This is a genomic window from Nostoc sp. FACHB-110 (assembly GCF_014697425.1).
Taxonomy (GTDB): Bacteria; Cyanobacteriota; Cyanobacteriia; order Cyanobacteriales; family Nostocaceae; genus Nostoc_B.
The window spans coordinates 1-57,671 of the sequence record NZ_JACJRU010000046.1; the positions used below are offsets into that span (position 1 = coordinate 1).

Genomic DNA, 57,671 nt, shown 5'->3' on the forward strand with positions numbered 1-57,671 from the left:
TTAACGCCTGTGGACAAGCAGTAGCCGACTACCTTGATTGAAGCAGGAAGAAAACACTAAACTAATCAACTTTCTTTGAGTAAGTTTAGGTAAGTTTTTCGGAGCAGCCTTGTTCATCTCGTTCACAAACTAATATTGATTCAGGATATTCGCTTAAAGCAGAAACTAAAGCATCCATGTACTTTTAATATTTCACTACTTATTTAGGCATTGCTGATTAGTGGGATGTTTTTTGTTTCGCGCAAAGGCGCGAAGAATCAATATTTTATTTTTGTTAAACATCTCAATTCATCCCGCATTTATGCAACGCCCTTATTTAAAGCTTACTGCGGTCTACCCTATGTCTGTATGAGGTGTAGGGTGATGATAGATTCTTTTAGTAGATAGTGAGAGTTAGAACCAGTCATAGATAGATGCCAGAATTCATGCACGCAAAAGCCACGATACTCGATAATAGCGTGATGTTAGATGGATTTGCGATCGCTCAAGATTTTTTAAGTAGGTCTTCGTGAACTCTGCGTCTCTGTAGTTCGATTTAAATTTTTCGTAATGTGGCAATCGTATTGATAATGTTGCTAATTGTTAACTAATTTCTGTTAAGATACTTATTTCTTAACTGTCTTAACTGTCCTTGACCACATATTTGATTGCTGATATATATTTAATTGCCCAATAAATTTACCTAACAAAAAACATATCTGCAAACACAGTCAAAACTGTAGATGTGGGAATGGTAAAGTTTTTTGCGCGTTTTTTGAAAGAACAAACCACCGAAGGAATAGAAACTCCTTTTTGGCTTTGGACTTTCGAGTTTAAGATAGATGCGAAAGACAAGTAACTCTCGTCTTTTTCATCGCCAATTAAGGCAGTAGTAGTTATTGAATAACTTCTACTCTTGGTTAACAACCAATATTAAGGAATGGCACTATGTCTACAAACACAACAAAAGTTGCAAACGTTGAAGCAGTACCTTTCTTTGCTCGCTTCTTAGAAGAGCAAGTGGCTGAAGTGTCTGATACTGCTCCTTACGACACTAAAAAGTATCCTTCTGATTGGGAAGAATACTAAATCTCGTTAGATTCATTGGCAATTAAGGGAGTAAGAGTTATCAAATAACTCCTACTCCTGGTTAACAACGAATATAAAGGAATCATACCATGTCTACAAACACTGTAAAACCAGCAAACGTTGAAGCAGTACCTTTCTTTGCGCGTTTCTTAGAAGAGCAAGTGGCTGAAGTGTCTGACACTGCTCCTTACAATAGTACTAAAAAGTACCCTTCCGATTGGGAAGAATACTAAATCTCGTTAGCTCCATCGGCAATTTAAGGGAGTAGCAGTTATTTAAAACCTAAAGGCTACTCTTGAAAACGCGATCGCTTTCATCTTACCTAATCCATAATATGCAGGCGATTGCCTATAGATCCCCGAATTCTTTAAGAATTCAGGGATCTATAAAGATGTTGACATACTTTAATATTTATATATTTTATGCACCTGTCTCGTGATGTTGTTTTATTAATCAGCCACAGTGGCGATTTTTTTACAATAGATAGAGTTGCTGAAGCCTTGTCAAAAAAAGGGGCGCAACCATTTCGTCTAGATACTGACAAGTTTCCTCTAGAAGTACAATTAACAGCACATTTTGACAAGAATAAAAGCTACCACACTATAGAATATAACAACCAATCTATCAGCACCCAGCAGGTGCAAGCTGTGTGGACGCGTCGTATTTGGGAACCAAACCTGGGTGAAGAGTTAGCGCCAAAATTCCGAGAAGCTTGCATTAAAGAATCAAAAGCAACTTTAAATGGTTTTTGGGACAGCCTCAAAGAAGCTACTTGGGTAGATAATTTAGAACGAATAGATTATGCAGGTAACAAACTGCGTCAACTGCGGGTTGCATCTGAAGTAGGTTTTACTATTCCCCAAACTCTGGTTACGAATAAAGCCGAAGCAGCAAGAGAGTTTTTCAAGCAAGTCAACGGCAAAATGGTGAGCAAGCTTTTAACGACTCTTTCCTACAGTATGGAAGCTAACTCGTCGTTCTTCCTTTACACCAGCACTGTTAAAGAAGAAGACTTGCAAGATGCCGAATCACTACGCTATTGCCCAATGGTTTTTCAAGAGCAAATCCCCAAGCAGCAGGAACTACGTGTAGCGTATGTAAATGGCAATGTATTTGTAGGCGCGCTGAATGCAGATGTGTATGCAGCAGCTAAAGCTGATTGGCGTAAACCTGGTGTAGAAGTTGGTGCATGGCAACACCACCAGGTTCCGGATGAATTTGTGTGTCGTTTGCAAGCTTTTATGGGTAAATTTGGGCTGTTGTTTGGCTCGTTAGATTTTATCCTCACACCATCGGGCGAATACGTTTTTTTGGAAAACAACCCCGTAGGAGAATGGGGAATGTTGGAGAAAGATTTAGACTTGCCAATTTCCGATGCGATCGCCGATGCTCTTCTTTCCCAAAATAAATAGTGCCTTATAATGCTTCTGTGTTCGCTGTAGTAACTTCAGACTGAACGTTTTTGTGTTTTGTCTGAGTGTGGGTTGTAGGGGAAATACAGTTCCCAGCGTGACTAACAAAATCATCCCGCTTTCTCTGCAACGCTAAGAATTAAATATTTCATACTTCACACTTCACACTTCATACTTCATACTTTCTATGACCGTTTTAATAGTCACATTTAGCAAAGATAACGAAAGCATTCCCCTAGTCATCAAAGCAATTGAGGCCTTAGGCGAAAAAGCATTTCGGTTTGACACAGATAGATACCCTACCGAAGTCAAGCTAGATATTTACTCTGGTGATACTGAACGAATAATTATTACGGATGGCGAACAAAAGCTTGATTTGAGTGAGGTATCCTCAGTTTGGTATCGGCGGATGCGCTACGGGCATCTACTCCCCGACTCAATGGACAAGCAATACAGAGATGCGTCAATTCAGGAATGTCGCGCCACTGTCAGGGGTATGATTGCCAGCCTCCAGGGGTTTCACTTCGACAAAATGGCAAATGTTGATCGAGCTAATAATAAACAACTACAGTTAAAAGTTGCCCAAGAAGTTGGACTTTTAACTCCACGTACCCTAACTTCCAACAACCCCGAAGCAGTTAAGCAATTTGCTCAAGAGTGTGAGCAAGGGATCATCACCAAGATGCTTTCCTCCTTTGCTATCTATGATGAACAGGGGCGAGAAAACGTTGTGTTTACCACTCCAGTTACAGATGATGATCTGGAGAATATGGAAGGACTGCGTTTTTGTCCAATGACATTTCAAGAAAACTTGCCGAAAGCATTGGAATTGCGGACAACTATTGTGGGACACCGCGTATTTACAGCCGCAGTAGATTCGCAAAGCTTGGAAGGATCAACTTACGACTGGCGCAAAGAAGGGAAAGCTTTAGTTAAGAATTGGCAGCCTTACGAATTGCCAGCAGATATTGAGAAAAAGCTGCTCAAGCTAATAGCTGAGTTTGGCTTAAACTACGGAGCAATTGATATTATTGTCACTCCTGATGGTCGCCACGTATTCCTGGAAGTGAACCCAGTCGGGGAGTTTTTCTGGATGGAGATATATTCACCACATTATCCTATCTCGCAGGCGATCGCGGAAATTTTACTTACTCAAAAATAGGGCATCAGGTAAACAATTTTGGCTGGGCGATTGAGAATGCAAATTTAAGCTCAAATTCTCAACCACTGTCTAAAGTTTAATATTTGTTTATATATTTTATAATATGCAAACTCCATCTGTACGTGAGCAAACTACAACAAATCCTTTTTCAGCTATTACCCAATTTTGGCAGGATGTAAAAGTAGTCGCTCAACCTTATTGGTATCCAACAAAAGCAGAAGGAAGAGCATTTTCCTCGGTGATTCGCTCATGGGGAGCGCTGATTCTCTTAGTATTATTGATAGTGGGATTTGTCGGTATAGATGCTGCAAATAGCTACTGGAATCGCTATGTCACTGACATTATTATTGAAGAGAGGAACCTTGATAAATATTATAGTACTTTATGGCTATCTAATATCATTCTTGTACTGAGCGTCATCACAGTAACTTTTTTAAGATATGTTAAGAAAAAAATTATTCTTGATTGGTACAAATGGCTAAATAATCATATTTTAAAAATATATTTGAGTCATCAAGCTTATTATAAAATTAATTTTAAATCTGATATAGATAATCCAGACCAACGTTTGTCACAAGAAATAGAACCTATTATCAGCAATGCGTTAAATTTTTCCACTACCTTCCTAGAAAAAGTTCTAGTAATGGGAAGTTCTATAATAATTCTCTCGACAATTTCTGTAGAAATAGCTGTCTATTTAGTTATTTATACAATTATAGGTAATTTTATAGCTGTTTACTTAAATCAATACTTAAATAAAATTAATCAAGAAGAAATTGCGTTTAAAGCAGACTTTGCTTATTGCTTGACTCATGTCCGTAATCATGCTGAATCAATTGCGTTTTTTCAGGGAGAACAGGAAGAATTAAACATAATTGAACGCCGATTTAATAATGTAATAAAAACTGCTGAACACAGGCTGAATTGGGAGAGAGGGCAAGATGCTTTTGGTAGAGCATATCAGTCAGCAATTGGTGTATTTTCGGCTTATATTCTTACGCCTTTATTTATTCAGGATCAAATTGATTATGGAGAAATTAACCAAATTAGTATAACTTGCTTCATGTTTTCTACGGCTCTGGGAGAACTATTAGCTCAATTTGGTGTTTCAGGTCGTTTTTCTAGTTATGTACAACGGTTAGCTCAGTTTTTGGATGCTTTACAAGCTGTTAGTAAACAACCGGAAAATGTCAGTACTATTAAAGTCTTAGAAGAAAAACGATTGGCGTTTGAAAATGTTACTTTACAAACGCCAAATTATGAACAGACAATTGTTGAAGATTTGTCAGTTTCTGTTGGGCCAGGCGAAGGGTTATTGATTGTTGGCCCTAGTGGTAGGGGGAAAAGTTCTTTATTAAGAGCGCTCGCTGGTTTATGGAATGCAGGAACTGGTCGTTTAGTGCGTCCTGCCCTCAAAGAAGTCTTATTTTTACCCCAAAGACCTTACATCATTTTGGGAACTTTGCGCGAACAGTTGCTTTATCCCCATACAGATCGGAAAATGAGTGACAAAGAACTGAAAGAAATTTTGCAACAAGTTAACCTACACCATTTGTTAACCCGCGTAAATGGTTTTGATACGGAAGTTCCTTGGGAAAATATACTGTCGTTAGGAGAACAACAACGCCTCGCTTTTGCACGGCTGTTAATTACACATCCTAGTTTCACAATCTTAGATGAAGCTACCAGTGCATTAGATTTAAATAACGAAAGTAATTTATATAAACAATTACAAGCAACGAAAACAACTTTTATTAGTGTTGGGCATAGAGAAAGCTTATTTAATTATCATCAATGGGTATTAGAGCTTTCACAAGAATCTAGTTGGCAGCTTGTTTCTATAGAAGATTATCAATTGCAAAAAGGAATTGCTATTAAACCAGTTAAACAGGAGGAAAGTACAATAAATATTTCCTCTGAAAAAGAACTTTCTTTAGCAACAGAAAACTCGGCATTAACAGCCACAATTGTCGGACTTTCTCATAAAGAAATCCAAAATCTAACAGACTATTCTCTTAGCACTATTAGAAGCAAAGCAAATCAAGGAAAACCGATTACTACAAAAGATAATGTTACATATCGCTACAATAAAGATCCGCAGGTATTGAAATGGATAAGAAATTAAATCCACTCACTTAATATCTGTTAGAAGTTATTGAAAAAATTAAAAAAATTGCAGTAACAATCTAATTTCATAGTATGGAAAAACTTGTGACAACAAGGCTCAATTTAGTACCTTTTACGCTAGAGGTAGTCAAAGCAGCAATCATAGGAAATGCTGAATTAGCATCATTTCTAGGTGTAAAAGTTTTACCAGACTGGCAGAGTGAAGAATTTAGAGAAATTTTGCCAGACATTGCAGATATTCTGTGTAAATATCAGTTTCAACGTGAATGGGGATGGGGAAGTTTAATCATTCATAAAGCAGAAAATATGCTTATCGGTTATGTTATGGTTAAAGTTATTCCAGATAGCACATTTTCACCTACTGGTTCCTTAGAAATTGGCTATTACGTAGCTCCTTCATATCGACGACAGGGGTACGCGTCTGAAGCTACCAAAGCCGTGATAGATTGGGCATTGTCTCAACCTGGTGTGCAGAGCGTTACTGCTGGATGCGCTCCCGAGAATCTAGCTTCAAAACGGGTGCTAGAAAAAATAGGAATGCAACTTATAGAATCACGCGAAAAAGTCCTGGTATGGAAATTATGCAAAACAGCGACAGTTTGAAGTAGAGAAGAACTAGATCCGTCAGCACTGTTTTGATGATATGAATATGGAGTTTCTCGATGTGATTGTGAATCAAGATGAGATTGAGTTAATTACGACTTGCAACGAACTCAACGCCTCTTATTACTCTTTACGGCTCATAATTCCAGGCTTTACCTTGACAAAATTCGTCAACCCAAGAAGCTAAACTCCGGGCATTCGTTTGCGGAATTGATTTAAGTGCTGAGTAATTAGGAATTTCATACTTGATATATGCCTCACTACTCATAGCAGGCTTGATACCGGAAAATTCATCTCCAGTCTTGGTTTTAACTTGTGAGTGTTCTTTCAACTCAACACTGTTGACTTGATTGGGTCTTTCCGGTGCGGTTGTGTTTGAGATTGGCATAGCCGCTAGTGATGTCTGAGAATTAGCTACTATGCGTCTACTCCATGATTTGCCTTGGCTAGGAACTTCTATGGCTAAGGCGATGGTTTTTCCGTTACTGGGAACTGTAGTTGTTAAAGCGAGCGCTCGTACTGGTTTACTGGTAGATACTCCATTTGGCGATAGCTGCACAGCTTGTAAAGCCTTTGCTGAAGATTGGAGAGTAACTCTAGGCGCAACAGCAAATGCTGATAAAGGTTTATTGACTTGTGGCACATCCGTAGGTATTTTTTCGGTCATAGGCAACTTGACTAGAGGTTGAGCAATCATTTCGCCTCCAGGTGCAAGTCGCAATGGTTTTTCTTCCAGACGCATTACTTCTGGAGATTTTTTGTAACTTTGATTTTGAGCTAAAGTGTCTAAATTTGTTAAACGCAACTCCTCCTCGGGGTTGAAGTTCAGACCCAAAGCAGTGACGATTGCATCGGGGTTATTATTTAAATCCATCATAAAAGCCAACATCTGCTCAAACTCTGGCTCTAAAACGGACAAAGTAGCCAAAATATAACCCGATGAGGGGCGGCGCAAACCATTATAAGTTCCCCAGACTCGCATTTTTACCAGCCAGGAACGATTTTGGTGATAGTAATTCAGCCACTTCATTTTTAAGGATTGACGTAGCTGCTGAATATTCATCGGATGCCTCGCTTGAGTCAAAGATAGTGCAGACCTGTATGTTAAAAACAGGGTGTAGGGTGTAGGGTGTGGGGAAGACGGCGTTTAAGAAAGCAGGAAATTCCGACCAAGGCCATCGTCTTGAAAAGACTGGGCTTTGATTGAGTGCGTTTGTTGTGGCTATCTCTTGTCCTACACCCCACACTCACTAAGCCCCGTTGAGGGGCTGAGTGAAAAATTAGGTTTATCCCTGGGGATGAAACCGATAATAAAGCATCTGCTTGACCCTTTCACCACCTAATAAATGCTGTTCTACTAATAGAGGTATTTCCTTGGCTCTCACGCCGCTATACCAAACCATATCTGGTAAAACTAACACCATCGGCCCGTTGCCACATTGTCCCAAACAGCTGCTAGCTGTAAGGGTGACATCTGGGACTGGCAACTTTGCCAAAGCCTCTAAAACTTGTGCTGCACCTTGCTTTTTGCAAGTGCGATGGAGACAAACCCGCACGCACCTGTTGGTAGATACTTTGTGATTGGGTGCTGAGTTTGATGGTTGAGTGATGTTTGACATTTTTGTGCTTTGTCCTCTCGTACAAAGTTCTGAACGGAGGCAGCCTCAATTCAGAACTTTGTGCTTTGTCAATTAACTCTTAACTACTAATTTATCGATAGCCCTTTAGAAGCTAACCAGTCGCGGTTGAATATCCGTGATTGATAGCGAGAACCACTATCACAGAGAATAGTAACTATGGTATGACCAGGGCCTAATTGTTTAGCTAAGGTAACTGCTGCTGCGACATTGATACCTGTCGAGCCACCCATAAATAAACCATCTTTTTGTAGTAGTTGGTAAACGACTCGCAACGCTTCTGTGTCATCTATTTGAATGGCATCATCGGCAGGTGCGCCTTCCATATTTGCTGTAATGCGACTGTTACCAATGCCTTCGGTGATGGAGTTTCCTTCTAGTTTGATTTCGCCTGTTTTGATATAGCTATAAAGTCCACTACCTAGAGGATCGGCAACAACACATTTAATCGCCGGATTTTTTTCTTTGAGGTACAACGCTACGCCAGCAAAGGTTCCGCCTGTGCCAGTGGCCGCGACCCATCCGTCTATTTTACCATCTGTCTGTGTCCAAATTTCGGGGCCTGTGGTTTTATAATGGGCAAGGCGGTTGGCTAAATTATCAAATTGATTGGCCCAGACGGCATTTTCTAATTCCGCAGCAATTCTCCCTGATAGCTTGACGTAGTTATTCGGGTCTTTGTAGGGTACTGCGGGGACAGGACGTACTTCGGCTCCCAGTGCGGTGAGTGCATCAATTTTTTCTTGGGATTGGGTATTGGGAATGATAATCAGGCATTTATAGCCTTTGGCGTTGCAAATATGCGCCAGTCCAATACCAGTGTTACCTGCGGTTCCTTCAACTACAGTACCACCTGGTTGAAGTAAACCTTTTGCTTCGGCATCTTCAATAATATACAGTGCGGCTCGGTCTTTCACAGAACCGCCTGGGTTGAGAAACTCGGCTTTGGCTAAAATTTCGCAGCCTGTTTCTTCGCTGAAGCTGTTTAAGCGAATTAAGGGTGTATTTCCGACAGTACCGATGAAGCCGTTTTTAATATCCATTTTCAATCTGCTCGAATTCTTACCTATAAAAATTTTGGCTTATTGAGGCGGTTGGATATACGGCTTATACATAGATTTTCTGTGTATGAGGCGAAATTATTTAAAATTCGCGCTTGGAGAAAATAAAACTAGCGATCGCCAGCAGCATAATACTGTAAATTACCCCATAGGCAGCATTGGAGATTAAGACCGTGACACTGGGTAATGCTTGCAAGCCATAAACTGCGTCGTTTTTTAAATCTAAGCGTGATAAATCTGGCACAACCAGATATAGTCCTTGAATTACGTGTTCTACTGCGTAATTTTGGCTTAAACGTCCCAGTTTGACTAAATCTTGCGTAATATTACCCATTAAGTAAACAGCAAATGTTAAGGTGATTGCTAGTAGTGAATTAGTAAATACACCCAAAGTAATTGCTACAGCAGTCATTAAAGCTAACTCAATAAATAGAAAAACTGCTGCAATTAAAATACTCAATGTGGGATGGGGAATATTTTCTAGTTGGAGAAATACTAGATAAATCACCGTCATTGCACTAATTAAAACAGCGATGACAGCCGTCAAACCCAAAAACTTCCCAGAGATAATTTCGCTGCGGCTGACTGGTTTAGCAATTAATACTAAAATAGTCCGCTTATCAATTTCTTTTTTAACTAGTCCAGTCCCAATAAACACGGCGACAATTAAGGTAATGGCACTCATCGCCACTATCCCAAAGTCTAAAAACATTTTGTTTTCTGTACTAGCTGCAAATTCTGGGAGTATTCGCCAAGTAATCGCTAGCAGCAGCGTATAAAAACCAATTACATACAAAATGCGATCGCGGACTACTTCCTGAAATACATTTTTGGCAATTACAAAGGTTCTCATTGCTTAATTAAGAGTCATTTATCAATATTCATTTGTCATTTTTCTTGGTGATTTGTCATTAGTAATTTCCTCAATTTTGGCTACTATTTTGCTAATTGCTGCTAACGCGGAGGTGGTGGTGCTGCCACAAATTTAGTAACGCGATCGCATTGAATTTCGCCGACGGCAATTTTATCTTCAGGATTAGTACTGGTAATGACTTTTTTATTAGAAATTGCTACCGGGTCAACCCTACAAGATTTTGCCAGATAATACCCTTGTCTTCTAGAAGTGGGGCCGCGCCAAATACTTAATAAATTTAATCTGTAGCCACTAGCTTTGAGATTATCTACTCTTGATTCTACTCGCCAGACTTGACTTTCTTCATATTGACCGATATTTTTTTGGATGACTGTTTTACCTAAATTGTTGACATTAACTTGGGCATTTTCTAGCCATCTTTCGACTTGTGACCAAGGCTTCCCATCTATTTGCTGTTCTACTAATGGTTGCAGTTTATCTAAAATTAATACTCCATTTCGCGGCACTTTTTCGACAATCAAATCTGTTCTTCTGACAAAGGTACTACGCTGAAAATTATCACTTAACACACTGGGATATTCTTTTAACCAGTTATCCATAACATAATAAAATTGCAGCCAGCAGCTAAGAATCATACAACTGGCGACCAAAATGATAATTTTCTGCCTGGCTTCTGGTTTTGGAATTTGCGCTTTTGAGCTTGTATCTGTACCTTCAATAAATTCAGGAATTGCGGTGATTAAAGCCGAAATTGTCGGCCAAAGTACGATAGTTCTGGGTGTAATGACATCTTGTTGATTACCAAAGGCAAAAACACTCACCAAAAATCCGGTAATGACTGCACCCACTGGCATGAAAGTTCCAGGAACTCGCAGTGGATCATCTGTTGTATACCAAGCAGTCCCAGCAATTAAAAACAACCAACCGCAAACGGCAATCACATCTCTAATGATACCTACGGCAAAGTATGACAAAGCCCAAGAAAATACACTTAAATAAATCAGTGTTTGCCAAGCATATGCTTGTTTAGGTACTAAGATTTTTCTAATTCTGTCATAAATATCTTCAACAAATTTAAATACCCCAAATAAATCTTTGAATAAAAAGTTCATTGTGCCTCCTCAGAATAAATCATGACTAATTGCTCAGATAATTGTCTCAAGATTAACTAACGATTCCGAATTAATAAAATAATCGTAATGGCAGTGTAACTTAGAGAATTGGCTATTAAGGTTGTAATCACTAAATTGGTTGATTGTAGTCTAATGCCACTGCCACCACGCCGCCATAGCCGCCGTTGTGAAGTATCTTTGATTTCTGGTTTTTTCCAACCTTCTTCACTTAAGGTAAATACAAATAATTGCAAGAGTAAGAATTTCATTAAAAAAGTAATGAAAAATATAATGAAAGTAGTTAAAACAATGGTTGCTTGGGTAGTGGGAGAATTAAAGTTATTAAAAAATACATAATTAATTAATTCTGATTTGATATCAACTGGCAAATGTGGCTCTAAGAAAAAAAAGATAATCCAGCCAAGAGTACCAGAAAAAAGATTAGTGGCTATGGCATAAAAAATACTAGTTTTTTTATCAAACTTTAGCCTGAGATTAAAAATGTAACTTTCTAGGGGAATCGCCACCAGGAAAAACAGCAGGTTAAATAAGATTACGCCAAGGGGTAAAAGTCTAGGTAGAGTCCAATCTTCAAACATAGAGGGTCAATGGTAAGGTGTCACTAAAAAGGGTAAGTGGGCATAATCAGGCTCATAACGGCAATTACAGCAAGGAACACAAAACAGGTAACTCTGGTGATAGAGCTTAGTTATGCAAATTTGTCCTTGATTAACCTGTAATCGGCTATGTTAACTGCGATCGCAATTTGCCATCTTGGTGTGCCAGTATACCCCTATTTACCCTGTTAATATATCCTGCTAATTCTGCTATGGAAGCACTGAACGAAGATTTTTTCTGATTGTCTTTGTATCAGTTATTAAGTATTCAAATTTTGTTACCTGTTCCCTGTTCCCGCTTCCCTGCTATAAGATGAGAGACTGCCAAGTTACAGGGTTTTGTGAGATGACAAGGAACGGCATTGGTATTCGCACGGCACAAGCGCGTTCTGAACGGCTGACAGGACAAATTCATGTCTATGACGGCGTGGGTAAAGGTAAATCTCAAGCGGCTTTGGGGGTGGTTTTGCGCTCAATTGGCTTGGGGATAAATACATCAAGCCACTATAATCGCGTTTTACTGCTGCGGTTTTTAAAAGGGCCAGAACGGGATTATGATGAAGATGGCGCGATCGCCGCTTTACAGCGAGGATTTCCGCATTTAATCGATCAAGTGCGGACAGGGAGAGCCGAATTTTTTGGCCCAGAAGAAATTACACCTTATGACCGACAAGAAGCAGCACGGGGTTGGGATGTAGCCAAAGGTGCGATCGCTTCTGGTTTATATTCAGTAGTAGTATTAGATGAACTTAACCCAGTGCTGGATTTGGGTTTGCTACCAGTAGATGAGGTGGTACGGACATTAAAAGCCAAACCCCAGGAATTAGAAATTATCGCCACCGGACGCGGCGCACCCGAAAAGTTATTAGATATTGCTGATTTGCACTCAGAAATGAAACCCCAACACCACCCTACAGCCAAACAGCTACTACTGGAGGGAATTGAAATTTATACTGGTGCGGGTAAAGGTAAATCTACAAGTGCTTTGGGTAAAGCTTTACAGGCAATTGGCAGAGGAATTAACCATCCCGGTTCTACCCGTGTGTTAATTATGCAATGGCTCAAAGGTGGGAGCGGTTATACAGAAGATGCTGCGATCGCTGCTTTACAACAATCATACCCAGAAGTGGTAGATCATCAACGTTGTGGCAGAGATGCGATCGTCTGGCGGAATTCTCGGCAAGAATTAGATTATGTGGAAGCCGAACGCGGTTGGGAAATTGCCAAAACTGCGATCGCATCTGGTTTGTATAAGACTATCATTTTAGATGAACTTAACCCGACTGTTGATTTAGAACTTCTCCCCGTTGAACCCATCGTTCAAGCCTTACTCCGCAAACCCCGCGACACAGAAATTATTATCACTGGCCGTTGCCAACAACAACCAGCTTACTTTGATTTAGCCAGTATCCACTCTGAGGTTTATTGTCACAAACACTATGCTAATCAGGGCGTAGAACTCAAACGCGGAGTTGATTTTTAAATGGATAAGACTAATGTCTGGGATTTGGGAATAGGTGGGTTAGCGATCGCTGTTTTGCTTGGTAGTATTTTGATGATAGTTAAAGGTGAACAAGCGATCGCTTTTTCAGCAATCGAGATCATTTTCATGGTAATAATTAGGCACAGTCATACTTTGACGAGCCTATTCGTCGCAACTTCCTGGTGTGGTCGTGGCTAATTTTTGAAATACAGTATTTTTTATACTGAAATTTATAAATAAATACGCGGGTGTTGACACCTTGTAGATTAATGTGTATCTTCAAAGTATATACATTAAACATGTAATATAGGACTCATATTTGATTTCTGAAAAACCAAATTGGCTAGAAGCTTGCCATACAAAGGTTCGTTTCTCAGTATACTTAGCAATATTCAAGTACGATTCCTATAGCATTTTGCTTTGACTAAGAAAGCTAAAGCCTAAACGTATAGGTTTTCACGAAATTATTTTGGAGCTAACTATGACATCTGTTGTTGCTAAATGGGGAAATAGTTTAGCTATCAGGATTCCAAAATCGGTAGCTGAAAAAGCACAAGTAACTGAGGGCATCGCTATAGATTTTTCCGTAGAAGGCAACAGCATTATTATCACGCCACAAAAAAGAAGAAAATATACTCTTGATGAGTTATTGGAAGGGATGACTCCTGAGAATTTTCATTCTGAATTTGAAACTGGCAATGCTGTGGGGAATGAAGATTGGTAGTTAAACCATATTTTCCTGAAAGAGGAGATATTATCAAGTTAGAATTTGGAGCCGAGAAACAGTTTACTGTTGATTCAATTCAGCGTGCATTTGCCCTTCACCAAGCTGGAATGTCATTTGAAGAAATTGCTGTAACGCTGAATAATGAGCTTCAACAACAAGGACGCGAACAACAGGGCTATCGCCCTGTTCTCGTTATATCTCCAATTAAATACAATCAAATGTCTTCTCTAGTTTTGGCGTGTCCCATAACTAGTAAATCAAAAGGACTTAAATTTGAAGTTCCGCTTACTGAAGACATGAAAACAGCAGGAGTTGTATTAGCTGATCAAATTAAAACACTTGACTGGAAAGCTAGAAAAGTAAAATTTGTTGAAACTGTTTCAACAGATTTAATAGAAGAAGTGCAAGCAAAGTTAGAAACGTTAATTTTCTAAATTAGCTTTTGTATAGTATTTTAATAGCAAACTAATAAATATTGTTCATTATCTCATTTCTCCCACAGCCAATACCGCGAAATAGAGATATGCAACAATGGCTCTCAAGGGTTGAATTTGCTTACTTTGAGGGCACTGTAATTATCGCTTGACTTGAGGCGATCGCTATCAATAATTCTTCTTGCTGGGAATCTCGAGAAATCTGTATATCTTGGTAGCATTGAGTCAAGTACCCGTCAGCAATAGAGCAAGAACGATGTACATTGCCATCACACAACCACTGACTTTTACAGAGTTTCTTGCCTGGGATGATGGTTCAGGCAGAGAATTTGAGCTAGGGGATGGAATTCCTGTGCCATTATCCGAACCAAATGCTAATCATGAAGATTTAATTGAGCGACTGTGTGCTTACTTGGAAAATTACTGCCAAGAAAATGACCTACCCTATGTATCTCGACAGTCCAAGCAAGTGCGGTTGAAGACAGCATTAGGAGAAAAAGAAAAAAGCCGCAAAGCTGATATTGTCATCTTTGCGAAGGAAGAATGGCAAAGGATGAAAACTAGTTCTAGTTCTGCTGCTGCATATATTCCACCACCAGGAATCATTGAAGTTGTAAGTCACAATTGGAAGGATGACTATTTAACAAAACTGGCTGAATATGAAGACTTGGGTGTTTTGGAGTACATAATTGTAGACTATGCTGCTTTTGGTGGAATTCGGTTTATTGGTTCACCGAAACAGCCAACTATCACAATATATCAACTGGAAGATGGAGAGTATTTACCCCCCAAGATATTTCGAGGACAGGAACAAATTGATTCGCAACTATTTCCACACATTCCGCTAACGGCTGAACAGATTTTTGCCATGAGTCGCTAATCAAAATCAGCAGCATCCACAACAGCAATAGCAAAAAGTTTCAGCCTAAGTGTCCCAACTTTTTTTTCGCAAACTCCCGTACTTGTTCATCTGGGTCATTTGCGGCTCTGTCGTGCAACAGTGGTAAAGTTTGGGGATGATTAAGATACTGTTCAGTAATCGTTTCTAATGCAACTTGACGTGGGTTGTCTTGAAAACTATATTCCCGCTCAAAGGGGTCATTCACAGCACAAGTGTAGAAGATTTCAAAGATATCTGGGTTGTCTCGAAAACCTCTGGCTAATTCTTGCAGTGCTAGTTGTCGCACGTTTGCAGATTTATCCGCAGTGGCGCGTTTTTTGAGAATAGCGAAAATATCAGGGTCATCTTTAAATCTTCTGGCTAATTCTTGCACGGCAGCTTGACGCACATCTGCATATTTATCAGATGTAGCGTGTTTTTTGAGGATGGGGAGAATTTCGGGATCGTTTGTAAACCCTCTGGCTAGTTCTTGCAAGGCGGTGCGTCGTACATATTCATTATCATCTGTAGTGGCGCGTTGTTTGAGAATTGTGAGCGTCTGTGGATGGTTGTAAAATCCCCTGGCTAATTCTTGCACGGCGGCGCGGCGCACATCAGAATATTGATCGGCGATCGCCCGTTGTTGCAAGATAGTGATAGTTTCAGGGTCATTTGGGAAATTTCTGGCTAATTCTTGCACCGCCGCACGGCGCACATAGCGATCGTTATCCGCCGTGGTACGCTGTTTTAGCCAGGTTAAAATTTCCGGTTCCTCTTTAAACCCTCTGGCTAATTCCTCAACGGCGGTTTGGCGCACACCGGAATATTGATCTGTTGTGGCACATTGTTTAAGGATAGAAAGTGTTTCTGAGTCATCTTTAAAAGTTCTGGCTAATTCTTGCACCGCCGCTTGACGCACATATTCATTATCATCGGTAGTGGCGCGTTGTTGCACAATTGCGAGAGTTTCCGAGTCGTCTTGAAAATTCCTCACCAATTCTTGCACGGCCGCTTGGCGCACAGTCCAGTCATCATCTGTAATGCGTTGTTTTAGCCAAGTCAAAATATCAAAATTATCTTTAAAGGCTCTGACTAATTCTTGCACAGCTACTTGCCGCACAGTACCTGAACTATCTGCAGTGACGCGCTGTTTGAGCCAAGGTAAAATATCTGGTTTTTCTTTAAAGCCGCGCGCTAATTCTTGCACAGCCGCTTGGCGGACATACTCGTTTTCGTCAGTTGTGGCGTGTTGTTGCAACATGGGCAGAATTTCGGGGTCATCTTTAAAATTTCTGGCCAATTCTTGCAAAGCTACTTGTCGTACTGTCCAATCATTATCAGCGATCGCTCTTTGTTTTAACCACACCAAAGTATCAGGATGATCTTTAAAACTTCTAGCTAATTCCTGTACCGCCGCACGGCGAACATCTTCATGTTCATCAGCATTAGCCAATTGTTTTAACCACAACAAAGTGTCAGGGTCATCCTTCCAAGTAGTCGCTACTGATGCAACTGCTTGAGTCCGAATTTCTTGAACTAATTTGGTTTCTTCTTCATCTCGATATGGTTGATAATAATAACTTAAGTCATATTTAGTTAATTCTTTTAACCTATTGAGTAACTGAGTAGCTGTTGTCGCCACTAAAGCTCGGTTTCGTACTTCTGCCAGACACTTCGCTGCTAAAAACAAATTGATAAACTTATCTTGTTCACCATTTTGGGCCATTAAATAATTGAGAGTTTCGCAAACAAATCTTGGTTCAATCATCCCAGTAATCAGGCGCAAAACTTCATGCCAAGTTTCATAACGCCAATGTTTACCAAAAACTTCATTATTTAATTTTGTAATAGATAAAGTTTGAGTTTCCTTAAACTGCCAGACAAATTCCCAAGCACAAAAATATTCTAAAAAAGTGCGGTGGACAAACGCATAATAATCTGCACCCAAAAAACATAACATAAAATTGCGAACCCGCAATTGATTAATCATCACCCTAGCAACTTTTGTTGGCTGATCAAATTCAATATTTTTGAGATATTTAATTAAAATCTTTTCTAAATCGCCAACACTAATTAAATTGCCAGTCAAACCTTTAGGACTAGTTTGCATATGATAAGCAACCTGACGTAACATTGCTTGCTTATCTTTATAATCAATAGTTTTGGGATCAAGGCGTGAATCTTCCACTAAGGCACGTTCTACATCCCATTGATGCAGCAGCACCCGTGAAGATTGTTCGTAAAGTGTGGCTCTATCTCTCGGCAATTCTTGGTTACGGTTGAGAATTGCCATCATTGTTAATAATAGTGGATTTCCTGCTAATTCGGCAATAGATTTTGAAGCATCAATCGCTCTTTGCAACCGCTCCCTTTTGCGTAACTTATCTTCTTGATCATTAAATGTTAATTCATGCCAACGATTGATAAAATCATGAATTTGCTCCGTATCTAAATCTTGCAGCATAAAGTGACGAAATTCGGCATCGCGTAATTTTTGTGGTTTATAACCAATGACGCGCGAAGTCACAATTACCCGCACATAAGGATATACATTAGTAAACCGATGAATATCTGTAATTACATCTTCCCGCTTACCTATTTCAAATACTTCATCTAAACCATCAAACATCACTAAAGCATTACCAGCTTTTAAATGTTCGTGTAATTGATTTTGATTGAGATGGTGAACAATACCACTGCATTTATGAAAAAAATCTAAAAAATTATTGCATTCATTATTTTCTCGCCGACGAATATAAGTACGTAACTCAATTAATAAAGGAATAGGGAGAGAAATTACATTATTTAGCGGTGATTCTGCCCAAGTTAAAGCTAAATATTGCAATAGAGTAGATTTGCCTGAACCAGGATCACCTAAAATAACTATATATTTATAAGCCGGATTATTAATAATATCTAGTACAGAAACTATCGGCTGCCCAAAATAAATTCGGCGATAGCCTTCTAACTCTTCTAGAGAAATTTCTGCTTCTATTTGGTGACTGTTGCGGAGTTCTCTTAAATGTTCTTTCGGTAGTTCATGTACTTGAGGTAAAACTTGGTGAACTTCCCGGACATTCTGGGCGATAAACATTCGCCATAATTTCAACTCATTATAAGCATAGCCTGTTGTATCTAAACTATCTAATTTCAAGTTTCCATAGCGTTCTCTTAGCCCTTCTTGATAGCCGCGTAAATCAAAATCTGTAATAATTCCTGACATTTCTTGCAGATTATTATTGACTGATTCTAAATGTTTACTATCTAGAATAATGCGTAATTTATCTGACTCTCGAATAATTGCTTTGACTTTTTTGAGATATCTTTTCGTTAACCTTTCCCAATCAAATTCTTGAGGTAAATTTGGCAAATTTAGTTGATACCAAATAGGAGATAACACTTGGGTGTCTAATGATTGACAATCTGGCTGAAACGTATTGCTTAAAATTTCAACCAAGGATTTATCATGAATAAATTTATTTAAGGGTTGAGTATATTGCTCTAGTAAAGATTCTTCTATATTTGCATCTTCTAATTCCTGCTGCATTAACTGTAAAAATTCTTTTAAGGCTTTGCCAGCAGCAACTTCAATATCTTCTTTTGTGAGTTGCTGCAAAATGTTCTTGGGAATACTTTTTAATAAATCCTTCGCCCAGTCTTTAGCTACGTCTTTTGCTAAATCCTCAAAAATAGGTTTAAAAGCAAACCCGACAGCCTGAGTTATACCCCAAACAGCTAACCAATCTACTACCATATTCGTGTTTGCCCAGCTTTCAAACCGAGTATATCTAACTGGTTGAATAATTTTGGGATATTTCAGAATAATTGAATAAATTTCACAATCACATGGGGATTAGGGGAAAATATTTAGTATTAATTTATTAGTCCTTGCAGGCGAACTTTGTTTGTGTCGTAGCAAATTATATTCGCCCAAAACTTTTAAAACATCCTCTAAGTTTGAGGAAACTTTCTGACTTGATATTCTGTAACTTCTACTAACTGATAAATGTCTCCTACAGCTTGGGCAAATTGCTGTTCGATTTGCTCTAAATCAGCTTGAGGAACAGCTTGCCATTGTTCTAAAGTATTCCAACGAATCAGAAAAATCACTTCTGTAGGGTTGTTCGGGTTAATCCAAACTTCTTTACTGAGAAATCCTGGATACTTAGCTAAGGCTGTTGTCCAAATTTCTGCATCTTTCTGGATAAAATTTTCTCGCTGATGTGGGTTAACCCTAAATTTCAGCAGTTCTATCACTACACTCATTCATCCCCTGCGTTTGTCAAAATAGAACTGTAAGCTAGAATAACTACGCTTCCAGCATAGCTTGATTGCATACACTCAAGAGCAAGGAGGCTGGTTTGAAATAAATAACAGGAAGGACGTATGGATAGCAACAACTGGTTGCAACAGCTAATGATGGTGGGAATTGGTACAACGTCTTTGGTTGCAGAAAAGCTGCGTGAGGTGAGTGATGAATTAGTCAAAGACGGTAAGCTGAATCCTGAGCAAGCTAAGGCGGTAATGGATGATATTGTACAGCAGCTAAAGTCAGAGCAAGGCAATTGGGATGCTCAAATGCAACGACAAATGCGGAATATGTTGCAAGATTTAGGAGTGGCGCGTCAGTCTGAGGTAGATGAACTCCGGGGGAGAATTGACCGTTTAGAACGTCAAGTACGGGATTTAGAAAATAAGCTTTGGCGTTAAGATGTGCTTTCTGATTTAAACTAAATGTGTCCTGTTGGTATTGCTTTTGCCAAACGACCTCAGTAGGGAGGACTAATTTTGAAAGCAATTTTACTCAGCGTGGGTGTCATGCTGGTTTGTGTGGTGGTTTTAGTATTAGCGCAATTAGGCGGTAAACCGGATACTGCCGTTGCTGCTAATTTGACCCAATCACAACCATCACCCACTATCATTACAGAAAACAATACCCTAATAGCAAACAAACCTATGTCTGATGCCAATGTCGTAACTACTCCCTCTGGACTAAAATACACTGAAATCAAAGAGGGAACTGGGGCAACTCCTCAGTCTGGTCAAACAGTTGTAGTTCACTATACTGGCACTTTAGAAGATGGAACTCAGTTTGATAGTTCCCGCGATCGCGGCCGTCCTTTTAGCTTTATTATCGGCGTAGGACAAGTGATCAAAGGTTGGGACGAAGGACTTAGCACCATGAAAGTTGGTGGTCAACGTAAGTTAATTATCCCTTCAGATTTAGGTTATGGTTCCCGTGGTGCAGGTGGTGTAATTCCACCCAACGCTACCCTAATTTTTGATGTGGAATTGTTGGAAGTCAAATAAAGTGTGAAGTGTGAAGTATGAAGTATGAAATTTTAGACTTCACACTTCACACTTTAATAATTGGGTCTGGCTAGGTTTTTAAATTTGGTATATTGCGGGTCGAATAAAAGTTTTACTGTACCTGTTGGGCCGTTGCGGTGTTTTGCTACTATGACTTCAGCAATGCCGCGATCGGGGGTATCTGGTGAATAATATTCATCGCGGTATAACATAATGACTAAATCCGCGTCTTGTTCAATCGAATTGTGAACAATAATATTGTTGGCTACAAAGTTGTGTAAACCAGGAACAGTTAGGTCAAACACTTCTTCCTCTCCACTTAATTCAATTGAAACTATTTCATCCCAATAAACATCGCTGTTGGCAAGTGTAAGTAGTTGATTTGATTTAACAAGGTTGGCTACTTTTAATGCTCTTTCTCGACTTAAATTTGCTTTGTAAAGTGTAGAGCCACAATAAGATGTTCCTAGTGAGGAATGTAATAGCCTTGTAGTTAAACCAACACTTGGCATTGCAGGTACAACTAGTGTTTTCCAAACATCTTTGGGAATTATGTCTCTGTTTGGGTTATGACTTGATTTTTGCAAGTGTTGAGCAATTTGTTGTAATGAGCCTAGCTTATATTCTCCTACTGCTCTAACTTTTTGGATAAATAACTCAAGGTCAGGCTTACCAGTAATTGTTACATGATATTGGTTTCTACCTTTGCCTATTTGAGGAATTATCTTGAGCTTGGCATTAATACCAAGCCTTAACAAAAGTGTTTGTACATCAAAGGCTAATCTTTCACTACTGCTGGCATAATACGCAATAGGTCTTGGTCTTTTACCAGCAACTAATTTAATACAACCATCTGTACTCCAAAGGTGTCGTAAAAAGCAGGCTATTAACTCTTGTGGTTGTGAGAATAATTCTTGAGGTACAAATTTTTCGTAAGACCTTAAACCAAAAATTCCGAGGGAATCTAACCATTTAGCAATGGGATTTCTCACATTATGAGTAAGACGTTGTGCCGCAGATAAATATACTTGATACCAGTCTCGTTCAGGCGAGATTTTAGGAACAATTGAATCTCCAAAAACTTCTCTGGCTAAGAAAGCAACATTTTCTGCTAAATCTATCTCTCTGGTCGTGTACTGTATCGCATGACGTGGCAGTGTACAGCCATCACCAATTAAATGGCCTAATAATGCAACTTCGGCATAGGTCATTGTTTGTTTACCAGAACTAGGAAGATTTCTCGGTAAACATAGATGTTGGTTAAGATTTAATTCATCAAGTCTTTTCCAGCCATTAATAGTTAAAAATTTATGATTACCTGTAGCACGAATTCTTCGTCCTAATCGAGTTTTGATGGTAAATACAGGCTTGATTCCTGTAGCAAAAGCATGGCTAACAATTGCCCTTTCTAATTGCATTGTGGATTCATTCAATGCCCAAACAGCAAAACCAGATTTACCAACTAATTCTTTGATTGGTACTTGTAATCCACTATCTGCCAATGTGATTAAACTATCACCAGTTAAACAACCTGATTCTCTCAAATCAGATAACATTGGGCGCTTGTTGGTACGTGCTTCTACACCGCGACTTAACTGTGATAATGCAATTATAGGTACAGATAACTCACGGGCTAAACCTTTAAGACTGCGTGTGATGCGAGATAATTCTTGTACGCGGTTATCGCCTGCGCCTTCCATTAATTGCAGGTAATCTATGATAATCAAGCCTAAATCTGTTCCTTGTTCGGCTTGCAATCTTCTGGCTTGCGATCGCATTTCGTTGACTGTTATATTCGGCGTATCGTCAATATAAAGTGGAATCTCAGAAAGCATACCAATTGCCCGACTTAACGGTTCCCACTGGGTTTGGCTAATACGTCCACTCCGCAGATAACCAGATTCAATTCCCGCTTCACTGGCTAATAGTCGCTGTACTAGCTGTTCTTTGGACATTTCTAAGCTAAACACAGCCACTGGTAATTTATATAAAGCAGCGATGTTATGACCTAGGTTCAAACAAAAGGCTGTATTGTGAACACAGATATCGTTAGCAACAAAATTGTGTGTTTCAGGAATTGTTAAATCATAAACTTGCTTATAACCTACTAACTCAATGGCTACAATTTCATCCCAATAGATATCACTAGTAGCTAACTGTTGTAGTGGTAAATTTTCTAAAGCAGTTGCTAAATTCCACAATCGGTTTCTTTTGAAAGCACGTTTACCGACGTGTATATTTGTAGAGTTTTGAATGCCAGCACGTTTGGCTAAACTTGCCCAAGATTCGTTACCTTTAGCTATTGCTATCTGTTCCCAAATTTCACTAGGAATTAAGTCACAATTAGTTTGATATCGTTTTTGTGATATTGCATCGGCAACTTTTTCTAAGGCTGCTTCTTTACCAAAAATCCCAATTTCCGCAATAAATGTTTTGATACTTTGGGCATCAATAATATCTAATTGCCAAGCTTGTCTGCGAGCGCCTTGATATTTCACCGAACGTTTTTTCAGTCTGGCAATAATGCCAAATCGCAATAATAAATGTTGGATTTGTCTTGCTAGTTTTTCGCTGACAGAACAGTAACCTAATTGCGATTGACCGCTTGACAGTAAAGTGGCCCAACCATCTGTAGCAAACAGACGATTGAGAAACATAGCTATTTGCGATCGCTCTAACTGAAATACAATGGCTGGTACTGTTTTGCTATGAGCATCCTTACCCAATAACCCTAACTCTTCTAACCAATTTGCTAAAGAATTTCGGCTAGCTTTGCTAATGCTAGTAAATCCATGAGGTGCAAATTCCTCTGGTTCAGTTTCCAGAAGTGTACACAGTTGTTTAAAAGTATCAAAATTTGGTACACATTGCCCTTGCTGCCAAATACTGAACAAAGCTGGACTGACATTTAACTCACAACTCAATTGTCTAGCAGTTAAACTTTGAGATTGAACTAAAGTTTTTAAGCGTTGAGCAAACAACTGTCTTTGACTAGCAATAAATTCTAAATCACCTCGAACACAAAGTGATGGTGTGCGTTGTCCTGGGGAAGTCTCCCAGCGCACAGCTAAACCACCAAAATCAGCCACAGCTTGAGAAAATTCTGCTTGTAGTAACGGATTACTATTTGTAAATCTGGGATTGCTATTAGTTAAACCACCATCACCAATTAAATAGGCGAGTAATTTCACCTCACATTCACGCAAAGTTTTTGTCCCAAATACATCTATTTTGCGCGGTACTGCAATTCGCTCTCCAACTTGGATATTTGCTAATTTTTGCCAGCCTTGAATAGTTAGAAATGGATGGGTAATTGTGGTTTCAATGGTTCTTCCTAGGCGAGTTGTTACCCGAAAAACAGGTTTAATACCGTCATCTACAAATGCAGATGGTTGGGTAAAGCTGAATTTCCAGTTATCATTTAACGTCAACAACGAGCCTTGACGTTGTTTGTATAATTGTTCAATTGTTGTAATTTGTCCATCTGCCAAGACAATTTCCGCATCAAAGCTGAGGCATTTACCCATTGACGGCCTGCCAGCGACGATAATCAAATCAGAACGCTGAAAACCGCTAGTCATGGCATCTAAATCATAAAAGCCACAAGGAATTCCTGGTAAAGCGACACCTTGATGGCGTGTTTCAATATCTTGAAAAGTATTGACTAAAGTATCAGAAATATGCACTAAACCTGATTGGGGTCGTTCTTGCGTGACACCAAAAACTTTTTGTTCTGCTTTGTCTAAAACTATGGGTAATTCGGTTTCTGTTTCGTAACCTAAATGGACAATTTCGTTACCAGCTTTAATTAACTGTCGCCGCAGGTATTTTTCCATGACTAACCCTGCTAAAGCGTCAATGTTAACAGCAGAAACTGTCCTGTCTACGAGGGTGGCTAGTTTATTTCTCCCACCAATCTTCGCTAGTAAATCATTATCAGTTAACCAACTGGTAATAGAAAGTAAATCTGTGGGTTTACTTTGGGCGTGGAGGCGCAAGGCGGCTTGATAAATATCTTTATGGGCGCTAATGTAAAATGCTTCGGGAACTAAGCGATCGCTAACTCGCCCAATCGCTTCTGGATCTAATAAAATTCCCCCCAAAATCGCTTCTTCTGCTTCAATATTTTGGGGTGGTAGGCGTTGCCCGGAGGGGTTGCCGTAGGCATCGCTACCATCGCCTTGAAAATTTAATTCTTCCGCCATATATAATTTTGGATGAGTATTTTAGGATATCACTTAAATTAACCTTAGCTAAAACATAGCTAATTGCCTTGATAGGCTGCGTAGCAGCTTATCAGCCCGCCTACATTACAAATTGCAAATAAGACTTGATAAATAATCGACACAGATGTAACGTACAAAACTGTATCAACTTTTCGACACCACTCCTCCGAACCTTGAAAACCGCATAATTTCGTTGACTGGTGTCGATACCTTAGCCAGACTGACTTTCGCTCATTTTGAGTGCTAAGTTATTGAGAATCAACGACACCGTATTGAGAATTTAAAAAGCGGTGTCGATTTGCAGGCTAGAACCCTTTCCCTGCAAGCTCCCCTGAGCGAAGAGTATCCAAACCACTTACCCCGCAAGGGGATGGAAACCATGAGATGTAAAATAATAAAGAAAATTATTCCGAGACAGTATCCAAACCACTTACCCCGCAAGGGGATGGAAACCTTTCCCGATATTTACGGCAGAAACGTAGAGTATCCAAACCACTTACCCCGCAAGGGGATGGAAACCATTCTGAAGCTTGCTTTTCAGCAGCAGATTGCGTATCCAAACCACTTACCCCGCAAGGGGATGGAAACCTCAAAACAAAAGAAATGGTCTTCATAAACTGGTGGTATCCAAACCACTTACCCCGCAAGGGGATGGAAACGCTTTACCTTTGAGGTACGCTGCATAGTGAGATTCTGGTATCCAAACCACTTACCCCGCAAGGGGATGGAAACTCAAAACCATTTTCATTTTTGATTACTAATGCGTAAGGTATCCAAACCACTTACCCCGCAAGGGGATGGAAACAAACATTCTCAATTTTTAGTACGTACGCATCCCCTGGTATCCAAACCACTTACCCCGCAAGGGGATGGAAACCATCCTTCTTAATGGTTTGGATGGAGTCTAAAAACATAAGTATCCAAACCACTTACCCCGCAAGGGGATGGAAACCTGAAAGTTGCTGGAGAAATCAGCCATACCAGTATTCCGTATCCAAACCACTTACTCCGCAAGGGGATGGAAACACTTTGTCGGAGAGCCTTTAGTACCTCTGATAGTATCCAAACCACTTACCCCGCAAGGGGATGGAAACACTTTGTCGGAGAGCCTTTAGTACCTCTGATAGTATCCAAACCACTTACCCCGCAAGGGGATGGAAACGTTAAATTGCACCTCATACCAAACTTTTTCTTGAGTATCCAAACCACTTACCCCGCAAGGGGATGGAAACATAATCTTAGATTTGAGTAGATAGGCAGTACGATCGCCTGATATTGTAGGTTGGGTGGAACGAAGTGGAACCCAACAAATGCCACGAAAAAAACCGCAAAATTTTCAACTACCAAAATATCTCAATTCAAACAGTAAAATTCACGCTGCAATTATTTTACCTGTCGCAATATTCTCTCAAAATATGATGATTTGGTGTTGGGTTACGGCGCGATATATATTTAGTGTGTCTCTACAAATACTGTTGTGCGCCTGCACCCAACCTACAATAACTCAGTACGATCGCCTGATATTGTAGGTTGGGTGGAACGAAGTGGAACCCAACAAATGCTATGAAGAAAACCGCAAAATTTTCAACTACCAAAATATTTCAATTCCCACGGTAAAATTCACGCTGCAATTATTTTACCTGTCGCAATATTCTCTCAAAAAATGATGATTTGGTGTTGGGTTACGGCGCGATATATATTTAATGTGTTGTTTTCAATATCTCTCGTGCGCCTGCACCCAACCTACAAAGAATTGATCAAAAAATGATGATTTGGTGTTGGGTTACGGCGCAATATATATTTAATGTGTTGTTTTCAATATCTCTCGTGCGCCTGCACCCAACCTACGAATATTATTCATTTCCTATGTCTTGTGGAAATTCTATATCTTCTTCTGCACCCCAATCAATATGATATATTCCTCGCTGCACATACAACATAAAACTGGAATATTGCCAATCTTTAGGTGCTTTGACATAGCCATGTTTAACGGGGTTGTAATGGATGTAATCACAATGGCGAATAAAATCAGCTTCATCTTTAATTTGATGTTCCCAAAATCGGCGTTGCCAAACTGCTAATTCGCCTTTATTTTGACGCGATGCTGATATTTTTCCATGATATTTAACATCGCAACGATGACTAAAATAGTTTTTAATTAATCGCCAACGATTGGAAAAATCACTATCTCCTGCGGGTAAACTCCAAAGACAATGGATATGGTTTGGTAAAATAGCGATCGCATCTACAATCAATGGATATTGTGCAATCACTTTTTTGAATGCTTGTCGCAACAAAATAATATTCTCTGGTTCGCAGAGAAATTCCCGGCGATTGTGAGTAACAACAGTGAAGAAAAAAGTACCTCCTTCTACTTTTGCTCTGCGGTATTCCATACAATAATTTCTAGCGAGTAGTTTGATAGCAATGCGATCGCCTGATATTGTAGGTTGGGTGGAACGAAGTGGAACCCAACAAATGCCACGAAAAAAACCGCAAAATTTTCAACTACCAAAATATCTCAATTCCCACGGTAAAATTCACGCTGCAATTATTTTACCTGTTGCAATATTCTCTCAAAATATGATGATGTTGGGTTACGGCGCGATATATATTTAGTGTGTCTCTACAAATACCCTTGTGCGCCTGCACCCAACCTACAATAACTACAATAACTTAGCTAAAAATTACTCACACTGTACATCGTGTTGGCTGTCAAATTTACTATTGATCTTGCCGTTCTAGGCGTTCCCAAATACGGCGATTTTCAGTTTGCAGTCCTCGAATCTCAGAGTGCATCTGTCTAATTTCATCCACTATTACTTCAAAGTTTTGTTGATGAACTTGAACAGTTTGCAGCAAAGCTTCAGCTGTTAGCCTGAGTTCGGCGTTTACTTGCAGCTGTCTATCCAAGGCCGCTTCAATTCGGTCTAGTCTGTCTGGCTGATTAGTCATACAATCACCTATGTATTTTAATTATGTAGCCAGAAAGGTGAATTTGAAGACTAGGCTAACTCAAAATAGTCTAGAGTTATTGGGTTCAGCAACAGCAAAACCCAACAAACTATTCTGCTTAACAGAAGCAATATTTAACTAGCAACGACTTCAAAGTCGATTTGCGCTGTAACGTCTGAGTGCAGCTTGATTTCAGCTTTGTAAGTACCGAGTTTGCCAATGTCGGGAATTGTGATACCACGACGGTCAACTTCTTGGCTGGTAGCTGCTTTAATTGCATCTGCAATATCCTGGCTGGTGACAGTACCGAAAATAGCTTCGTTTTCACCAACTTGTTTAGCAATTTTTAGGCTGCCAACTTTTTCTAAAGCTGCTTTTTGTTCTAGTGCTTGTTGTTGTAGGTCTAATTGCCGTTGACGCTCTTTTTCACGACGGCGTTCTACTTGTTTGAGAATACCAGGAGTGGCGCGGGTTGCCAAACTCTGGGGAATAAGATAATTTCTAGCATAGCCAGGAGCTACTTCTACTAAGTCGCCTAACTTGCCTAATTTGCTGACATCTTGAGTCAAAACTAATTGTACGCGCTTCGCCATTGTTTTGTTGTTTTTCTTGTAAAATCTCAATAACCTAGGTTGTAGTTGGATAACCTACATGAGTGTAGCTGTATCCCAATCCGCTTAGTCTATACCCTAAAGCTTACAGATCCTAGCGAATGGCAGGGGGCGATCGCAACTCCTATTTGCCAAAAAATTAGATTGCGATCGCCCCTGACATAGCATTTATTAATCTTAACCCTTGCAATAGCCTAATTAAGTAAAAATCTTCCGAACTTGATTTTTCACAGTCCGAAGTTTTGTATACCATTGACTTTGTTTTGCTGGGGCGGGAATATCTGCTTTTGGTAAAGCCGGATTCAAATTGCGGTAATGTTCCCAAATTTCCCAATAAGGACAACCAGGTTGAATGCGAATTCCCGCCCAATGGAGATATTGCAGTGGTTGATTAACTGCTGGATCAAATAAAATATTTCCCTGTTGTTGAAATTGTGGACTACCTGCCCAATTTCCTGGTGCTTTTTCTGGGCGACGCACCACATTAAAACGGCGCGGAATCCGTTTTAGCAACATATAGTTAATAATTGGTTGGTCAGAAGTCTTTTCAGAAAAGTCAAAATAATCTGGATGGGCGGCACACTCAGCAAAGGTTTCGTACAAATCTTGTTCGGAAATGAGGTTTTTCTTGGAAGCCCAAAAACCCCCATTGAACATATCTTTAAGTTCAGCTTCAGTAAATATTTTATCAGTTAATACTTTCTTGCTGAATACATTTTTGATGCCGCCTAGATGTTGATAATCGCAACAAATAAAATCGGCATTATCTAAATAATTGAGATTATCAATAATCTTTTCAAAGACGACAATATCTGTATCAATATATAAAAATTCATCAAACGGCCCAAACCAACAAGCTTGTTTACGAAATTGATTAGGACGGGCGAAAAATTGCCCGCCAAAAGTTTCGTGCAATCTCTTAGACAGGCGGTCAATGAATTCTAAATCTTCATATAGCTGCACACCATAATATTGATTTAAAGTTGCGGCTATGTTGTGATAGTTATCATCATAAGGAATCATGACGATTGGTGTATCTGCATCATAAGTACGGATACTGTTGAGGAGTGCGATCGCATGATCTGTAACTTTATCATTGGCAATAATATAAATTCCGCGACTCATCTTATGTTACCTATTTTATTCGTGACTTTTCACAAAATTTGCTAACCAATTCATCAAGTTTAATTGGTGTAAAATTATTTGCCTAGCTTCGGCGATCGCATCTTTAGCAGCATACCAAGCATCAGGGGTTGCAGTTACTTCTTGAATGTAAGCAATGCCTTTTTCATCTAAGCTGGGCAATCTTAAAAAACTCCCAGATGGTAATAATTTATCTGCCGCAGATCCACCATAATAAATTGGCAAACACCATGCTAACAAAGCATCCCAAAGTTTTTCACTGACATACCAATTATTATCTGCATAGTTTTCAATTGCTAGATTGTAATAATACGGAGCCATGCCATACCATTTATTACTCAATTCCCCTAAAGAATTTGCCCAATTAGGTAAGTCGCGTCCATATAAATCAAATGGAATTTGATGAGACTGCAAGGATTGTAAAAAGTCTAAACGCTGGCGATGATTGGCTGTCCGATTAATTCCCGAAGTAATCCAACTACAAGGTTTAACTTTAGCTGGAGGCGGCATTTCATTCAAATCCCGAAATGAATTACTGTGATACCAAATAGCTGGCATATATTCAGGAATTGGTGCAAAATCATCAGGGCCAGAAATATAACCGCAGTATTGTTGTGCTACTTTATAATTATTGATGTTATTTTTTAATACCTCATCTAAAGGCGGTTCTCGCATTAGATAAATTATTCTTTCTTTACTGACTCCACGTAACAAAGAAGCGATATCTACTTGTTTTTTGGGTGATTTTCTCCGCAGTTTATCTAAAAAAGATTGCGGTTTAGGTGGTTCAGGAAAATCAAACTGATACATTAATAAAAAATCAGGCTTACTCGCTAAAGCCTGCATTTGAATATTTTGCCAAACACCAAAAGCATGGGGCGTTTGTTGCCACAGCCAATCGCCTCTAGTTTTTAAAGCACTATAGCTGCTAATCATGCCAATAGTTTTTCTTTCCATCTGAATTATTTATGCCCCACTGCTAATCCTAATTTTTTGAGAATTCGTGTACCTAAACTTGGAGGTGCATTATAAGCTTTCGGTTGAGTTGTAAATTTTGGACGCTTTTCCGGTTCGTGCAAATAGCGATAGTGTAAGAAAATATCTCGGTAAGGAAAATCAATATTTTCTCCGTTACAAACTTGATGAAATAACTGAGAAGATAAGCCAATATAGTGAAGATAAGTCAAGCGATTGCCTTTGTCATACAGTACATGATCTTTTGCTACAAAATGATTTGAAGTGACACAACATCCTGTTTTTTCATCAGCAGGTAGATGCAAGGCCAAATTTTGGCTAGAAATCCCTGAGCGCATCACCATATAATTGAGAATAGTTTGGTCAGGAGCAGAAGGATAAAGAATTTCGGCTTCTCCTTGACGCAGCTTTTCTAGCAGTGAAGCTTGGATTTCTGGGGTAAATATATTTTTTTTAGAAGCATAAAATCCTGAACAAAATATTTCTTTTTTGAGTCTTTCAATCGCAAATACTTCTGTTAAGTTGGGGGATTTTTCTTGATAAACATGAGATAAATCTGTATGTTGAAAATCATAGACTACCCAATCGTACTCATTTAGTTGATTAAAAATTTTATCTAAAGGACTCATCAACAAGGTATCAGCATCCATATAAACGAAGCGGTCAAAAGGCCCATCAAATGCACCGTAACGTCGATGAGTTCCAAATCGATGATATTTTTCTTGGCTAACTTTTAGCCATTTTTGTTGAGCAGTCGGATGAGTATCCCAAATATTCCGCACAAATTCATCCCAGGAAAGAATAGATTCCTGATTGTTGTAGATTTGCACATAAGGACGGCTAGCAATTGCTTGAGTAATTTGCTCTATTTTCTCATCATAAGGATATATACAAACAGGCATTGCTTGTCCATAAATTGCTTCTATACTATTGAGTAAAGCAACTAATTGATCGTAAACTCTATCATTAGCAAGAGTACAAATACCATCCATATCAAATATCCCTAAACTCGTTATTTTTTATAAAAATTAATTAAGCTGTGGACGAAAACGTTCATCAACGTAACTGAGAATTTTAGCAGCACGATTTTCCCAAGAAAATTGTTTAACAAACTCGATAGTTTCTGAATATCCTGCGATTTTTCTAGGGTGAGTTTCTAAAACTTTTTGCAGGGCGGCGGCAAATTGATGTGGATTATCTGGTTCACACCAAGCTGCGATCGCCGGGGTATTTTTAAATTCAATTAATGAGGGAATTTCTGTGGCGACAATCGGCGTTCCCGAAGCTAAATAGTCAAATAGCTTGAGCGGAGATGTAAAGGTAGCAGCCTTTCCCGAACAATGCGGGTGAGCCAAAATATCAGCAGCTTGTAATAACGGTGCTAATTCATCATGCAAAACATAACCCAAAAAAGTGATATTACTTACCTGTTTTGCTTGGGCTAACTGTTGATAATGTTCTACTTCATTAGGCTTACCACCAGCACAAGCAAACTGCACATGGGGCATTTGTTGAGCAACATCAACTAAAACATCAATACCTTTAAAATGCTGTAATGCTCCCGCATACACTACTAAATAAGATTGTCCATTTTTGAGTAATTTATCTCGCCATTGGGCGGCTTTTTCTGGTTGCCTGTGCATAAATAAATGATTAAATCCATTATGGAGTCTAATCACTTTTTCTGGCGGCATTCCATTAGCAATCATGCTGTTGCGGATTGTATCTACTACGGTGATGGTAATTTGTAATAGCGGATTGTTAACAATCTCTGGCTCAAATTTTTTATCTTCATGATGATGATGTTCGTATATCGCCGGAATGCCATGTTTAATTGCCGCTTTCACTGCATTCCAGTTGCGGCTGTGGAAAAGTTGTGTATTCGGAAATATATGAATGGGAAAATAGTATTTTGTAGCGATGGTATTGGAATTAGTTAGTTTATTGTTTACATAGTCTATGGGCCAAGGCATCGGCAAAGATGCCACTTTTAAATTGTCATGGAGATTATAATATTTAGCTAAATTTTCTGGTGATTTTTGATAGTAAAAAGGACGCACTAAATTAAGCAGATGAGCTTTTTTATCAAGATGAACTAAAACAGCAGAGTAACCTAAATTTGCCGCGCCATTGGCAGCATTTGTTGACTGAACTAAGTGAGCTTCTGGTTTAGGTAAATCTGATTGAATATAAAAAACATAGTCTTTTTTAGAACTATCATTTTTCATGATTTTCTTCTTGGATAGTATTTTCAAATAATGTTAATTTATCTAGCAGAATGATTGCGTAATTATAAGCATCACTAATAAAATGATGCTGCTCTTCTGGGGTATAAATTGCATTTTCTGTGAGAGAACGCAGACTGTTAAATATGATATTTAAGCAATCGCGGAATTCAGAAACCATTAAATTAAAGATTTGATATTGATAATTTTGGTTTTGGTTTGCTTCGGTTGATGATAGAAACCGCTCTTGAATTTGGACTTGCAAAATATCCTGAAAAATATCCAGAGTAGTGATCATTCTTAAAGCAGATTTATAAGATTCTTGAATTAATTCTTCCTGCTCTTTAGTATTATCGATTAAATCATCTATTAACAAACTCAAAACGCCAATCATGGAGTTTAACCTGGTGCGAATTTCGTGCGATAGGCGAGTTAAACTTTGATTTTGTTTGGTCTTGTTTTCCTGGCGATCGCTAAATTGCATTGAGTACAGGCGTGAGTAGTAACCACCTTTGCGTAACAGTTCGTTGTGAGTTCCTACTTCAACTACACGCCCTTGATCGAGGACGGCGATTTGATCGGCTTTTTGGACTGTAGATAGGCGGTGGGCGATGACTAAGGTGGTGCGATCGCGGCTTAAATTGTCCAAGGCTTCTTGTACTAAGCGTTCGGATACTGTATCTAAGGCACTGGTGGCTTCGTCTAAAATGAGAATTTCGGGATTTTGCAGCAAGGCGCGGGCAATGGCTAATCTTTGTCGTTGTCCACCAGATAACATCACACCGCGATCGCCAATTAATGTCTCGAATCCTTGCGGTAACTTGCTAATAAACTCGTAAGCGTTGGCGCGTTTAGCAGCGTTGATAATTTCCTCTTCGTTAGCGTCAGGCTGACTGTAGGCAATATTGTTGCGAATTGAATCGTTAAATAGAAATGTGTCTTGACTGACAATGCCCATACTTTTACGGACAGAAGCGATATCAAATTCCCGTAAGTCTTTGCCATCAAGGTTTATAGAACCTGCGATCGGGTCATAAAATCTGGGTAACAAGTCAGCTACAGTTGATTTCCCAGCCCCAGAACCACCAACTAAAGCTAAAGTCGTGCCGCGCGGTAAATATAAATCAACATCTCGTAATACTAATTTGTCATGACCAGGATACGCAAAGGAAATGCAATTAAAATGTATGCCTTCTTTTAACTGTGTATAGATAACTTCACCTTTAGGCATAAAAGGCTTATTATCTAATCTTAAAAAATCTGTTATTGCTTCTACACTGGCATTAGTACTAGCAAAACTACTGCGAATCCCATTTAACTGAGAAATTAAAGGTAAAAGTCGGAGTAACACTAATAAATATGTTAGTAATACAGCAGAAAGTGAGGCTATTTGATTAGCCAGAAAAGTTTTACTTAAAAATACAATTAAAATTAAGGCCGTAATTCCCATGACTTCACTTAAAGGTGCAATCACTTCCGAATTAGCCTGCGCTTGAAAGTCTGCTTGTTCTCTCGCCCGAATTAACTTTTGAATTCTCTGATATTCTCTTGGTTCATTACCCGTTGATTTAACTAATCTAATCCCATTCAAAGTCTCCAACATAGAGATAGAATAGGCTTTAGACATTTCACTTAGCTGCTTACCAAATTGTTTGGCCCGAGCTATGGCATATTGATTAACTACCGTTACCAAAGATAATAAAACGGTCGATGCCAAAGTTAATTGCCAAGAAATTGATAGCAGTAACCCGACAAACACTAAAATTGTAATTGCTAAAGTGACTAGCTTAAATGTATTCCCAATAGCTGTTGCTGCACGGCCAATTTCTCCCCCAAGTCGGTTAATCAAATCACCGACTTTCATCTTTGAATAATAATCAATATCAATTTCTAATAATAGTTTTAATCCGGCTTCACGCATATCTGACATCAACATCCGCGTTAGGGAACTCGATGCTAATGCGCTGGTATAAGATGCTAAATTTTTTAACCCAATTGTTAATACAATTGCCCCAGACATCACTAATATGCGATATTCATCTGGTACGCCATCAAAAGGATTCATAATTTTTTTGAGAATTGCCGGGGCTTTTGTTAAATCAACTTCTTGCCCGACAATTTTTAAAATTACTGGCACAATCAATGTTGTACTGACACCGTTAAACAAAGCTCCAGAAAATCCTAAGACTATAGTCAGCAGAATTAAACCTGGATAGGGTTTTGCAAATCTTAGTAGTAGCTGCCTGGTAGACATTGGGTATATTATTAAACGTTACTCACTTCTAACATTATTCCTCAATTTAATTGCTGAACCAGCTAAATTTCCTATAAATATGGATCAAATTGATTTTTTTGTTGCCGCAATTGTTAATGCTAAATCAGCCAGAACCGCGCATTAGCCTAGCATCTACAACTAACACTTACAACCGAGCAATTACTGACTTAAGAGTTGCTGCCATTGCCTCAATGCTATATTTTTCCACACATCTTTGTCTGGCTCTTTTGCCACGTTCATTGGCTGCATCTAAATCTTGAAATATTAATTCAATTTGCTCGGCAATTTGTGTGGGAGAATCAGGCTCAACTAAATAACCTGTATCGCCTAAAATTTCGGGAATGTCGCCAACTCTGGTAGATAATACAGGTTTCGCCATCGCCATTCCATCGGTTAACTTCAATGGGAACTGGGCGCGAGTTTCCGGTGTATCTCGCTGGGGGACAACCACTACATGAGCCGCCGCTACAACATCAGGCATTACATCTGCTGGGTAATTAGGCAATTTGATAATCCAACGTCCCCATTTTTGCCTTAATTGTTCATCATAATTATCGTAGGGACTGCCACCCACAATTACTAATTTTAAATCTGGCTGATTAATTTTATCTAAGGCAATCAACACATCTTCTAAACCTTTATAAGGCCTAGGTGCGCCAGGAAACATTAAGATGCGATATTCTGATAAACCGTAGCGATTTCTGCTTTCTTCCGAGTCATAGCGAGCCGGATCAAATAATACTGTATCTTTGCCATTCGGAACAGAAATCCCCCCAAAACGCTTCTGCAAAAAACTAGTATGTACTGTCACTGCATCAGCACGGTTGACCCAATTTTCCATCCATTTAATATATAAAGGATGATTGGGCATTCTTAATGCGCCATCTTTTTTGAATATGTCTTTGGCTAACTGTTTGGGTGTGGGTCGATACCGCCAAGCATCACCGCCATACCAACTCAGTTCCCAATCATCAACATCAACAATTACAGGTTTTTTACTATAAATTCTTTTTAAAAGAGCTACGCCAAAACTGGCTGGTTGGGGTTTAATGGCATAGATAATATCGCCATCTAGTAATTTGAGAAATTTCCTAATAGACTGGAAAAAACCGGGATAATTGCCACCTTCTACAGTTTTAATTTTCGCATCTGCTGGAATGGCTCGATACAATTCTTTGTTAAATAAAAAACCAACAATTTCAACGGTACAGCCTAATTTTACTAAAGCTTTTTCTAACAGAGAAGCGCGAATAAAGCCATCATTTGTTGATAAATTCCAAACAATTATAGATACCTTGGGGTTATCTTTCATTATTAATATGGGAATCCTATTGGATTGCTAAACTACTGGTTGAGGCAGGAAATAGGGAGTAGATTTGTTTGTAATTATTTCCCCGGACTGTTATAGCCCTGATTGATAATTATTTCTTCCGCCAAGGATTTGTGACTTGGTTAGGCAAAAATACCTGGGCAAACTTATCAAAGATTCTTGTATATAAAGAGCGAGTGATATTTTTAGCATACTGAGGACGGTAAGGATACGTACAATGTAAGACTTTTATTTCTTCATCAATTTTGTAAGCTTCTTTCCATTTACTGAGATAATTGTAAGTAGGTGGCAAAATTTTCATCTTGGGTTTAACAGTAGCGATCGCACAAGCAAAAGCACCTTGATCTTTCAGCAGCAGTTTATCTTGATTGTTTTTCACAATTTCAAAATAATGCTGGAACTCAGCGAAAAATTTCTCGGTGGTTGCGGTTTTGCGAAATGCCATAAACCCGCCATTATACTGTATGCTATCTTCCTTCAGTGGTAAACCTACGGATTGCAAGATGGGCAGAACATTAGGTAACATCTCCTCTTGTTTACCACGTAATAAATTCGTAGCTTTTAAAATACTTGGCTGCACATCTTCAGTTAATAAAAAATCATATTCATCTAAATAATCAAAAACATCATTAATATCTGTTAATAAACAAATATCAGAATCTAAGTAAATTGTTTTGTCAAATTCTGATGCTGCGTATAAGGCTAACTTCGCTTCTCTCGAAGCTAAAACTGTATTTTCGTTAGCTGGTGCGGGTTTTAAAATTACATTTTTAAAAGCTGTCAAAAACGGATATAAAATTTTCGGTACACGGTCAATTAAAATAATGATCGGTTCTTGATGAAATTTTCTAATTGCTGCCAAAAAATGTACGCAGTCTTGGAAGGAATAAAGTCCTGTGAGGATGGTAATAAAGCCTTTAGTTGGTTTTGACATAGTTAATAATTAAATTTAATGTGTCCACTGCCAATAACTTTTTCCCCAGTCTTGATGAGGGTAAAATTTTCCTTGCCATTGGTAGAAATTGACAAAATCTGTCATAGCGACAGTTTTATTGATATCCCTAATCATATATAAAGGTCGTTCACCATAAAAAGATGCCCACATACTATAACTACTAGGCGGGCCAATAATATAATCACATTCTGCCAAAGAATACATATCCTCAATTATATGATTGTTGGCAAAAACACAAGGTAAATGCTGAAAATCTGATTTTTCTTGTTGTTGGTTACTACAAATTAAAAAAGTGACTTGTTGAGCAGGGAACAACTCTAATATTGATGCCATTACCTTGATATAAGCTTGGGTATTATAAAAATACTTGCCGTTTTGATGTTGCAGATAATCACCCTGACGAATATGTACGCCAATAATTACATCTGTTGTTTGGCGAATTTTAGAGATGAGATGAGAGACATTAACTTGATGAACTTTTAAAGGTCGAAAATATTCTCGAATAGCTAGTTTATGCTTAGATAAATTTGTCATGTCATTTATAAACCAACCATCTCTAAATAACCAGCCTTGAAAAAAGTTCAGATGATGGGTTTTTAATTCATTGATTAAATCAGGAGAATTACTCCAATTAAATGGTTGTTCTCGCTGAATATTAATTGTGTTAAATCTACCACTTTCAGCCAAATAACGATTAAATTTATAGTAGTATTTGCGTAGGCGTTTATTAGCTGGTATAGTTAAATATGTGGCGGGAAATCGACAGAATAAATCTTTAGCTGTTGAGCTAAAAAAGTCAGCATACTCTTCAAATGCTGGATTCAAAACTTGACAGTTATATTCAATAGCAAATGCTAAAAAATTTGCAAACAGTAATAGCCGATTTCCTAGTTGCCCAGATTTGGCAGATATAACTAACATATGAAAACTCAAGAATGGGTGTACTTGTTGCAGCTATATTTTACTACGAACAGTAAAACATATAGGCAAAGCACACCCTCTTGATTAGGAGATTATGAGCTACTAGTCAATTATTTTTAACTGTCCTGTTTGGATATGATCGAAGACGCGATTGATTTGACGACGTTCTTTGTCTCGAATTTCACCCTTATACAGAACAGCAGAAACCAGGTAATTATGGTCTTGACGACTCATTTTTCCTGAGGAAATAATTTTATCTACAATTCGCTTAACGGCCATTTCTGATTGGCTATCAATATTAATGTAGATTGACTGTCGATCGCTCATTTTTTCTCCTAATATATCCCAGCATTGTCAAATTTTTTACTTTGTGAGTAAAAGGTAAAATTAACCCTGATAAAATTCAGTTTTTCATAGCCAAAAAGGCTGAATACAAAACTTGAAAACAGTTTTTTTAGCTATTTTCATAACTAAAAATAACAGCATAAATTTAACTTTATGATTCCTATATCCCCAGAGCAATTTTACTGATAAATTAGGTAAGTCTTGATGGTGATTTAAAATGATTTAAGTGTAAGTACGGTTGTAGATTCACATTGTTTATGTATTTTCCTAGGTAGAATAAAGGAAATATCAAAAGTTCACAGATTTAGAACAAGACAAAATCACTGAAATTGGTTAAGGAACTAGAGTAAATGCAGATATTCCGTCTGGCAGCATTGTCTGATAACTACATATTTTTACTACATGAACCGCAATATAATATTGCCGCAGTCGTCGATCCTGCTGAAACACAGCCAGTTTTCAGTAAACTTGCAGAACTCAAAGCTGAATTAGTGGCAATTTTTAATACCCACCATCATCACGATCATGTAGGTGGTAATCAGCAATTAATCCAACATTTTCCGAATGTGAAAGTATATGGAGGAGCCGAGGATAAAGGCAGAATTCCCGGACAGCAGGTATTTTTGCAACAAGGCGATCGCGTCGAGTTTGGCGATCGCCTTGCTGAAGTTATCTTTGTGCCAGGGCATACCCGTGCCCATATTGCTTATTACTTCCCGCCCCACACCGCCGATGAACCAGGGGAATTATTTTGTGGTGATACCTTATTTGCGGGTGGTTGCGGTCGCTTGTTTGAAGGTACACCCACACAAATGGTCTCATCTTTAGAAAAACTGCGCGCTCTGCCAGATAATACCCGTGTCTGGTGCGCTCACGAATACACTTTAAAAAATTTACAATTTGCTCTGACTGTAGATGGTGATAATGCGGATTTACAACAACGCTATGCCCAAGTCCAAGATGCCCGTACTCAAGGCGAAGCAACGGTTCCCTCATTCTTGGGCGTAGAAAAGCGCACCAATCCGTTTTTGCGTTGGGAACAACCCTCTCTCCAAGCCGCAGCAAAAAGTCAAGATCCGGTGCAAACCTTTGCCCGTATCCGGGGAATGAAAGATCAGTTTTAGGAACAGGGAATAGGGTAGACATGATTGGATTTACTAGGACTTATGCCCTATTCCCCATTTCCCACTCCCTATCACGAGAAAAATTTATCAAGACGATTTAAACAATACCGTCAAGGGGAACACTGAGTTTAACCGCCAGCCAATTTAGGCAATGGCAATACTTACTATCTTCTGAGGTAATGTCACCGTGGTATTGTTCCGTAAGCGTAATAGTTTTTTGGTTACTTCTATTTTGCTGGGGTTAATGACTCTCCCGAATATAAGTGTTTTCCTAACAGCAAATCCCGCCAAGGCACAAACAGATGTAAAACCATCAGAGTTAACTCCTGCGTATCCCGCTGCGCCACCCCCTCCACAAATCCAACCTTTACCTGATGAGAGAAATTTAGAAGAAAATTCTATCGAAACCGATTATCGGGTAAGTAACTTACTCAAGGATTTTCGAGGCAATCTTTGGGTAGGTTCTTGGCGGGGGCTATCACGCATTGACCCGAAAACAGGCAAGATTTTAGCGCGTGTAAATTTACCAAATATTGCTATTGGCGCGTTAGCTCAAGACAAAGTAGGTCGTGTTTGGGTAGGAACCTATGAAGGACTAATGCGAGTCGATCCTCGGACTAATGAAATTACAGCGCAGAATTTGTTTTTGCCTTCTAAACGCGTATTGTCAATGTTAGTTGACAAGCGAGGCTACTTATGGGCTGGTACAGATAGCGGTTTAGCTTTAGTTAGCCCTGACCAAGGTTTAATTATGACAACCGTCAAAAACTTACCTGGGGTAAGTGCTAATACATTGACTTTAGATGCTGACGGTCAATTGTGGGTGGGGACTTTAGATGGACTAGTACAGGTCAATACAGCCAATGCCTATATTATTAAACGGATTGACGGCTTACCTGGTACATCTGTCCAAACGTTAGCTATTAGTCCCGAAGGTTTAATTTGGGCGGGAATGTCGAATAATCTCTTGGTGATTGATCCAAAAACAGATAAAGTATTGCGCTCAGTGACTCCGTTACGGGGTAAGAATGTCACTGCTGTGCGCTTTGCCCAAGATGGTAGTGTTTGGGTAGGGACGAGCAATGGTTTGTTACGATTGAATCCAAATACAGGCGCGGTTTTAGATCAAGTTGCGGGGCTTCCTTCTAGCCGAGTGCTTGCTTTAGTACCTGATATTAGTAATAAATTATGGATTGGCACTAGTGAAGGTTTAGCTTGGTTAATGCCCAAAATGAACGGTGCAAAACCCCATCTTGCTTTTACTCGTGCTGTGAAATGAGGGAGTTGTGAGTAGGGAATGGGGAATAGTGAAATCCCCGAGTTCCTCTCCCCTACTCCCTACTCTCTACTCTCTACTCGCTTATCAAAAATGGCAATCACTACCCAGCAATTAGTTCAATGGAAACAACAGAGACGTTCGATTGTGGCATTAACCGCCTGGGATTATGCGATCGCTCAACTTCTCGATGCTGCTGGTGTAGACTTAATCTTGGTAGGGGATTCGATGGCAGTGGTTTTAGGCTATGAAACCACGCTACCTATCACTTTAGAAGAAATGCTTTTTCACGCTAAAGCTGTACGTCGGGGAGTTAAACGGGCTTTAGTGGTGGTGGATTTGCCGTTTTTGACTTATCAAGAAAGTATTGCCCAAGCAATGCACTCAGCCGGGAGAATCTTGAAAGAAACAGGCGCGCAAGCAGTCAAGTTAGAAGGCGGCTATCCAGTGATGGTAGAGACAATTACGCGTTTAGTCGAAGCTGGAATTCCCGTGATGGGTCATGTTGGTTTAACGCCCCAGTCAGTGCATCAACTTGGTTTGCGTCAACAGGGAAAAACAGAAGCACAAGCCCAAAGAATTTTAAACGAAGCGATCGCTTTAGAACAAGCCGGAGTATTTGCGATCGTTCTTGAGCATATTCCCGCAGATTTAGCAATGCAGATTACCCAAAAACTTACCATTCCCACTATTGGGATCGGTGCAGGAGTGCATTGCGACGGACAAGTTTTAGTTACCTCAGATATTCTTGGGCTTTCTGACAAGCAACCACCATTTGCTAAGAGTTATACCAACTTGCGCGAAATTATCACCCAAGCTGTACAAGACTATTCTGAAGATGTGCGCGAGAAAAAGTTTCCAAATAAGTAGAGACGCGCAATTCGCATCTCTACAGGTGTAAAAAATGTATTGAATTGTCAGCACTTTCAAACCTGTTCATTTTGATGCAAACAGCTTCTTAACCACCTAATCACTTCACTTGTTGTTTGCTCATTTGCTCTTTGGAGGCATTGCTGCACAATTTCTCTGACATTGGGGAAATACCTGCTTTCTGTAATTATGTAATTTTCTCCCTGCAATCTATAAATTAATAGCTGCTGATTTTTTAACAGCCAAACCTCTGGCACTTGATAAGGAAGATAGTCATCAACATTAGTATAGCTAGTAACATCTATCTCAATTACCAAGTCTGGAGGAGGATCATTTAGCCAGTCGATACGCTTCTTACCTACTACTGCTCTGGCATTTTCAATATAAAAGCAAAAGTCAGGTTCAATGCCACTAAATTCAGGCAAGCTCATAGTGATGGGCGTAAATGATTCGTATATGCAGTTTAAGTGGTCAAGTAAAGCTGCTACTATAAATCCCAAAAAGCTTGCATCTCTTCCATGTTCTGGTAGGGGAGCCATGAGCAAAATCTCTCCAGGTCGGTATTTAATGCGAGGTAGAGAGCGATCGCCAAGTTGCTCACTTAATAGCTGATAATCTTGCCAAGAGCCTAACATCCTTACCACTGTGCCAGGTGACAACTCGATTCTTTCAGGTGTAATGACAGTATGCATATTCGCGTTACGCGCTCTGTTGTGCAGCAAACTGGATAGATACACATTAACACTGTCGAGCAGTTCAGATCCCCGACTTTTCTAATAAATCATTCCATATTTAATTTGCAGCCAATGGGCGGACAATATGTCTACCTCACAAGAGTTTGATGTAATTGCAATCTGCAAAATAGATGTTTTTTAGCTGATCATTTTCTGCGTCAAATAATATTACACTCTCCTCCGCGCCTTTGCGCCTCTGCGCGCAACAAAAAAAGACACCTCCGCCGAATCATCAACAAAAGTGCCTTAATTAATTTATCTCAAACCTCTAATCCAACTTACTCAAAATCGCACTTACATCAACGCCTAATTTCTGCCCTAACTTTAATAACTGCCGACATTGATTAGTGTCTTCTTTGTTAACGAGGCTGGTTAGACAACTGGGAACTATTTGACTGTTTAAACAGCTGAAATATAGTTCTTGAGAACGATATAAAGAAATTCCCAAATTTAACTGAGAAGCAACATCAATGAGTCTTTCTAAAAGTTGAATATCCTGGGAGAAATTATCATTGTCATCATGCAAAAATTGCCAGAGCGATCGCAAGATTAATTGCTCTAACATTTGCTTGCCTTCCGGGATATTTAACCGACAACGCAGATGTTTGGCTTCTGTGGCGATGGCTTCTAATTCGACAATTTGATTCCAACATGATTGTGGTTCAGCAATCTCTTGCTCTAGCGATCGCAATGTCGTCATACAGCGATATCCTAAAGCAATCTCAGCTGCCACTTGCAATTCTTGTGGCACTGCCAATTCATCTCGATGGAATGCCATGAGTACGCCATAATTCTCTCTGTATGTTTGAGTATACAGTTGGTCTAGACGTGTCAAAGTTTCTTGAGAAAGTAGCCGCATAATTCTGTGGCGTTCTTCCGCAAACAAGTTTTGCAAGCTAAAGGTATCTTTGCCAAATACCTGCGTCATCACCAAAATAGTTTGTGCAGCACTGGCTTGTTGCAATGCGGTAAACAACTTGTCTTTGATTTGGCTATATTCTCTGCGGCCAGCAAACTGTTGAATGCAGCAATGGAAATCCCAACCACCCAAATGCAGCACGGCAAAGACTAAATTTTCGCTTTCCCAAGTAATCTCTGAGACTAACTTTAAGTGTCCGACCACTAAAGTCAGCGATCCCATACGTTGCAACTGGTAATCTAATTCATTGACGGTATAGCAGTAAATCCGCTTTTGGCAAGGATGATGCAGTTTACTTGCCATCTCTTGTCCTGGTAAATTGCAGGTTTCTGCTGGTCTATGATGATTAAACAGCGAAGTAATTGCATAGTGGGCTGCAACTTGCTTGAAGCTGACTTGGGCTGTTAATACCAATTGGCGATAAATTTCGCCACCATGTTTGAATACATCTACATTACTAGGTGCTAAACCCAGACGTTTGATGAAGCCTTTTTCTAGTTGCACTCCGGCGACATCTCCCGCGAGTTCCAAAGCGCGAGAGGCATAACGCAAAATTTGTGTGCCTTCTGGACGAGAAAGTTCTTCAAAAAACCAGCCGCAACTAGTAAACATTAATAAAGCGTGACGCTGCATTTCTAATAAACGCAAAGCATCTACTTGTTCTGCTGCGGTGAGTTTGTGAGTTTGATGGCGAGATAAAAAGCGACTGACATTGGCAGATGAGCGATCGCGGATAACTTTGATATACTCATCTCTGGCTTTCCAGGGATCTTGGAAAAATTGTGGCCCGTACTCTTCATACACTTCAATTAACTGATCCCGCAGCCAGTTTAAAGCGTTGCGTAAAGGTCGCCGCCATTTTTGATGCCAAACGCTACCTTCACCACCGCAACCACAGTCATCTTGCCATCTATCAACACCATGAGCGCAACTCCAAGCGGTGATAGGCTTGAGTTCTACTTCCCAAGTTGGCGGATGAATGCTGAGGTAATGAGCATAGTTGGTTACAGTCCACTCGTGACGAGGAAATTCTTCTATAAAGGCATATGCCAATGTTTTTTCTGTGCCTTTTTTATGGTGTCCGAAAGTTTCTCCATCGGTGGCTACAGAAATCAATTGGGCGGGACGATGATCCCCGCGCACAGCAGAACCAACACGTCCGGCCAAGTGGCTGGAACTATAAGTCACATCTGTAAAACCCATATCTCGTGATATCGGGCCATCGTAGAAGAATATATCTATATATTTCTGGGAGTCGGCAGTAGGAAGTGGGGAGTTAAGAATATCTCCATTTCCTAATCCCAACTCTTTATTCCCTCTCAAATAGCAACGATAGGGACGGGTGGGATCAATCTGACTACCGCCAACTTCGTACCATTCTGGCTGGGGATCATTTTTATTGGGTAAAGGACGACAACGTTGTGCTTGCGATGGAGCCAAAATAATAAAACGAATACCTTCAGCAATTAAAGCTTCTATAGTTGCATAGTCTACACCTGTTTCTGCTAACCACATTCCTTCGGGATCGCGGCCAAAGCGGGATTTGAAGTCTTCTTTGCCCCAGCGAATTTGAGTGTATTTATCGCGTTCGTTAGCCAGAGGCATGATGATGTGATTATATACTTGCGCGATCGCGTTACCGTGACCTTGCAAGCGTTGGGAGCTTTTCACATCTGCCTCTAAAATCCGTTGATAAACCTCCACATCGTAGCGTTCTAGCCACGACATCAAGGTAGGGCCGATGTTAAAGCTGAGATATTCGTAATTATTCACGATCCCCATCACTTCGCCTTTATCGTTCACTATTCTGGCAAAGGCGTTAGGACGATAGCATTCATAGTGAATTCGCTCATTCCAATCATGGAATGGAGCCGCACCTGGCTGACGCTCAATCGCATCTAGATAAGGATTTTCGCGTGGTGGTTGATAAAAGTGTCCATGCACAGTGACGTACACACCATTAGACGTTCTCAAGGGATCAGTCTGATGAGTATCTTTATTAAGGGAATTATTTGACAATGATGTGCCAGAGCTAGCTGGCCGTTCAGCAGCAGAAGTCATGTAGTTATATTTAATCCAAAACAAAAAACTTACTTTTACACCGAAAGCCTTGCATTTAAACCTTATCTACACAGGCTTGCAGACAAAATCCGGTATCGAGGAAAACTATGTGTCTAGAATATAGTCTAATTTTTGAGAAAGCATTCCGACTAGAGTAGGAAATCTGCGTTGTCACACCGAGTTTTCTCAAACTACACTAAGTGAGGTTTTTTCCTGGGCAGTGCCAATCAAAATTTAATTGTCTTTTAATATATTAAACTCGATTTTTGGTGTATTAATTCGCCTCTAATTTGATACTTTTGCTACGAAAGTTTGCGAAAACGCTACATAACGCAATCTTAGTTAACATATTTGTCCTTAGAACAATCACAGTAGATTTTCTCAATGGCTTATTAGACTCTTGAGAGTATCCTATTGGAGTGTTGAGTTATGAGTATTCAGGAGGATGAGGCAGATAGAGCTTATGAGGAAGAATAATTGTTTGCTCCCCTGGGCTTCTTCAAAGGTTTTGTGTGGCCTCTTTCTCACTCAACATTTTTGTAGGATACATTCAACTTAAAGTAACCAAATGTCAGCTAAAAACATTATTTTTTTCGTGCTGTTGTTGTTTATCCCAGTGTCTTTGGCGGCTCACTTTCTAGAATGGGGAGACTTGATAGTTTTTATCACAGCAGGTCTAGCTATTTTACCTCTAGCGGCTTGGATGGGTACTGCGACTGAAGAAATTGCGGTTGTGGTTGGGCCGACCCTGGGAGGTCTGTTAAACGCCACCTTTGGCAATGCAACAGAGTTGATTATAGCTTTAGTTGCCTTAAAAGCTGGGCTGGTCAATGTAGTGAAAGCTAGTATCACTGGTTCAATTATTAGTAACTTGCTCTTAGTGATGGGTCTTTCAATGTTTTTAGGAGGAATTCGTCACAAAGAACAGACTTTTCAACCTATTGTAGCGCGAGTCAATGCTTCTTCGATGAATTTGGCTGTGATTGCTATTTTGCTGCCCACAGCGATGAACTACACATCTCAAGGTATTGGGGAAAAAACTGTACAAGATTTATCTTTAGCTGTGGCTGTAGTGTTAATTCTAGTTTATGCTTTAACCCTGCTGTTTTCGATGAAAACCCACGCTTATCTTTATGATGTGGGTGTTGCGGAGGTAGAAGCACAAGTAGAGGAAAGTTCTCATGCTAAACCTAATGTTTTGTTATGGAGTGGAGTTTTACTAGTATGTACGCTGCTAGTCGCCGTTGAATCTGAAATGCTGGTTGATACCTTAGAAGTAGCTACATCTCAACTGGGACTGAGCGCATTGTTTACTGGGGTAATTTTAGTTCCGATTGTTGGTAACGCCGCAGAACACGCTACAGCAGTGACTGTAGCCATGAAAGATAAGATGGATCTTTCTGTATCTGTGGCTGTGGGTTCTAGTATGCAGATTGCTTTATTTGTTGCACCTGTGTTGGTGATTGCAGGCTGGTTTTTTGGTCAGCCAATGGATTTAGATTTTAATCCGTTTGAGTTAGTGGCTGTAGCTGTATCCGTGTTAATTGCGAATAGCATTAGTTCAGATGGTAAATCTAATTGGTTAGAAGGCACATTACTGTTAGCTGCATACACAGTTTTGGGTTTTGCTTTTTACTTCCATCCAGTCATAGAAAGCATTGGCTAAAGATAGCTATCAAAAGCGATCGCTTGTTACCTTGATGCAGCGATCGCTTTTTACTTAAAACTAGATTTAATATTAATTTTGTTCGCTACGATACCTTAATTTAGTATCTTCATCAAGTCTAAAAAATCAAATTTATTTTCTTATTAAAATCTTCTTAACTAATAAAAAATCGTTGAATATAGCCTAAATTTGAGAAGTATCTCAAAAAGGCGATCGCAGCATTTTATTAACAAAGCCATCTCATACTTTTTGATTTTTTATAAAACACCATTCCGGAAAAAGCATAATTTTGCTGTCAAAGGAAATATGGGTGTTAATAACATCAAAAAAACATGAGTGATATTGTCCTGCTGATGACGGGCGTGTTAATTGCACAGCAACCATCTCCGTCTCATTTAGCCCAGCAGCCTGTAATTCAGCTAGACAATGGCGTGCATAAAACACCACAGGGGCAGATATCTCAATCAAATTTAGATGCAAATAACACGCCTTCTGAATTCATGCAGCTGCAAGAAAATTCTTCTGCTACGCTAGTAGCTTTTAATTCTGAATCTCCAAACAATCTTGTTAAAAATACCGATAAAAACCCTAATCAAGATTTATATAGTCTATCGGAATTCAAAAATTTTCAGCCTGTAAAAGTTAAATTTCCTCGCGCCCAACGCTTGGCTCAATTAGTTAATGATGATACAACTCTTTTAGCCAGATATCAAAGAGCTACTGGCAGAACTGTACCCAATCTCCGCTTTGGTAACTCTGGTTTAGCTGTGAGAGTATTACAAAAGCTATTAATATCTAACGGCTATGCTATTCGGGTAGATGGAGTTTATGGTGCAGTTACAGAAACTGCTGTGAAAGCATTTCAAAGTAGCCGCAATATTACAGCTGATGGTGTAGTCGGCCCGAGAACTTGGTTACATCTGACAAGATAGGGTCAAAAAGTCAAAAGGTAAAAATTAAAAGGCAAAAGCTGGCTGATTTTTGACTTTTACCTTTTAACTTTTGTCTTGACTAATTACCGATATTTATGTTGCTCTAATAACTGTTGCGCTCTGGGTTTGTAGATTAAATAAAACAAACTTTCTAGATAGCGCAATAAGTCTTCCCGATTTTCTTGGGAAGTAAAGTTCCAAAAACCATAAATTCGTGCCAAAGTTAGCAGCTTGTTGGTATGAATTTTCCAAGTGTAAGTACTGTAAACTCTTTCAATGCCTTTTTGGGAAATTGCTTGCCAATAATTAGGATTTTGTTCACATTTGGCAACAAAATCGAGAATTATTGTGGCTGTTGCTTCTAAATTGGTAGGGTTAATATAAAAGCCATTGACTTTATCTTGAATGATTTCTAAAGGGCCACCAAATTGAGTGGCAAAAGTGGGTAGTCCAGAAATCATCGCTTCTAAAATTGTTAAACCAAAAGCTTCAAATAAAGCAGGTTGCACAAAAATTCCTTGACGGTCAGCAATAACGCGATAAATTTCACCAGAATCACTTTTTGATAAGCGCACGCCTAACCAGCGAATTTTGCCATGTAAATTGTATTCATCAATGATGTGATATAGTTTGATGATTTCGTCGCGTTCTTCGTTGTCGCTGGTTTCTTCTGTGCGTAATTTACCTGCAACTAAAATTAAGTTGAAATGTTCTTGCAAATCTTTACTTTGACCAAAGCATTCGGCTAAACCAGTCAAATTTTTAATCCGGTCGAGACGCGCCATTGAAAAAAGTGGGCGTTTGTTGGGGTCGTCGAGTTTGCCGAAAATTTGGCTAGGATCTTCTAGTGTAAACAGAGTTTCTGCCAAGCGATCGCGATCGCTTTGGACTCTTTCTTGAGTCCGCGTGTAGGGAAAGTAGTAACTCTCGTTTACCCCAGGCGGGACAACGTTAAATTTGGGACTAAATAATTCAATGCCATTCACCACATGATACAACTCTGGCATGGTGAAGCATTTATAAGATTCATACTGCCCAACACTATCAGGTGTACCGACAATTTCTTGGTAGGTGCTGCTGACGACAAAGTTAGCAGCATTCATAGCAATCAAATCAGCCGTAAATTGTAGAGAAAAATGATATTTATCTTCTAAATCTTGCCAGTAGAGGTTACTGAACAAATATTTAGATTTTTCTAAAGCGTGGGCGATGTTGCATTGGGTAACTTTCATCCGGCGCGCCAAGAGAAAGGCGACTAAATTACCATCGGTGTAATTACCCACAATTAAATCGGGTTTACCGTGGAATTCAGCTAACAGTTCTCGTTCTGAGTCGATGGCGTAGGTTTCTAAATAAGGCCAAAACTCAAATCGAGAAATCCAATTTTGCGTCATGTTGGGATTAAATTCCCGCAATGGTACACGCAAAATCCAAGCGTTATCTGTACCGTAGACTTTTTCTAGCCTTTGGTTACACAACGTCCCATCGCTATTCGGAATCAATCGGGTGAGAATAATGACTTTGGGTCTGACGTTCAGTCCTTCTAAACCAGCGAGTAAGACATCTTCTTGCAATTGTTTTTCTAAATTTCTGGCTTGGTCAAGTACATAAACCACCTGACCACCTGTGTCCGGTCTTCCTAAAACCCCTTCTTGACCAAACCAACCGTGTGCTGATACTAAGACAATTCTAAATATAATCGGCACACGCGAAATAAAAGCTTCTAGGGTTTGGGGATCGGGCGAGTCAATTAATTCATCTAAAATATTGAGAGTTTCTTGGACGCGGTAGGCTGTGTTTCCCCAACCGGGTTCAAAACCCATCGTTTGCAATTGAAAGCGAAATTCGTCGTATGGTACATCATTAGATAGATCGCTGACAAATGCGATCGCTTTTTTGACTTGTTGAGAAAGTTGCTGCTGTGATTGAATCCGATTGTTAATTAGTAATTGAACACCGTTGTATTGGTGCAGGCGCAAGAAATTAAATAAGCTTTCTAACCATTGTTTAGGGTCTTGAAAGAGTTTGCTGGATAGATAGCGGTTGAGATACTGTAAACCTTTGCCAATATTTTTTGGGTCGCGGATAGTTGGTGTGTAGTCATAAAACGGCCCAAAGTCTAATTCTAACAAGTCGCCTTCATGGGGATGATATTTATTTACCAGGCGATCGCGCAAATCCAAAAGTTCTTGTACACTCATTGCTTCAAAGCTTAAATCTGCCGTTAAGCGATAAACTTCTTGGCTAGCGATTTGAGGGCGAATAATAAAACAAAGATTTGAGTCTTCTAGAATAATTTCTTGAGTGTAATAGATGAGTTTGCTTAAAGATGAAAAACTGGATAATTTTTCAGACTTCTGTTGTTTAGCGCAAAATTCACTATATGCCAACTGTATGTCATTTCGCAGCAAATAGTTTTTTTCGTGGTTTCGTAACTGACTTATGAAGGAACGTAAATCATTCTTTTCTTCACTCTCTAGAACTGCTTGGATTAATTCAGACATATCCACCTCAAACAAAGTATGTCCAAACACGAATAAACACAGATAAAACATTTCTATCTGTGTTTTGTTTGTAGTTCTTAATTCGTGTTCTTATTTACATAAGTTAGCGAGAACTCAGTATAATTCCCTCTAACTAAAGGAGTACAATTTTCCTGACCTTTGGCAGATTAAAAATAGATAATGTTTGCTTTGCCTTGAGCATAAATTATTTAGATATTTTCTATATAGTTTAGGACGGCTATAATTATTTATATCTTTGTTAAAATTACAGATAATCCATCAACAAAAATAAATATAGATGCTAGTAAGTCAATCAATATTTTGAACTTCAATCAAATAAAATAAACTTTTTGCCTGATGTTGAATAACTCAAATTTGCCCTGGCTATAATTACACACACAAGTAATTTAACCAGGGTTGTGTATATGCAAGACCATTCACATAAGTTAACAACTTCTGACCACAGCATAGGCAACATGATGATTATCTCGTTGCTTGTATTCTGTGGTATGACTTTTATTTTCCTTTTAGGACTTTTCTAGTGGTGATTTTTGAGTTCAAACAAATTATGGGGAAGCAGAAGGATAAACTTGCTTCCCTTTTTAATATGAAAAAAAACCCCCCGAAGGAGGTTAGTTTAGTTATTCGCGTGGAGTGAACAACTTATCAATCATAAATACTCACAGTAGATATAGTAATCCGAACAAAATTATCCAAATTACGTCTACAAAGTGCCAGTATATTTCTGCTGCTTCAATACCGAAGTGTTTTTCGTTACTGTAGTGACCGGGAGTGCGCGATCGCCACAACACTGCCACAATTGCTAAAACACCAATAGTAACGTGCAAACCGTGGAAACCAGTCAACACATAAAACGCACTAGCAAATAAATTGGTAGTTAAACCAAATTCTAAATGTGTATATTCATACACCTGACCGCACAAGAAAATCGTACCCATAGCGGCGGTAATTGCCAACCAAATACGCATTCCTTTTGTATCGTTCTTTTTGATTGCTGTATCAGCATTGTGCATAACAAAGCTACTAGCAATCAGATTAACTGTGTTAACGCCAGGAAGTAATAATTCCAACTCTGGTGTACCTGCTGGCGGCCAGACAGGTAAAGTCGAACGAAAAGCTAAATAGGCTCCAAATAAGCCCATAAAAATCATACCTTCAGCCACCAAAAAGACAAACAAACCAAACAAACGATGGTCTGGATGTTCTTCATGATGAGCATCTGCGTGTGCAGCGTGGTGATGATTTAGCTCTGTTTTAGCTGGGTCAATAGTTTGACTTTGCATGAATTTTTTGCAGTATGAAGTGTGAAGTATGAAGTATGAAACAGATTTAAAAATAGGGATTAGAGGTACTTAGGCTAGAGAAAGAGTGAGGGGCTAGCTTAAAAATGCTGAGTACCTAGCTCCTAGCCTCTAGTCTCTAGTCCCTCATTCGCCCTTACTCATCCTTTCCTGATGGACGCTGTTCTAAGTAAGACTCAGTTTTAGGATAGGGTTCATCAGGATCAGCGCGGAGAACTGAGTTCGGGCCAGCAGACAAAACAGGGTTGGGATCGGATAAAGGTACACCTTCGCTTGCTCTTTCCAAACCATAGTCGTAAGGGCCTGTAGCCAAAACTGGGGTTCCCTCAAAATTCTCAATTGCTGGAGGAGAGGTTGTCATCCACTCTAAGGTAAGTGCGCGCCAAGGATTATTACCAGCTTTCTCACCGTACATCCAACTCGAAACGGCGTTGATAATGAAGGGAATTGTGGAAACGGCCAAAATGTAAGAACCGTAAGTACAAATTTCATTGAGTAAGGCAAACTTGGGATCGTATTGAGCAACGCGGCGGTTCATCCCCATCATCCCTAGCTTGTGCATGGGTAAGAAGGTCATGTTCAGACCCACAATTGTCAAAGCAAAGTGAACCTTACCCCAAGTTTCATTCATCATTCTTCCCGTCATTTTGGGGAACCAATGATAAATAGCAGCAAAAATACCTAAGACGCTACCACCAAACAATACATAGTGTAGGTGGGCAACAACAAAATAGGTGTCATGGACGTGAATGTCAAAGGGAACCGAGGCTAACATTACGCCACTAATCCCACCAATCACGAAAGTTCCGACAAAGCCAATAGCAAACAACATAGGAGTGTTGAGTTGAATTTTGCCACCCCACATTGTCGCCAACCAGCTAAAAATTTTGATCCCCGTGGGTACAGCGATGATCATTGTCATGATCATAAAGAACATCCGCAACCAACCAGGAATGCCACTGGTAAACATATGGTGCGCCCAAACAATAAGTCCTAAAAAGCTGATAGCTAAGGACGAATAGGCGATCGCTTTATAACCAAAAATCGGTTTGCGCGAATGTACTGGTATAATTTCCGAAATTGCCCCAAAGAATGGCAAAATCATGATGTAAACTGCTGGGTGGGAATAAAACCAGAACATATGCTGGTAAACCACAGGATCGCCACCACCAGTTGGGTTAAAAAATGTCGTTCCCGCTAATAAATCAAAAGCCAGCAAAATCAATCCGGCGGCTAATACAGGAGTTGATACCAAAACCAGCGCGGAAGTAGCAAACATCGCCCAACAAAATAGAGGCATTTGATGTACTCCCATACTGGGAATTCGCATCCGCAGTAAGGTCACAAGAAAATTTATCGCCCCTAAAATTGACGACGTACCCAACAGCAAAACGCTGATAATCCAGATGGCTTCACCTACTTGGCCTGTCACCAAACTCAAAGGCGGGTAAGAAGTCCAACCGGCATCTGGCGCATCACCCACGGCTAAACTAGCCACGAGCATTAAACCACCAGGGGGAATCATCCAGAACGCTACAGCATTCAACCTGGGGAATGCCATATCTTTTGCCCCAATCATCAAAGGGATCAAAAAGTTAGCAAATCCCGCACCTGCTGGCACAATCCACAAGAAAATCATGATTGTGGCGTGCAGAGTAAACAGGCTGTTATATACCTCTGGAGTGACAAAATCTACTTCAGGAGTACGTAGTTCTGTCCGGACTAAATCGGCTAAAACACCGCCGATGCAGTAAAAAATGAAGGAAGTAACGAGGTATTGAATCCCAATTACTTTGTGATCAGTGTTAAAGCTAAAGTAGTCTTGCCATTTTCGCACCCCAGGCTCCTCAATCCGAGCCGGGATATTGGCAGTTTCTTGTATTTGAGCTTGTGTCATAGGAGTTAGTTATTCAGTTATCAGTTGTCAGTGAACAGTTATCAACCTGTTAACAGATAACTGTTCACTGTTGACTGAACTAATGGTGAACTTGATGAAGGATTTCTGGCTGAATTCCCATATCCTTGGTGTAAGGGGCGAGGAATTCATCAGGAGATAAATCTGCTGGGTTGACAGCAACTGCTTTATTCAAGGTTTCATGACTTGCGACCAGCTGTTCCTGCATCCATTTCTCAAATGCTGCGGGAGTTTCCACCACAACTTGACTTCTCATTGCACCGTGGTAGGGGCCGCAAAGTTCAGCACAAATTAAGGTATAGTCACCGGCTGTTTTAGGTGTGAAGCGAATCTCAGTTTGTCTGCCGGGGATCGCATCTTGTTTCAAACGGAATTCTGGCACCCAAAAAGCATGAATCACATCATTCGCGGTCATATTGATTTGTACTTCCCGCCCGATGGGAACGTGCAGTTCACCTGTGGTTACACCTGTTTCTGGATAGGTAAATAACCAGGCATATTGTAGACCTGTAACGTTGACTAACAATTCGGGTGGTTGACCTGCTTTATCTGGGCTAGAGCCGATACTGGGAGCCACGCTACCTACACCAGGAGCATCTTGATGTTGGGGAATTTGGTCAGTATTGCGGACTTCAGCAGTGGCTGGGTCTTGCGCTTGAGCATCGCTTAAGGTGGCAGCAATCGCCGATCCCGGCATTGTCATCGAACTTTGAGCCATTGGCGCGTTGTGACCTGCATGGGGATCAAAGCCACCGATGTCGTTATAAACTTCAAAACTATAGACAGAAATACCGATGACAATAATGGCGGGGATTGCTGTCCAGAGAATTTCTAAAGGTACATTGCCTTCCACTGGTGGCCCGTCTTGGCGATCGCCAGGGCGGCGGCGGTATTTAATTACACAGTAGATTAAAACACCTTCAACAATCAAAAATATACCTGTAGATACGGTCATCATGGAGTTGAATAGACCATCCACTAAGACGGCTTCATCCGAGGCGGCTGTTGGCAACAGACCGTGATTTTGACCGTACCAAATGCTGACTAGCGTTAGTACGATGCCAATCAGTAATGTCCAGATTGAACTTGGAATTTTCACGGCTTACTTACACTAATTGACTACGTTTTCTCGAAGCTACTCACTTACTAAGGTAGTCTAGGCCATTAAACATAGGGCGAAATGGTCTGAAATTTTTATTAATTTTTTCGACGACTTTACTAATTCTGAGTACAAGAGATTTATTAGATACTGCCAAGGATAGATGCTAGTGACAGGAAAAATTTAAGAAAAAATTTAGGTTATTCAATTAATTTGCAATTAAAAACTCAAACATCTTGAAAATTACCTAAAGCTTCAGAGCAAACATATCTGAAGTGGTTCAAAGTGTAAGTAAAAGCCCATCTTAAAACCTGCCATATACGCTAGGGTGGAGATGGGTTGGTACGAAAAAAATCAAAATTTTAAGAAGCCCTACCAACAGCGGCATAAGGAATCGTTCATGAACGAATTTGTCCTCAAACAACAAAATGAAACGGCACTAGAGCAGCAAAAACCAAAGGAAATGATTCGTCGCTTGGTGTGGAGGATGTGTATAGCTACCTTGATTTTGATGGCTATCGGCTCTGCCACCCGAGTGATGAATGCTGGACTTGCTTGCCCAGATTGGCCGTTATGCTACGGGGAACTAGTACCAGCCAAACAAATGAATCTCCAAGTTTTTTTGGAGTGGTTTCACCGCTTAGATGCAGGTTTGATTGGAGTGAGCGCGATCGCACTGTCTGGTTTATCTTGGTGGTATCGGCGTTCCTTACCTGTCTGGCTACCTTGGGCGGCGACATTTGCCCTGTTTTTGATTGTATTTCAAGGCGTTTTGGGCGGTCTGACTGTGACTGAGCTATTGCGGTTTGATATTGTCACTGCCCATTTGGGAACCGCATTGTTGTTTTTCACTACTCTGTTAGTTGTCGGTACGGCTTTGGCTCCCTATCAGGGAACTGGCAATGTGGGTAAGTTACCTTGGATAGGCTTAACGGCATCTGTTTTGGTGTATTTACAAAGTCTTTTGGGGGCTGTAGTTGGCTCTCGTTGGGCATTACATCAATGCTTTGGTACTGCCGAACTGTGCAATGTCATGTACGGTCACATTTTTGGCTTAGTACCGCCGACTGTGGCAACTTTGGCAGTAGTTTTGATTGCTTGGCGAACTCCAGCTTTACATCCAGCTTTGCGGCGACTGGCAAATATGGCTGGTGGTTTGTTGATTTTACAAATCCTGTTGGGAGTTGCTACTTTTAGATTGCATCTGCAAGTCGAGCCTTTAACTGTCTCGCACCAAGCTGTCGGTGCAGCTTTGCTTGGTACTTTGGTGGGTTTTACTGTTCTAGCATGGCGTGATTGGGCAGCTAGCCGTGAAATCAATGCTTTGTCTGTAAGTTTTGCTCAGAATGCTATCAACACCACCGCTAATGGCTCGAATCTATAACTCAATCATACCCTGGGGAATTTTAGATTGGGAATTGGAAATTGTAAAACAGTTTTTTAACACTCTGTTGAGCAATTCATCTTGCACAATCATTTTTCCAGTTGGTCTGAGATTTGTGGTAAAACTGATGCGATCGCTACGATGACTAATGACTAATGGTGATAGACATTAGCCATTAGTCATTTGGTAATTAATCGCAATTGACATCATATCTGGGCCGCTTAATTTCCCTATTCCCTAGCATCAACTCTTCAAATCGGGAAATAGCCAAGTTAAGAATTTCAACCCCAGTGAAAGCAGTCTGGATTCAACAAACTGCAAATAAATTATTGACAAGTAAGGAAATAGAACCAAGATGATTGAGACTAATGTCTCTCGCCACCACCAAACCTTCCTTCAGGTAATTCAAAGTTATTACCAGCTAACCAAACCACGTATTATTCCTTTGCTATTAATTACCACCGCAGGAAGTATGTGGGTTGCAGCTAAAGGACAAGTAGACCCATTACTATTATTCGTCACTCTGACTGGTGGTACTTTAGCGGCTGCTAGCGCCCAGACGATTAATTGTATTTATGACCGAGATATTGATTACGATATGGAACGGACGCGCCACCGTCCGATGCCTTCTGGAAGAGTACAGCCACGAGATGCCCTGATTTTTGCGATCGCATTGGCTGTGTTGTCTTTTACTCTACTGACAGTATTCGCTAATTTATTAGCTGCTTGCCTGGCATTTTCGGGCATTGTTTTTTATGTATTGGTTTACACCCATTGGTTAAAACGCCACAGCACCCAAAATATTGTGATTGGGGGTGCGGCTGGGGCAATTCCGGCATTAGTTGGCTGGGCAGCTGTGACTGATACTTTAAGCTGGGCTGCATGGTTAATTTTTGCGATCGTCTTTTTGTGGACACCGCCACATTTTTGGGCGTTAGCATTAATGATTCGGGATGATTACGCCAAAGTGGGAATACCTATGCTACCAGTGATTGCTGGGGCGACAGTTACAGTCAAGCAAATTTGGTATTACACCCTCGTGACAGTGGTTGCAACACTGTTATTATTTTATCCCTTGCACGCTAGTGGGATTGTGTATGCTGCGATCGCGGCTGGTTTAGGTGGCTTATTTATCCGCAAATCTTGGTGTTTATTACAGCAGCCAGAAGACCGCACTGTAGCTAGAGAAGTGTTTCTTTTCTCTATTTCTTACATGATGCTGTTATGTTTAGCGATGGTGATTGATAGCCTGCCAATTACCCATCGTTTGGTGAGTACACTCATTACCCAGCTACACTTATTTAGCTAAAGCACTGTTATCTTTTGCCAACTATAGAGATAAAGCATCACTAATTCAGCGTCACTATCAAGGTGTTTGAGCAAACCTCAAGCACCTT

General features: G+C 39.8%; 49 protein-coding genes and 1 CRISPR repeat array. Of the genes, 22 read left to right on the forward strand and 27 right to left on the reverse strand.

Annotated features, from left to right (window positions below; all coding sequences use genetic code 11):
- The first annotated feature begins 927 nt into the window (after positions 1-927).
- The 6 genes from H6G69_RS28120 (at position 928) to H6G69_RS28145 (ending at position 6,372) form a co-directional block, all read left to right on the forward strand.
- The gene (locus tag H6G69_RS28120) at positions 928-1,068 is read left to right on the forward strand and encodes a microviridin/marinostatin family tricyclic proteinase inhibitor (protein WP_190692412.1); all 141 of its coding nucleotides are present in this window, start codon (positions 928-930) and stop codon (positions 1,066-1,068) included.
- Between the two features lie 89 nt (positions 1,069-1,157).
- Complete coding sequence (locus H6G69_RS28125; RefSeq protein ID WP_190692413.1) at positions 1,158-1,301, forward strand: microviridin/marinostatin family tricyclic proteinase inhibitor; 144 nt, start codon at positions 1,158-1,160, stop codon at positions 1,299-1,301.
- Positions 1,302-1,490: 189 nt separating this feature from the next.
- Positions 1,491-2,480, forward strand: coding sequence for an MvdC family ATP-grasp ribosomal peptide maturase (locus H6G69_RS28130; protein WP_190692414.1), 990 nt, complete (start codon positions 1,491-1,493; stop codon positions 2,478-2,480).
- 187 nt (positions 2,481-2,667) lie between these two features.
- Positions 2,668-3,642: an MvdD family ATP-grasp ribosomal peptide maturase gene (locus H6G69_RS28135; RefSeq protein ID WP_190692415.1), complete on the forward strand. Its 975-nt coding sequence runs from the start codon at positions 2,668-2,670 to the stop codon at positions 3,640-3,642.
- 103 nt (positions 3,643-3,745) lie between these two features.
- The gene (locus tag H6G69_RS28140; RefSeq protein ID WP_190692416.1) at positions 3,746-5,767 is read left to right on the forward strand and encodes an ABC transporter ATP-binding protein/permease; all 2,022 of its coding nucleotides are present in this window, start codon (positions 3,746-3,748) and stop codon (positions 5,765-5,767) included.
- 74 nt (positions 5,768-5,841) lie between these two features.
- On the forward strand, positions 5,842-6,372 hold the full coding sequence (locus tag H6G69_RS28145) for a GNAT family N-acetyltransferase (RefSeq protein WP_190692417.1): 531 nt from the start codon (positions 5,842-5,844) through the stop codon (positions 6,370-6,372).
- 130 nt (positions 6,373-6,502) lie between these two features.
- On the opposite strand, the gene H6G69_RS28150 is transcribed toward H6G69_RS28145, so the two are convergent.
- From H6G69_RS28150 to fraC, 6 genes are all read right to left on the reverse strand, one after another.
- A complete protein-coding gene (locus tag H6G69_RS28150; RefSeq protein ID WP_190692418.1) occupies positions 6,503-7,435 on the reverse strand; it encodes a DUF5331 domain-containing protein in 933 nt (310 codons plus the stop codon).
- Positions 7,436-7,658: 223 nt separating this feature from the next.
- Positions 7,659-7,991 carry a ferredoxin gene (locus tag H6G69_RS28155; RefSeq protein ID WP_190692419.1) on the reverse strand — a complete coding sequence of 111 codons (333 nt, stop codon included), beginning with the start codon at positions 7,989-7,991 and terminating at the stop codon, positions 7,659-7,661.
- 86 nt (positions 7,992-8,077) lie between these two features.
- Complete coding sequence (locus tag H6G69_RS28160; RefSeq protein ID WP_190692420.1) at positions 8,078-9,052, reverse strand: cysteine synthase A; 975 nt, start codon at positions 9,050-9,052, stop codon at positions 8,078-8,080.
- A gap of 100 nt (positions 9,053-9,152) precedes the next feature.
- Positions 9,153-9,923, reverse strand: a complete 771-nt coding sequence (locus tag H6G69_RS28165; protein WP_190692421.1) for an ABC transporter permease — start codon at positions 9,921-9,923, stop codon at positions 9,153-9,155.
- Between the two features lie 101 nt (positions 9,924-10,024).
- On the reverse strand, positions 10,025-11,056 hold the full coding sequence (fraD, locus tag H6G69_RS28170) for a septal junction protein FraD (protein WP_190692422.1): 1,032 nt from the start codon (positions 11,054-11,056) through the stop codon (positions 10,025-10,027).
- Positions 11,057-11,112: 56 nt separating this feature from the next.
- Entirely contained in the window at positions 11,113-11,655 is a 543-nt protein-coding gene (gene fraC, locus H6G69_RS28175) for a filament integrity protein FraC (RefSeq protein ID WP_190692423.1), read from the reverse strand.
- A 364-nt stretch (positions 11,656-12,019) separates the two neighbouring features.
- Here fraC and H6G69_RS28180 point away from each other — a divergent pair, with 364 nt between their 5' ends.
- The 5 genes from H6G69_RS28180 (at position 12,020) to H6G69_RS28200 (ending at position 15,197) form a co-directional block, all read left to right on the forward strand.
- Positions 12,020-13,156, forward strand: a complete 1,137-nt coding sequence (locus H6G69_RS28180) for a cob(I)yrinic acid a,c-diamide adenosyltransferase (protein ID WP_190692424.1) — start codon at positions 12,020-12,022, stop codon at positions 13,154-13,156.
- Positions 13,157-13,354 (forward strand): hypothetical protein, encoded by a 198-nt coding sequence (locus tag H6G69_RS28185; protein ID WP_190692425.1) that lies wholly within the window; start codon positions 13,157-13,159, stop codon positions 13,352-13,354.
- A 283-nt stretch (positions 13,355-13,637) separates the two neighbouring features.
- Positions 13,638-13,880 carry an AbrB/MazE/SpoVT family DNA-binding domain-containing protein gene (locus H6G69_RS28190; RefSeq protein ID WP_190692426.1) on the forward strand — a complete coding sequence of 81 codons (243 nt, stop codon included), beginning with the start codon at positions 13,638-13,640 and terminating at the stop codon, positions 13,878-13,880.
- The gene (locus H6G69_RS28195; RefSeq protein WP_190692427.1) at positions 13,874-14,317 is read left to right on the forward strand and encodes a type II toxin-antitoxin system PemK/MazF family toxin; all 444 of its coding nucleotides are present in this window, start codon (positions 13,874-13,876) and stop codon (positions 14,315-14,317) included. Before H6G69_RS28190 ends, H6G69_RS28195 begins: the two co-directional genes overlap by 7 nt.
- A 256-nt stretch (positions 14,318-14,573) precedes the next feature.
- Positions 14,574-15,197: a Uma2 family endonuclease gene (locus tag H6G69_RS28200; protein WP_190692428.1), complete on the forward strand. Its 624-nt coding sequence runs from the start codon at positions 14,574-14,576 to the stop codon at positions 15,195-15,197.
- Between the two features lie 40 nt (positions 15,198-15,237).
- Here H6G69_RS28200 and H6G69_RS28205 read toward each other — a convergent pair whose 3' ends face one another.
- Positions 15,238-18,951: a HEAT repeat domain-containing protein gene (locus tag H6G69_RS28205; protein WP_190692429.1), complete on the reverse strand. Its 3,714-nt coding sequence runs from the start codon at positions 18,949-18,951 to the stop codon at positions 15,238-15,240.
- Between the two features lie 197 nt (positions 18,952-19,148).
- Positions 19,149-19,463 (reverse strand): TIGR03792 family protein, encoded by a 315-nt coding sequence (locus tag H6G69_RS28210; protein WP_190692430.1) that lies wholly within the window; start codon positions 19,461-19,463, stop codon positions 19,149-19,151.
- Between the two features lie 120 nt (positions 19,464-19,583).
- Between H6G69_RS28210 and H6G69_RS28215 the strand changes: the two genes are divergently transcribed.
- Entirely contained in the window at positions 19,584-19,907 is a 324-nt protein-coding gene (locus H6G69_RS28215; protein ID WP_190589226.1) for a phasin family protein, read from the forward strand.
- Positions 19,908-19,985: 78 nt separating this feature from the next.
- Positions 19,986-20,507: an FKBP-type peptidyl-prolyl cis-trans isomerase gene (locus H6G69_RS28220; protein ID WP_190692431.1), complete on the forward strand. Its 522-nt coding sequence runs from the start codon at positions 19,986-19,988 to the stop codon at positions 20,505-20,507.
- Between the two features lie 53 nt (positions 20,508-20,560).
- On the opposite strand, the gene H6G69_RS28225 is transcribed toward H6G69_RS28220, so the two are convergent.
- Both H6G69_RS28225 and H6G69_RS28230 read right to left on the reverse strand, forming a co-directional pair.
- A complete protein-coding gene (locus tag H6G69_RS28225) occupies positions 20,561-24,712 on the reverse strand; it encodes a replicative DNA helicase (protein ID WP_190692432.1) in 4,152 nt (1,383 codons plus the stop codon).
- A gap of 363 nt (positions 24,713-25,075) precedes the next feature.
- A CRISPR array of direct repeats spans positions 25,076-25,965; the repeat unit is 36 nt; unit sequence GTATCCAAACCACTTACCCCGCAAGGGGATGGAAAC.
- Positions 25,966-26,586: 621 nt separating this feature from the next.
- A complete protein-coding gene (locus H6G69_RS28230; protein ID WP_190692433.1) occupies positions 26,587-27,129 on the reverse strand; it encodes an REP-associated tyrosine transposase in 543 nt (180 codons plus the stop codon).
- A gap of 31 nt (positions 27,130-27,160) precedes the next feature.
- Between H6G69_RS28230 and H6G69_RS28235 the strand changes: the two genes are divergently transcribed.
- Complete coding sequence (locus H6G69_RS28235; protein WP_190692434.1) at positions 27,161-27,352, forward strand: hypothetical protein; 192 nt, start codon at positions 27,161-27,163, stop codon at positions 27,350-27,352.
- Between the two features lie 105 nt (positions 27,353-27,457).
- Here H6G69_RS28235 and H6G69_RS28240 read toward each other — a convergent pair whose 3' ends face one another.
- Positions 27,458-27,688 (reverse strand): hypothetical protein, encoded by a 231-nt coding sequence (locus H6G69_RS28240; protein ID WP_190692435.1) that lies wholly within the window; start codon positions 27,686-27,688, stop codon positions 27,458-27,460.
- 134 nt (positions 27,689-27,822) lie between these two features.
- Positions 27,823-28,281: a 50S ribosomal protein L9 gene (rplI, locus tag H6G69_RS28245; protein WP_190692436.1), complete on the reverse strand. Its 459-nt coding sequence runs from the start codon at positions 28,279-28,281 to the stop codon at positions 27,823-27,825.
- A gap of 45 nt (positions 28,282-28,326) precedes the next feature.
- Here rplI and H6G69_RS28250 point away from each other — a divergent pair, with 45 nt between their 5' ends.
- Positions 28,327-28,464: a hypothetical protein gene (locus tag H6G69_RS28250; RefSeq protein WP_190692437.1), complete on the forward strand. Its 138-nt coding sequence runs from the start codon at positions 28,327-28,329 to the stop codon at positions 28,462-28,464.
- 33 nt (positions 28,465-28,497) lie between these two features.
- Here H6G69_RS28250 and H6G69_RS28255 read toward each other — a convergent pair whose 3' ends face one another.
- The 9 genes from H6G69_RS28255 to H6G69_RS28295 form a co-directional block, all read right to left on the reverse strand.
- On the reverse strand, positions 28,498-29,424 hold the full coding sequence (locus H6G69_RS28255) for an Npun_R2821/Npun_R2822 family protein (RefSeq protein WP_190692438.1): 927 nt from the start codon (positions 29,422-29,424) through the stop codon (positions 28,498-28,500).
- A gap of 15 nt (positions 29,425-29,439) precedes the next feature.
- Positions 29,440-30,399: a glycosyltransferase family 10 domain-containing protein gene (locus H6G69_RS28260; protein ID WP_190692439.1), complete on the reverse strand. Its 960-nt coding sequence runs from the start codon at positions 30,397-30,399 to the stop codon at positions 29,440-29,442.
- 5 nt (positions 30,400-30,404) lie between these two features.
- Entirely contained in the window at positions 30,405-31,409 is a 1,005-nt protein-coding gene (locus tag H6G69_RS28265) for an Npun_R2821/Npun_R2822 family protein (RefSeq protein ID WP_190692440.1), read from the reverse strand.
- 36 nt (positions 31,410-31,445) lie between these two features.
- A complete protein-coding gene (locus tag H6G69_RS28270; protein ID WP_190692441.1) occupies positions 31,446-32,645 on the reverse strand; it encodes a glycosyltransferase in 1,200 nt (399 codons plus the stop codon).
- Positions 32,635-34,896: an ATP-binding cassette domain-containing protein gene (locus H6G69_RS28275; RefSeq protein ID WP_190692442.1), complete on the reverse strand. Its 2,262-nt coding sequence runs from the start codon at positions 34,894-34,896 to the stop codon at positions 32,635-32,637. The genes H6G69_RS28270 and H6G69_RS28275 overlap by 11 nt, the downstream gene beginning before the upstream one ends.
- 166 nt (positions 34,897-35,062) lie before the next feature.
- A complete protein-coding gene (locus tag H6G69_RS28280; RefSeq protein WP_190692443.1) occupies positions 35,063-36,229 on the reverse strand; it encodes a glycosyltransferase family 4 protein in 1,167 nt (388 codons plus the stop codon).
- A 109-nt stretch (positions 36,230-36,338) separates the two neighbouring features.
- Positions 36,339-37,181 (reverse strand): putative nucleotide-diphospho-sugar transferase, encoded by an 843-nt coding sequence (locus H6G69_RS28285; RefSeq protein WP_190692444.1) that lies wholly within the window; start codon positions 37,179-37,181, stop codon positions 36,339-36,341.
- Positions 37,182-37,196: 15 nt separating this feature from the next.
- Complete coding sequence (locus H6G69_RS28290) at positions 37,197-38,123, reverse strand: alpha-1,2-fucosyltransferase (RefSeq protein WP_190692445.1); 927 nt, start codon at positions 38,121-38,123, stop codon at positions 37,197-37,199.
- Between the two features lie 102 nt (positions 38,124-38,225).
- Positions 38,226-38,450, reverse strand: a complete 225-nt coding sequence (locus tag H6G69_RS28295) for a hypothetical protein (RefSeq protein ID WP_190692446.1) — start codon at positions 38,448-38,450, stop codon at positions 38,226-38,228.
- Between the two features lie 368 nt (positions 38,451-38,818).
- Here H6G69_RS28295 and gloB point away from each other — a divergent pair, with 368 nt between their 5' ends.
- The 3 genes from gloB to panB all read left to right on the forward strand — a co-directional run bounded on the left by gloB (position 38,819) and on the right by panB (position 41,738).
- Positions 38,819-39,592: a hydroxyacylglutathione hydrolase gene (gloB, locus tag H6G69_RS28300; protein ID WP_190692447.1), complete on the forward strand. Its 774-nt coding sequence runs from the start codon at positions 38,819-38,821 to the stop codon at positions 39,590-39,592.
- A 244-nt stretch (positions 39,593-39,836) separates the two neighbouring features.
- Complete coding sequence (locus tag H6G69_RS28305; protein ID WP_397327013.1) at positions 39,837-40,871, forward strand: two-component regulator propeller domain-containing protein; 1,035 nt, start codon at positions 39,837-39,839, stop codon at positions 40,869-40,871.
- A gap of 90 nt (positions 40,872-40,961) precedes the next feature.
- Positions 40,962-41,738 (forward strand): 3-methyl-2-oxobutanoate hydroxymethyltransferase, encoded by a 777-nt coding sequence (panB, locus tag H6G69_RS28310; RefSeq protein ID WP_190692449.1) that lies wholly within the window; start codon positions 40,962-40,964, stop codon positions 41,736-41,738.
- Between the two features lie 56 nt (positions 41,739-41,794).
- Here panB and H6G69_RS28315 read toward each other — a convergent pair whose 3' ends face one another.
- The gene (locus H6G69_RS28315) at positions 41,795-42,430 is read right to left on the reverse strand and encodes a Uma2 family endonuclease (protein WP_190692450.1); all 636 of its coding nucleotides are present in this window, start codon (positions 42,428-42,430) and stop codon (positions 41,795-41,797) included.
- Positions 42,431-42,740: 310 nt separating this feature from the next.
- Positions 42,741-45,452: a DUF3536 domain-containing protein gene (locus H6G69_RS28320; protein WP_190692451.1), complete on the reverse strand. Its 2,712-nt coding sequence runs from the start codon at positions 45,450-45,452 to the stop codon at positions 42,741-42,743.
- A 568-nt stretch (positions 45,453-46,020) separates the two neighbouring features.
- Here H6G69_RS28320 and cax point away from each other — a divergent pair.
- On the forward strand, positions 46,021-47,118 hold the full coding sequence (cax, locus tag H6G69_RS28325) for a calcium/proton exchanger (protein WP_190692452.1): 1,098 nt from the start codon (positions 46,021-46,023) through the stop codon (positions 47,116-47,118).
- Between the two features lie 332 nt (positions 47,119-47,450).
- Positions 47,451-48,050 carry a peptidoglycan-binding protein gene (locus H6G69_RS28330; RefSeq protein WP_190692453.1) on the forward strand — a complete coding sequence of 200 codons (600 nt, stop codon included), beginning with the start codon at positions 47,451-47,453 and terminating at the stop codon, positions 48,048-48,050.
- A gap of 83 nt (positions 48,051-48,133) precedes the next feature.
- Here H6G69_RS28330 and H6G69_RS28335 read toward each other — a convergent pair whose 3' ends face one another.
- From H6G69_RS28335 to H6G69_RS28350, 4 genes are all read right to left on the reverse strand, one after another.
- Positions 48,134-50,554, reverse strand: a complete 2,421-nt coding sequence (locus tag H6G69_RS28335) for a sucrose synthase (protein ID WP_190692454.1) — start codon at positions 50,552-50,554, stop codon at positions 48,134-48,136.
- Between the two features lie 680 nt (positions 50,555-51,234).
- On the reverse strand, positions 51,235-51,858 hold the full coding sequence (locus tag H6G69_RS28340) for a heme-copper oxidase subunit III (protein WP_190692455.1): 624 nt from the start codon (positions 51,856-51,858) through the stop codon (positions 51,235-51,237).
- Positions 51,859-52,012: 154 nt separating this feature from the next.
- The gene (gene ctaD / locus H6G69_RS28345) at positions 52,013-53,773 is read right to left on the reverse strand and encodes a cytochrome c oxidase subunit I (RefSeq protein ID WP_190692456.1); all 1,761 of its coding nucleotides are present in this window, start codon (positions 53,771-53,773) and stop codon (positions 52,013-52,015) included.
- Positions 53,774-53,852: 79 nt separating this feature from the next.
- Positions 53,853-54,890 (reverse strand): cytochrome c oxidase subunit II, encoded by a 1,038-nt coding sequence (locus tag H6G69_RS28350; protein WP_190692457.1) that lies wholly within the window; start codon positions 54,888-54,890, stop codon positions 53,853-53,855.
- A gap of 400 nt (positions 54,891-55,290) precedes the next feature.
- Between H6G69_RS28350 and H6G69_RS28355 the strand changes: the two genes are divergently transcribed.
- Both H6G69_RS28355 and H6G69_RS28360 read left to right on the forward strand, forming a co-directional pair.
- Entirely contained in the window at positions 55,291-56,274 is a 984-nt protein-coding gene (locus tag H6G69_RS28355) for a heme A synthase (protein WP_190692458.1), read from the forward strand.
- Between the two features lie 355 nt (positions 56,275-56,629).
- Positions 56,630-57,583, forward strand: a complete 954-nt coding sequence (locus H6G69_RS28360; RefSeq protein ID WP_190692459.1) for a heme o synthase — start codon at positions 56,630-56,632, stop codon at positions 57,581-57,583.
- Positions 57,584-57,671: the final 88 nt, after the last annotated feature.

Bases quoted from the DNA above. Each gene is read 5' to 3' on its own strand.
- H6G69_RS28265 (WP_190692440.1), bottom strand. From the start codon at position 31,409: ATGGATGGTATTTGTACTCTTGCTAATGATAGAGTTTACGATCAATTA.
- H6G69_RS28140 (WP_190692416.1), top strand. From the start codon at position 3,746: ATGCAAACTCCATCTGTACGTGAGCAAACTACAACAAATCCTTTTTCA.
- gloB (WP_190692447.1), top strand. From the start codon at position 38,819: ATGCAGATATTCCGTCTGGCAGCATTGTCTGATAACTACATATTTTTA.
- H6G69_RS28160 (WP_190692420.1), bottom strand. From the start codon at position 9,052: ATGGATATTAAAAACGGCTTCATCGGTACTGTCGGAAATACACCCTTA.
- H6G69_RS28130 (WP_190692414.1), top strand. From the start codon at position 1,491: ATGCACCTGTCTCGTGATGTTGTTTTATTAATCAGCCACAGTGGCGAT.
- H6G69_RS28135 (WP_190692415.1), top strand. From the start codon at position 2,668: ATGACCGTTTTAATAGTCACATTTAGCAAAGATAACGAAAGCATTCCC.
- H6G69_RS28335 (WP_190692454.1), bottom strand. From the start codon at position 50,554: ATGTCTGAATTAATCCAAGCAGTTCTAGAGAGTGAAGAAAAGAATGAT.
- H6G69_RS28235 (WP_190692434.1), top strand. From the start codon at position 27,161: ATGCGATCGCCTGATATTGTAGGTTGGGTGGAACGAAGTGGAACCCAA.
- H6G69_RS28120 (WP_190692412.1), top strand. From the start codon at position 928: ATGTCTACAAACACAACAAAAGTTGCAAACGTTGAAGCAGTACCTTTC.
- H6G69_RS28305 (WP_397327013.1), top strand. From the start codon at position 39,837: ATGACTCTCCCGAATATAAGTGTTTTCCTAACAGCAAATCCCGCCAAG.
- H6G69_RS28210 (WP_190692430.1), bottom strand. From the start codon at position 19,463: ATGAGTGTAGTGATAGAACTGCTGAAATTTAGGGTTAACCCACATCAG.
- H6G69_RS28340 (WP_190692455.1), bottom strand. From the start codon at position 51,858: ATGCAAAGTCAAACTATTGACCCAGCTAAAACAGAGCTAAATCATCAC.
- H6G69_RS28320 (WP_190692451.1), bottom strand. From the start codon at position 45,452: ATGACTTCTGCTGCTGAACGGCCAGCTAGCTCTGGCACATCATTGTCA.
- H6G69_RS28270 (WP_190692441.1), bottom strand. From the start codon at position 32,645: ATGAAAAATGATAGTTCTAAAAAAGACTATGTTTTTTATATTCAATCA.
- panB (WP_190692449.1), top strand. From the start codon at position 40,962: ATGGCAATCACTACCCAGCAATTAGTTCAATGGAAACAACAGAGACGT.
- H6G69_RS28225 (WP_190692432.1), bottom strand. From the start codon at position 24,712: ATGGCGGAAGAATTAAATTTTCAAGGCGATGGTAGCGATGCCTACGGC.
- H6G69_RS28240 (WP_190692435.1), bottom strand. From the start codon at position 27,688: ATGACTAATCAGCCAGACAGACTAGACCGAATTGAAGCGGCCTTGGAT.
- H6G69_RS28150 (WP_190692418.1), bottom strand. From the start codon at position 7,435: ATGAATATTCAGCAGCTACGTCAATCCTTAAAAATGAAGTGGCTGAAT.
- H6G69_RS28260 (WP_190692439.1), bottom strand. From the start codon at position 30,399: ATGGAAAGAAAAACTATTGGCATGATTAGCAGCTATAGTGCTTTAAAA.
- H6G69_RS28180 (WP_190692424.1), top strand. From the start codon at position 12,020: ATGACAAGGAACGGCATTGGTATTCGCACGGCACAAGCGCGTTCTGAA.
- H6G69_RS28125 (WP_190692413.1), top strand. From the start codon at position 1,158: ATGTCTACAAACACTGTAAAACCAGCAAACGTTGAAGCAGTACCTTTC.
- H6G69_RS28205 (WP_190692429.1), bottom strand. From the start codon at position 18,951: ATGGTAGTAGATTGGTTAGCTGTTTGGGGTATAACTCAGGCTGTCGGG.
- H6G69_RS28290 (WP_190692445.1), bottom strand. From the start codon at position 38,123: ATGTTAGTTATATCTGCCAAATCTGGGCAACTAGGAAATCGGCTATTA.
- H6G69_RS28355 (WP_190692458.1), top strand. From the start codon at position 55,291: ATGAACGAATTTGTCCTCAAACAACAAAATGAAACGGCACTAGAGCAG.
- H6G69_RS28185 (WP_190692425.1), top strand. From the start codon at position 13,157: ATGGATAAGACTAATGTCTGGGATTTGGGAATAGGTGGGTTAGCGATC.
- rplI (WP_190692436.1), bottom strand. From the start codon at position 28,281: ATGGCGAAGCGCGTACAATTAGTTTTGACTCAAGATGTCAGCAAATTA.
- H6G69_RS28295 (WP_190692446.1), bottom strand. From the start codon at position 38,450: ATGAGCGATCGACAGTCAATCTACATTAATATTGATAGCCAATCAGAA.
- H6G69_RS28315 (WP_190692450.1), bottom strand. From the start codon at position 42,430: ATGCATACTGTCATTACACCTGAAAGAATCGAGTTGTCACCTGGCACA.
- H6G69_RS28255 (WP_190692438.1), bottom strand. From the start codon at position 29,424: ATGAGTCGCGGAATTTATATTATTGCCAATGATAAAGTTACAGATCAT.
- fraD (WP_190692422.1), bottom strand. From the start codon at position 11,056: ATGAACTTTTTATTCAAAGATTTATTTGGGGTATTTAAATTTGTTGAA.
- H6G69_RS28360 (WP_190692459.1), top strand. From the start codon at position 56,630: ATGATTGAGACTAATGTCTCTCGCCACCACCAAACCTTCCTTCAGGTA.
- cax (WP_190692452.1), top strand. From the start codon at position 46,021: ATGTCAGCTAAAAACATTATTTTTTTCGTGCTGTTGTTGTTTATCCCA.
- H6G69_RS28215 (WP_190589226.1), top strand. From the start codon at position 19,584: ATGGATAGCAACAACTGGTTGCAACAGCTAATGATGGTGGGAATTGGT.
- H6G69_RS28330 (WP_190692453.1), top strand. From the start codon at position 47,451: ATGAGTGATATTGTCCTGCTGATGACGGGCGTGTTAATTGCACAGCAA.
- H6G69_RS28285 (WP_190692444.1), bottom strand. From the start codon at position 37,181: ATGTCAAAACCAACTAAAGGCTTTATTACCATCCTCACAGGACTTTAT.
- H6G69_RS28145 (WP_190692417.1), top strand. From the start codon at position 5,842: ATGGAAAAACTTGTGACAACAAGGCTCAATTTAGTACCTTTTACGCTA.
- ctaD (WP_190692456.1), bottom strand. From the start codon at position 53,773: ATGACACAAGCTCAAATACAAGAAACTGCCAATATCCCGGCTCGGATT.
- fraC (WP_190692423.1), bottom strand. From the start codon at position 11,655: ATGTTTGAAGATTGGACTCTACCTAGACTTTTACCCCTTGGCGTAATC.
- H6G69_RS28155 (WP_190692419.1), bottom strand. From the start codon at position 7,991: ATGTCAAACATCACTCAACCATCAAACTCAGCACCCAATCACAAAGTA.
- H6G69_RS28165 (WP_190692421.1), bottom strand. From the start codon at position 9,923: ATGAGAACCTTTGTAATTGCCAAAAATGTATTTCAGGAAGTAGTCCGC.
- H6G69_RS28275 (WP_190692442.1), bottom strand. From the start codon at position 34,896: ATGTCTACCAGGCAGCTACTACTAAGATTTGCAAAACCCTATCCAGGT.
- H6G69_RS28280 (WP_190692443.1), bottom strand. From the start codon at position 36,229: ATGAAAGATAACCCCAAGGTATCTATAATTGTTTGGAATTTATCAACA.
- H6G69_RS28190 (WP_190692426.1), top strand. From the start codon at position 13,638: ATGACATCTGTTGTTGCTAAATGGGGAAATAGTTTAGCTATCAGGATT.
- H6G69_RS28200 (WP_190692428.1), top strand. From the start codon at position 14,574: ATGTACATTGCCATCACACAACCACTGACTTTTACAGAGTTTCTTGCC.
- H6G69_RS28230 (WP_190692433.1), bottom strand. From the start codon at position 27,129: ATGGAATACCGCAGAGCAAAAGTAGAAGGAGGTACTTTTTTCTTCACT.